Below are 54,151 nucleotides of genomic sequence, written 5' to 3' on the forward strand. Positions count from 1 at the left end.
ACCTCGTCGCCGCCGTAGACGACCGCGTTGTCGATGAGTTCGTTCACCGCGAGTTCGAACGTCTCGTGGGCGCACGCTCGCGTGTCCGCCGGCGAGTCGACGGTGATGGTCGCGTCGGGGTAGCTGAGCCGAGCGCCCTCGACCACGTTGCGGACGCAGTCGGCGACGTTCTGCGGTCGCACTCGCTCTGTCACGTCGGGGTCGAGCGCGGAGCTGAACTTCCGGGCCGTCTCGGCGAGCGAGAGCAGTTCGCTCGTCGCCCGCTCGATCGCCGCCGCCGACTCGCGCACGTCGCCGTCGTCGGTCCGCTCCAGCACCATCGTCGCGTGCGCCTGCGCGATGTTCATCTTGTTCCGGAGGTTGTGTCTGATGACGCGATCGAGGACCGAGAGCCGGCGTTCGTGCTCTTGGAGTTCGGTCACGTCGCGGCCGACGCAGACGATGCCCTCGAACTCGTCCTCCGAAGACTTCGCCGCGATAGTCGTCTGAAACCGTCGCTCCGCGCCGTCTCGGTCGACGACGACCGTCTCCATGGTCTCTTTGTCGCTGTCGCCCGCGAGAAGCGACGCGATGGACTCCAACAGCGCTTGCGAGTGGTGCTCGCCGAACACCGTCGAGACGTGTTCGCCGACGAGGTCGTCGGGGTCGCGGCCCAGCAGATCGGCGGTCGCACTGTTCGCGAGGACGAACCGGAGGTTGTCGTCCAGCGTGTAAATCGGGTCCGCGGTCGTCTCGACGATGCGCTCGTAGCGTTCGAGTTCTCTCGACCGGGCCTTTCGCTCGGTGATGTCTTGGACGGTTCCCCGGAAGACGGGGCCGTCGGTTTCCGGCGTCGTGACGCCGCGGACGTTCACCCAACGCACCTCGCCGTCCGTCGTCACCAGCCGGCACTCGACCGACTGCTCTTCGCCGGTCGCAACGAGGCGCTCGAACGCCGCTCTAGCCTCGGGTTCGTCTTCGGAATGGTAGAACGAAAACGCCTCTTCGAGGTCGAACGTCTCGCCCGAGTCGACGCCGACGAGTTCGGCGAGCCCGCTCGTGAACAGGACGTCTCCGGTCCGTGTGTTGACCTCCCACGCACCGACCGAGGCGATTCTCTGGCTCTGGTCGAACAGGTCGAGCAATCGCTCGCGCTCGCGCACCTGTCGCTTCTGTGCTGTCACGTCCTCGATGGCGGCGATCACGCCGATTCGCTCCCCGTCGCTTCCGGTCAGGGGGGCGGCGTTGACGACGAGCCATCGGCGCTCGTCGGCGACGTCGATGCCGTGTTCGTAGCCACTGACTATCTCGCCGGTCTCTCTCACCCGGTCGAAGGGGAGGTCCTCGCGGCCGAGCGGGTCCCCCCGCTCGTCGACGAGGTCCCACTCGGGCGCGTCGTACGGCTGTCCGAGTACGACCGACCGCCGCAGACCGAGAATCCCCTGGGCCGCCTCGTTGGCGCGCACGACGACCTCGTCTTCGTTGAGGACCGCGATGCCGACCGGGCTCGTCTCGAAGAGCTGTTTGAGCGTCTGCGTCTCGTGGACGAGTTGGTTCCTGAGCGCGTGGCGGACGGTCGCGTCGGTCTGGAACCCGACGAAGTGGGTGAGTTCGCCGTCGTCGTACACCGGCGATATCTTCAGTTCGTTCCAGAACGGCGTCCCGTCCTTCCGGTAGTTGGTGAGGCTGACCGTGGCGCTCTCACCGTTTTCGACCGCCTCGCGAAGCGTCTCGACCGGCTCGGAGTCGGTTTCGGCCCCCTGCAGGAACCGGCAGTTCCGGCCGATGGCCTCCTGTCGGTCGTAGCCGGTCATCTCCTCGAAGGCGTCGTTGACGTACGTGAGCGGTTGGTCGCCGTCGGCCTCGGTGATGGTGATGCCGACGGTCGCGCCGTCCATCGCGCGGCGGTACAGCGCGAGTTGGAGCGACTGCCGTCGGGTCTGGAGGAGCGACTCGACCCGCGACCGGATGACTGCGCTCGGCGCGGGCACCGCGAGCACGTCGTCTGGGACGTCGCTGAGGCGTCGCGCGGCGACGCGCTGTTCGTCTTGTTCGACCGTCAACACGACTGGCACGAAGCGGTCGCCCGCGTCCGATTTGCGCGCTTCGAGGTCGGCGGTGACGGCGGGGTAGGTCGCCATGTCGACGATACAGAGGTCGAACTCCGGGAGTGGGGGTCCGTCCTCGCGGCCGCGCTCCCAGACGACGACCTCGTACGCGTCGAGGAGGTCCGCCAGTAGCTCGCGGTCGCGAGCGCCGCGAACTGCGAGGAGTATCCGTTCCTCGCCGGACGCGTCACGCGCGGAACGTGCTCCGTTCCGGGACGCGTCTTCGTTCACGGTCACTCAGCCTCGTTCCACGTCGGCGTCCCCGTGAGGATGCCTCGAAGCCCGTCGAGCGGTTCGCCGACGGTGATGCCGTCCGTCCCGATTTCGAACGACCGGAGCGTCGGCTCGAAGCCCCCGAACCGCTTTTTGAGGACGCCGACGGCCTTGCGAATCTCGCCGCGAACCTCGATGTAGCGAATGAACAGGATGTTGTCCGCGAGGTAGCTCACGTGGTTGTCCGAGGCGTGGAACGCGCCGGTGACCTGCTGTACCTCCTCGGTCAACACGACCGTGACGCCCATGTTCTTGAGGTACCGCGCCAGCGCGTGGGGTTCGCGGCGGATGTCGCTTCGCTCGTCGGTGAGGCTGAGTTGGTAGCCGGCGGTGCCGTCTATCAGCACGAATTTCGTGTCGTTGGCCTCGACCTCGGCGCGAACCCGCTGGGCGAACTCGTCGGTCGAAAGCGAGAGTGGTTCGACCGCGTCGACCCGGAGGTCACCCGCCTCGACGAGGTCGTCTATCGGGATGCCGATGGACTCAGAGCGGTGTCGGAAGCTCCGTTTGCTTTCCTCGAAGAGGTAGATTGCGGCGCGCTCGCCGCGTTCGGCCGTCGCCCGCGCGAACGCGGCCCCGGTGGTGGACTTGCCGACGCCGCTCGGGCCGCTGACGAGCGTGATGCTCCCCCGCTCGATGCCGCCGCCGAGCAGGGCGTCGAGGTCGTCGATGCCCGACGAGAGCGGCTCGATAGTGAACTCGCGGTGGTGCGAGTCGGGGACGAGACGCGGGAAGACGCGCATCCCGTGACCGCCGTCGATTCGCATGCCGTGCGGCCCCGCCTGAGAGTCCGACCCGCGGAACTTCTCGATGCGGACCGACCGCCCCGAATCGGACCGAGACAGCGATATCGAGCTGTCACAGAGGTACGCGAGCGTCTCGTCGGTGTCGCCGCTCGACGGCTGGCTCGTGAACAGCGTCGTCGCACCCGACCGCTTGAGGTAGCTCAGGAGCGACGAGACGAGCCGGCGGAACTGGTATCTGTCCGACGAGAGGCGACCGAGTTGGCTCAGCGGGTCGATGACGACTCTGTCGGGGTCGTGTTCCTCGATTGCCTCCCGGAGTTCGTTCGCCGTCGACTTCCCTTCGACCTCGCCCGGCGACAGCATCGTGTAGGCCTCGTCGTCGAGGAACGCCTCGGGCGACGGCCCCAAGTCGAGAATCGGAACCTCCGAGAGGTCGAATCCGAGCGTCTCGGCGTTCGCCCGGAGGTCGGCGTCCGACTCCTCGAAGGAGATGAAAAGCACGTCCTCGTCGTTTTCGCGTCCGGCGGTCAGGAAGTGGTAGCCGACGATGGTCTTTCCCGCCCCCGATTCCCCGCGGACCATGTACGTCCGGTTCGGCACCAGCCCGCCGTCCAGTACCGCGTCGAGCCCGGATATTCCCGTGGAGAGCCGCGGGGGGAGATTCGTCATGCTCTACACATCTGTCCGACGGACCAAGAAACTACCACCGTCTCGAACTGCCACGCCCCGGAACAGCACGCCTCAGTGGGGCGTCGGAACGAGAGCGTGCGTTCGGGGAGCCGTGGTGTTCGGCCGGTGAGTGGTGACGTCCGACGAAACTCAGGCGGCCTCGGCCTGCGTCGCGGTCTTTCGAATCTCGTCGAGGACGGAGTCGAGAGCGAGCACGTCGGACAGCGCCTCCATCGCACTGGAGAAGGGGACGTCGAGCGCGTAGCTGTAGTAGTTCCCGCGCGAACCGGTGCGGTTCTCCTCGGCCGAGAGGATGCCGAGCATCCGGAGGTCCGAGAGGTGGTTGTGGACCGACCGCTGGGCGAGCGGGTCGATGCCGGCGGAGTTACACAGCCGGAGGTACTCCTGATAGAGGTCGCGCATCCGACACGGCGTCTCGTCGTGGGCGGCCTTCGAGACGACCGCGAGGAGCGCGAAGTGGCCGTTTTCGGTGAGTTCGCGCATCCCTTCGACGACGCGCTCCTGTTCGAGTTTCTGCCGGGCGATGTCGACGTGGTCGAGCGTGATTCGCTCGTCGTCTTTGTTCTCGGCGTGTTCGCCCGCCAGCCGCAGGAGGTCCAGCGCCTGTCGCGCGCTCCCGCTGTCGCGGGCGGCGAGCGCCGCACAGAGGTTGAGCACGCCCTCCTCGCAGGCGTCCTCGGCGATGGCGACCTCCGCGCGCGATTCGAGGATGTTCTGGAGCTCGGGCGCTTGGTACGGCGGGAAGTGGAGTTCGCGCTCGCAGAGGGTGTCCTGCACGCGCGGGTCGAGCTGGTCGTGGAACTTGAAGTCGTTCGAGATGCCGATGAGGCCGACCTTGGCGTCTTCGAGTTTCCCGTTCGACCGCGCCCGCGGGAGTTCGTAGAGGAGTTCGTCGCGGTCGCCGATGGAGTCGACTTCGTCGAGGACGATGAGCACCGTCCCGCCCACGTCGTCCAGCTCCTGAAACAGCTTCTTGAAGACGGTCTGTTGGGGGTAGCCGGTCGAGCTAATCTCCGCGCCCGGCGGTCGAAGCTCGTTGACGAGTTCGACCGCCACCTGGTACGAGGAGTTGAGCGTCTTGCAGTTGATGGAGATGACGCTGAGGTCCACGTCGTCGTACTGCGAGACGTCTTCGAGGAGCATTTCGAGGAGGAACTCGGTGACCGCGGTCTTTCCCACGCCGGTGTTGCCGTACAGGAAGACGTTGTTCGGCTCCCAGCCGTCGACGACCGGTTGGAGCGCGTCCATGTACTCCGAAATCTCGTCGTCGCGCTCCTCGATGCGCTCGGGCTTGTAGGACTCCCCGAGGGCGTCCTTGTTGGTGAAGACGTTTTGTTTTCGCTCGAACCGGCGCATTAGCGTCGGTCCGTTGTAGCGTCCCCTTATTTAAAACCCCGATTTCATCTGATTCATGTGAATTGCGGCGGTGGTATCGGTGGGTGATGGGCGGCGTGTTCTCGTCTCGAATCGTCGTCTCCTGAATGTCTCTTGCTACCGAGTGTTGTGGTCCGTGTGAACTCGTTTGAACAGACACACACCACTATTGCAAGTGAACGAGAGTACGTGAGAGTGACTAGTAGAACAACAGAGCATGCGTTCAACTAAAGCGTTGACATGAATCGGCGCTCACGATGCGAGTCCCGGCCAGACGAGTCTGCGGCGAGCGGCGCGTAGGCGACCTGAAACAGGAAGAATCACCTGCAACGGTGGTGGGTGGTGCGGGGCGGGTCCCGTTCGCGGTTCACTTGCACCGGTGCTCTCCCCGCGCAGTCGCCGATGCCACCCCCCCACGGCGTCGCCGCGCTTCACGCGCAACGGTGGTGTCTGTGGGTGCGCCCCGACACCTCGCTCCACCGCCAATTCACTTGCAAACGTGGTGTGTGGGTGTCGAGCCTCGACTTTCGTCCGCCGCACGGACGAGTAGTTCACTTGTCGGAGTGGTCTGTCCGGCCGCGTCGTCTGCGGGCCTTCGTGTGGCACCACCGACACAGCGCGACCGACGCTCCGCTCGACTCGGCTGGTCGGCGGGATGACAGTCGTCCCTCCGACGACCGCTCCGTCCCTCGAAATGTCTTTACCTCGGTTACTGTTACCTACTCCCGTGGACCGTTCCGCCCTCCGCGCGCTCGCGCTCGCCCTCCTCGCGGTCGTCGCCCTCTCGGTCGTCGCCGCCACCATCGACTCGACCGTCGTCACCAGCGGCGGCCCGATAGGCTTCGGTGGCGGCGAGACCGGCGGCGCAGTCACCGGAGACACAGACCGGACCGGCGTCCAACCGACCGGCGGTTCGTCCGGCAGTCTCAGCATCCCGACGCCGTGTCTCCCGTGGTTGCTCTCGCCCGGAATCCTCGCGGCCGTCGCCCTCGTCTTCGCCCTCCTCGGCGCGTACGTCTACCGCGAGACCGGTTCTCTGCTCCCGCCGCTCGCCATCTACGCGGCGGTCGGGCCGCCGGTCGTCCTGCTTTTCGCCCTCCTCACGGCGTGTCGCCGCGAGTCCTCGTTTTCGTCTCGCGCCGCGGCCGCCGCGCGGAACGTCTCGTTTCTCCCCGCCGGTGGCGGTGGCAGTCTCGGCGGCGGTGGCGCGGCCCAGAGCGTTTCACCGCCGACGGTGCTGTTCGGCCTCCTCCTCGCGGTCGCACTCGTCGTCGCGGTTTTCATGCTCGTGACGGGGACCGGCGACTCGCCCGAGGCCGACGGCGAAGCCGCCCCCGTCGACGAGGACGAAGGGCCGGACGTCGCCGCGGTCGGGCGGGCCGCCGGGGCCGCGGCCCAGCGCATCGAGGACGGCGACGCGGACGTGGAAAACGAGGTGTTCCGCGCGTGGGGCGAGATGACCGCGCTCCTCGACGTGCCGAACCGCCGCGCCGCGACGCCCGCCGAGTTCGCCGACTCGGCCGTCGACGCCGGCATGGACCGCGACGACGTGAGCGCCCTGACGACGTTGTTCGAGGAAGTTCGCTACGGCGGCTTCGAGGCGACGCCGGAGCGAGAACGCCGGGCGGTCGACGCGCTCAGGAACATCGAAGACGCCTACGCCGAGTCGGCGGAGGGCGACCGATGACGCTCGCACGCCGGCTGTTCGTGTTCGTCGGCGTCGTCGCCACGGTCGCCGGGTTCGCGGTCATCGCCGGCGTCTCGCTCGGCCTCGAACTGACGGACGTCTTCCTCGGCCTCGTCGCGGCGCTCGCGGCGTTGCAGGGCCTTCGGTACGTCCAACACCGCCGCGACACGACCCCGAACACCACGGTCACCGGCGACCCGGAAGCGCGGATTTCGGTCCCGGTTCCCGGTTCCGACTTCGACGACGACCTCGTGTCGGCGGCGGGTCGGCGAACCCGCTGGGCCGCCCGCGAGCGGGTCGTCGACCGCCTCGAAACCCGGGCCAAGGGGGCGCTCGTCGCCCGCGGCGGTCACGCTCCCGAGGAAGCGGCCGCGCTCCTCAAAACCGGCGGGTGGACCGACGACCCGGTCGCCGCGCGATTTCTCGGCGCGTCTGTCTCGGTTCCGCTTCGACAGCGCGTCCGACTCCTGCTGTCCGGTCAGTCGTCGCTTTCCGACCGCGCCGAACGGACCGTCGCCGCGATAGAGCGAGTCGGCACCGCCGACGACCCCGCGGGTGAGCGCCGATGAGTCGCGGCTTCGACACCGACCGCTGGACCGGCCTCGACGGTCTCGTCCTCGTCGCGGCCGCCGCCGGCGTGTTCACCCGCGAGCCGTCGCTCCTCCTCGCGGCCGGCCTCGGCGTCGTCGTCCTCGCCTACGTCCGGGTCGCGGCGATCCCCGAGGTGTCGCTCCGCGTCGAGCGCGACCTCTCGGACGCGACGCCCGACCCCGACGACGAGGTCGAAGTCACGCTCCGCGTCACCAACGAGGGGCCTCGGACGCTGTTCGACCTCCGCGTCGTCGACGGCGTGCCGCCGGCGCTCGGCGTGGCCGACGGCCCCGCCCGACTGGGGACTGCGCTCAGACCGGGAGCGACCGCGACCGCGACGTACACCGTCACGGCCGTCCGCGGCGAGCACGCGTGGGGCGAGACGGTCGTCGTCGTCCGCGACCCGAGCGGGGCCGTCGAGTCCCGCGAGACGTTCGGCGCCGAGACGACGCTCCGGTGTGAGCCCGAACTCGCCGCGACCGCCGACCTGCCGCTTCGGGGCCTCACCTCGAAGTACGCCGGGCGCGTCGAGACCGACGTGCCGGGGTCGGGACTGGAGTTCGCGTCCATCCGCGAGTACCGCCACGGCGACCCGATTCGCCGCATCGACTGGAACCGCCGCGCCCGCACGGGCGAACTCGCCACCGTGGAGTTCCGCGAGGAACGGGCCGCGGCAGTCGTGCTCGTCGTCGACACCCGCGCGGAGGCGCACGTCGCCCCCGACGACGAGGCGGAGACCGCGGTCGAGCGCTCCGTCGACGCCGCGAGCGTCGCATTTTCGGCGCTCCTCGACAGCGGCGACAGCGTCGGCATCGCGGCGTTCGGCCCCGACGAGTGCTGGCTCGCCCCCTCGTCGGGCGTCGACCACCGCGCCCGCGCCCGGCGACTGTTCGCCACCCATCCGGCGTTCGCGCCGACGCCGCCGGACGGGGCCTTTTTCGGCTCCGTCGTCGTCCGACGGCTCCGACGTCGCCTCGCCAGCGACGCGCAGGTCATCTTCTGCTCGCCGCTCGTGGACGACTACGCGGTCTCGGTCGCCCGCCGGTTGGAGGCCTACGGCCACGCCGTGACGGTCGTCTCGCCCGACCCGACGGCGACATCGACCGTCGGCGCGCGACTCGCGCGCATCGAGCGCGACCTGCGGCTCCGCGAACTCCGGCGGAGCGGCGTCCGCGTCGTCGACTGGGGTGACGAACCGCTCGGCGTCGCGCTCGCGCGGGCCGAAGCGGGGTGGTCGCGGTGAGCGAAATCACCCGCAAGCCGACGCGGACCGGGACCGCGATGGCGCTGTCGGCGGCCGGACTCACCGTCCTCGCGCTCGGCTTTACCACGTCGACGGCGGCGGTCGGCGGCCTCACCGCGACGGTCGCGCTCGCCGCCGGACTAGTTCGGGGCTCGCGGCGCATCGTCGACGCCGCGGGCGGGCTGTTCTTCCTTTCGCTCCTCTTCGCGGGCGCGAGCGGGGCCGGGACGGAGGCGCTCTTACTCGCCGCGGTCGGGTCGATACTCGCGTGGGACCTCGCCGACAACGCGCGCTCCGTCGGCGAACACCTCGGCCGCGAGACCGACACGCGCCGGCTCGAACTCGTCCACGCGGCGGCGACGCTCGTCGTGCTCGCGGTCGGCGCGGCCGTCGTCTACGGCGCGGACCGAGCGGCCGCCGGCGGCCAGCCCGTCACGGCCGTCGTCTTACTGTTGGTCGGCGTCGTCGCGCTCGTGGCGGTCGTCACGCGCTGAGCGGCCGTCCGCTTCACGTCTCCCGTCTCCGTTCTCCCGTCTCCGTTCTCCCGTCTCCGTTCTCCCGTCTCCGTTCTCCCGACTACTCCAGCGTCGGCACGGTCACCCGGCCGAGCACGTCGTCGACGACATCCGATTTCCGCACGTCCTCGACCCGCGCGTCCGGCGTCAGAACGAGGCGATGGGCGAGGACCGACTGCGCGACGCGCTTTACGTCGTCGGGCGTGACGAACTCGCGGCCCTCGATGACGGCGCGGGCGCGGGTCGCCTCGAACAGCCGCTGGGTTCCGCGGGGCGAGACGCCGATGCGGACCCGCCGGTCGGTGCGCGTCTCCCGCGCGAGTTTCGCCATGTATTCGAGCAGGTCGTCTTCGACGCGGACCGACTCGGGCGCGCGGCGGACGGCGGTGACGGCGTCGCGGTCGAGCACGCGCTCGACGCTCGGGCTCTGTTCGCTCCGGCCCGCGCGCCGGTGGAGGAGTTCGACCTCGCCGTCGAGGTCGGGGTAACCGATGGCCGACTTCACGACGAACCGGTCGACCTGCGCCTCGGGCAGGGTGAACGTCCCCTCCTGTTCGACGGGGTTCTGCGTGGCGATGACGAAGAAGGGGCTCGGGAGCTGGTGCGTCTCGCCGTCGACGGTCACCTGCCCTTCCTCCATCGCTTCGAGGAGCGCGGCCTGCGTCTTCGGCGGCGCGCGGTTTATCTCGTCGGCGAGGACGACGTTGGCGAAGATGGGGCCGGGCGAGAACTCGAACGTCCGCTCGCGCTCGTCGTAGATGTTCGTCCCGGTCACGTCGGCCGGGAGGAGGTCCGGGGTGAACTGTACGCGGGAAAACGACAGTCCGAGCGCGGTGGCGACGCTCCGCGCGGTGAGTGTCTTTCCGGTTCCCGGGACGTCTTCGAGGAGGACGTGGCCGCGGGCGAGGACGCCCGTCAGGACGGTTTCGAGGAAGGCTCGGTCGGCGATGACGGCCTCCGAGATGGCGTCGAGCACCTCGGCGCACGTCTCGCTGGCCGTGTCGATGTCCATACACCTCTCGGGTCTGCGTGCGACTTATTCCCGTTGGTCGGCGGGATTCGGTCGGTCGGCTACCAGTTCTCGACCCCGGCCGCCCCGCTCGGCCCCGTCCGGCGCAGACTCGCCGACTGCGTCCGTGTGACTCTCCGCCGCGGCCCTCGGAAATCGAAACGGATTAAACTATCCGCGAGAGAGACAACGATGGAAGCCGAGGTAGCCTAGCCCGGCCAAGGCGGTAGATTCGAAATCTACTGTCCATTCGGACACGTGAGTTCAAATCTCACCCTCGGCGCTTCTTCCGAACGTCACCTCGCGAGAGACGTTTATGTCTCTCGCCTCTCGTGACGAGGATGTGCGACCACCTGAGATTTGAACCAGCGAGCGAACGCAGTGAGCGAGTGAGGTTCAACTCTCACCCTCGGCGCTTCTCGCGGCCACAACACTCTGAGCGGCGCGTCTCGTCGCGCCGCGACTTCGTGGCCGCGCCTGCGACGGCCTAGGGTTACATTTCGTCACTCAACCCCACTCTGCCAGATTTCTGACCGATAGAATTGTTAGATTTTATTCGGTGTCGTCGTCCTCCAAGGCTTTTCGCTCGGGGGGCCGGCTGGCGCAGTCGCGGCGCTGCTCGTCGGAGGAGTCGTCGGCTATACCGTGCTATTGTTCTCTGCACCGTCTCGGAGCGATCTTCGTCGAAGCTGACGATGCCCGTGGGGTTCGGAGGCGCGGGACGAACGCCCTCCCGAGTTCAAACTTCGCTCTTCAAACCGACCCGGACTTCCACCGCTCTCGATGGACGAGTTCGCTCGTGTCGATGCGCTCGCGCCACCCCTCTCGCTGTAGCACCGGCTCCTCCGGAAAGCCGTCCTCGGGGTAGCCGACGCAGAGATACGCAATCGGGTCGACGTGGTGCGGAATGCCCAGTACTTCGCGGACCTCGTGCGGGTAGAGAAACGACACCCAGCCGACGCCGACGCCCTCGGCCCGCGCGGCCAGCCAGAGGTTCTGCACGGCGAGGCACGTCGAGTAGGCGTCCATCGCCTGCATCGTGTTGCGCCCGAGGACGTGCGGCGCGTCGCGGGTCGGGTCGCAGGTGACGCAGATGTTCACCGGGGCGTCGGTGATGCCCTCCAACTTCAACCGACCGAACTCCGACTTTCGAGGCTCTCGATAGCCCTCGCGGGCCGCCGCAATCGCCCGCTCCGCGATGGACGCGATCTCCGCTTTCGTCTCGTCGTCCTCGACGACGACGAAGTCCCACGGTTGCGAGAAGCCGACGCTCGGGGCGTGATGCGCGGCGTCGAGCAGTCGCGCCAGCGTCTCCTCCGGAATCGGGTCGTCGCCGAACCGCCGGATGTCCCGCCGCGCGTATATCGACTTGTACACTCCCGACCGTTCGCGCTCCGTGAACCCAACCATCGTTTCGATAGTCCAGACTGGCTTGCAAATCGGTTCTGATACGCCCGACTGCTCACGCTTCGTCCCCCAAACAGTTACTAATCAGACACGAATACCGGACCGTATGGACGCCGCGCTCGAATACAAACTCGACACGGTCATCGCCCTCCTGTATTTGCTCCTGCTCATCGAGAGCTACCGAGTGGCCGGCTACTTCGGTGCCGCATTCGTCGTCATCGTTACTATCATCGTCGTCGTCATTCGTCCGGAGTAACCGCTTCGACGTTTGAAGCGAGTGCCGCCGTTACACGTGACTAGCGAGTCTTCCGCACGGGGCCGTGCAGTCCCTCGATTTCACTTTCACTCTACTAGGATGCGATACATATCCCCTGCCCGCGTCAGCGCAAGTATGAGTGCGAACGTAGCAAGCGCGGACACGAGCGAACGGGACGGGACGCGACGCATCGACGTGACGACGGTCCGGACCGGCCGCGTCGCCGACTTCGCCGAGACGGAACTCGGCGACGACGCTATCGGGTTCGAGCGCCGCGGCGGCTGGACCTATCTCGTCGCCAAAGAGACGCGGTAGTCCGGATTCAGTCGTCCCGGGAGCGGGAGAAAAACGCGGACGCAGACGCGACAGGTTCGTTTTCTCAGTCGTCAGCCGACGCGGGCGTCGGCGACGTGTGATTCGGCGCGAGCAGTCGGTCGAGCGCGTCCACCATCGCCTGGACGCTCGCCCGCGTGATGTCGGCGTGCGACGCCGCGACGGTGACGCTTCGGTCGCCGAGCGACATCGTCACCTCGACGGTCACGACGGCGTCGGTGCCGCCGGTGATGGCGTCGACGTGGTACTCGTCGAGTTGGGCGTCGGCGTCGGGGCCGAGCGCCTCGCGGACGGCCTTCACCGCGGCGTCGACCGGGCCGGAGCCGGTGTCGGAGGCGACGCGCTCTTCGCCCTCGACGCGGAGGCGGACGCTCGCGGTCGGCGTGCCGCCGCCCGAGGCGGCCGTGAGGTCGAGCAGTTCGACCTGTCGGGCGCGCTCGCGGCCCTGTACGTCCTCTGCGAACGCGAGGAGGTCGGCGTCGGTGACGCGCTTGCCGCGGTCGCCGAGTTCCTTCACGCGCTCGACGACGGCGGCGACTTCCTCGTCGGTGGCGTCGACGCCGTGCTCCTCCAGCGCGGCCTTGACGCCGGCGCGACCGGCGTGCTTCCCGAGGACGAGGCGGCGCTCGCGGCCGACCGTCTCCGGCGGGTACGGCTCGTACATCGCGTCGTCCTTGAGCGTCCCGTCGGTGTGGATGCCGCTCTCGTGGGTGAACGCGTTCTGACCGACGACCGCCTTGTTCGGCGGGAGCGAGACGCCCGTGGCCTGCGCGACCTTCTGGGCGAGCGCGTAGAGTTCGTCGAGCTTCACCGACTCCACGTCGTAGCAGTGGTCGAGCGCGATGGCGACCTCTTCGAGCGCGACGTTGCCGGCGCGCTCGCCGATGCCGTTGACCGTGGTGTGGACGAGGTCGGCTCCCGCGGCGAGGCTGGCGTGGACGTTCGCCATCGCGAGACCGAGGTCGTCGTGGGTGTGCGTCGAGGTCGGGCCGAGCTCAGCGAGTCGGGAGACGACCTCGTAGGTGTGTTCGGGGCTCGTGTGGCCGACCGTGTCGGCGAAACAGAAGCGGTCGGCGCCGGCGTCGTGGCTGGCGCGCGCGAGCGATTCGAGGAACTCCGGGGCGGCCCGCGAGCCGTCCTCGCCGATGACCTCGACCCAGAGGCCGTGGTCCTTGGCGTAGGCGACGAGCTCGTCGGTCGTCTCGACGACGCCCTCGCGGGTCGTCCCGACCTTCGACTCGACGTGTCGGTCGCTCGCCGGCACGACGAGCGTGATGCCGTCCACGTCGCAGTCGAGCGCGAGGTCGACGTCGTTCTTGACGCCGCGGGCGAAACTCGTCACCGTCGCGTCGAGGCCGAGCGACGTGACGCGCTTTATCGTCTCGCGCTCGCCGGGGCCGGTGCAGGCGCTGCCGGCTTCGATGTAATCGACCTCCGCGCGGTCGAGCGCGCGGGCGATATCGGCCTTCTGGGCCGGCGTCAGGGAGACACCGGGGGCCTGCTCGCCGTCGCGGAGCGTGGTGTCTAAGAGCTGTACTGAATCAGAAGTGCGTAGCTCGGGGGTCTTCCCGAATCGTTCGTTCACGGTAGAATCGTGTCCTTGTGGGTTAGAACCGTCGAATTTCACAGCCAGCCGTCTCGCGACGACTTACTCTATCCTCCGTCGGTGTGGTAGGTTCCGACATAGTAGTTGAAGACATTTGTCGATGAAGGGATAAAAGAGATGGTTCCGACAGAAATTGGTGTCTCTCCGGGGACCGCGCTGGACGGGCGTCGATTCGAGGCCGACGAGTCACTCCGAAATCTCGACCAGGTCGCCGGGTTCGACGCCGTCGGCCGCGCCCGCGGGGAGTTCGACGATGGTGTCGGCCATCCCGAAGCCGATGCCCGTCCACGCCGATAGCCGCTTTTTCTTCGTCACCTCGTCGCCGACGAGCCAGAGCGCGTCGATGTCGAACGGGACGAACACCATGTGGAGGCTGTGACGGTCGGCGTCGTCGAACCGGAAGACGAGGGCGTAGTCGTCCGGCACGGAGCCGCGGAACATCAGCCCGCGCGCCTGCGAGAGAAACGAGTCGGCCGTCTCGACGTTCGACGCGAGGGTCGATTGGTCTCCGTTCCGTCGGTGAACGAGTCTCACGGGGCCGGCTTCGACGGCGGGCGTGATGAATCCACCGTCGAGACGGCGGGCCGTCCGCCGCCGAGAGCAACGTTTAGGCTTCCCCCGCCCCGAACGCGCCCCATGGAGCGGACGCCGACAGGGACGCCCGTGGGGGTCGATGACCCCTACGACCACGCCGGCCGCTGCGACCACCTCACGAGCGACGGCGCGTGCCGGCTCGCCCGCGAGTACGCCGACCGCAACCCGGCGTTCGCCCGCGAGCGCGCCCGAGCGGACTACGAGTGCGTCGCCGCCGCTGAGGGCTGTGACTTCCGCGACTGCCCGCACTACGCCTCGACGACGAACGGCCGCGAGTGCATCCGGTGCGGCCTCGAAGAGGTCCGCATGGCCCACGACTCGGCCGCTCGCCCTTTACTCGAAGAACACCACCTCTCGTACGGCGGCCGCGGCGGTGACAGCGACGGCGATGGTAACGGCGACGAACCCTCTCACGAAATCACGGTCGCGCTGTGTCGGTGGTGCCACACGAAGGTCCACAAGTCGTTCGCCCGCATCGACGACGACGCCTCGCCCGACGTCGAGGCCATCGCCGAGCGGGAGGGTCGCCGGACGAAGGAACTCGACGAACTCGGGTTCCAGACGGCGCGGGACCGCGCCGGCGACGAGTGAGTCGTGGGAGCGGAGAGGAGGGTCCGTTGGAATCCGTCGAATCTGATGGAACGCGTGTGGCATAGCTGGAGGATGTAGTCAGCAGCGAGCGGTCAGGCAACTCTGCCACCGGAGTGGTACTTACCCATGAACGTCCTGAACACAGCGTGAAGTGATTCTGAAGTCCTCGTTTGGAGCGGTCGTGAACGTGAGTGCCATGTCGCGATCACACTGCATGACGTACACCTCCAACAGCTCGTTTTGGTACGTTTCGACTACGTAAACGGTTGTCTGACTTTCGTTCCAGTCGTCGACAAATTCCGTACTGTTGCCATCCGGGACTGTCGACACGCGCTCCGAACGTACCGGGTCGTGGAGCGTGACATTGGTGTAGTTCGCCTCAGTCTGTAGTTCCGCTCCCCGAACGAGCTTCTGACGACCGTCTCTCGTGGTAACGTCGAAGCGAAGGTTCTCGTAGCTCTCGTGGGTGCTTTGGAAGACCGTGACCAAGTAACTTGTCTCCCGTTCGTTCTCGATGAGAATCTGTGTCTCGTGGTCGGAGAGCGGTGATGTACAGCCGGCGACCAGTACGAGACCGGCCAAGAGACCAATGAGAATCACTCGGTGGGAGAGCGGTCGCATGACTTAATTTCACTCTCTCTGCTCGCATGCGTTTTGTGGTATCACGTCGAAGCGATGTCGTTGAATTATGAGAACACTCGCGCCAAGGAACCCACCCAAACATCGAAGCGAACTCGCCGCGACCCAACCGCCCTCGACGTGCCAATCTGATGCACGGATACGCCCATCTCGACCACTATTCGATTGACTTTTAGGCACGGTGGTCCAATCCGGGACATGACCCGCATCGTCGTCATCGACAACCACGGGCAGTTCACCCACCTCGAACGGCGCGCGCTCCGCGACCTCGGCGTCGACACCGAACTCGTCGACAACGACACCGACCCCGCGGACATCGACGCGGACGGCATCGTCCTCTCCGGCGGCCCCGACATGGACCGCATCGGCCGCAGTCCCGACTACCTCGACCTCGACGTGCCCGTCTTGGGCATCTGTCTCGGCATGCAGATTCTCGCCGAGGAGCTCGACGGTCGCGTCGGCTCCGGCGACTACGGCGGCTACGCCGACGTGGACGTGGAAATCCTCGACGAGGACGACCCGCTCATCGGCTCGCTCGCCCCCGAGACCCGCGTCTGGGCCAGCCACGCCGACGAGGTTAAGGAGGTCCCCGAGGGCTTCACCCACACCGCCACGAGCGACGTGTGCACCATCGAGGCCATGAGCGACGCCGACCGCGACCTCTACGGCGTCCAGTGGCACCCCGAGGTCGCCCACACCGCCGAGGGCGAGGAAGTGTTCGAGAACTTCATCGACATCTGCGAGCGGTAACCGACGACTGCGAGCGGCCGGTCGCCTTCGACCGCGGCCGTGTTTTCCGCGGTGACTCGCTTTTCTCTGTCGCCGCGGCTCAGTTCTCTCCCTGTCGCCGCCGCGGAAAACCGCATCCCGGCGACACGATGCGCCGTCTTTCATGGTCGTTCCTCGGAAGCAAGCCGAGACATTTACCGGCCTCCGTTCTGTCTGTTCGGGAAATGACCTCCACCCAGAGCGACCTCGCTGGGCTCTCGCGGTTCATCTTCCGCGCGCCCAGCTGGTACACGAGCCTCGGGTTCGCCCTGCTCGTCGCCGCGATGGCGGGCATCGGGGCGTTCGACTCCGGGGACCTCGCCGGCTCGTGGCGGGGCATCTTCTTCCTCGGCAGAGACGCTTGGGAAGGTATCTTCTTCATCGGGATTCCGACCGTCGTCGCGGCGTTCGGCACCACCGGCGTCGACCGGTTCGTCGGCGGGAAGCTGACGCACAACCGCTCGTCGCTCCTCGCGCTCGCGGGCGAGGTGATCATCGTCACGTTCCTCACCGGGGCCGCCATCGTCTCCGTCTTCACGGGCCTCGGCCAGACGTTCGTCTTCGACGCGCTCGTGGTCGCCCTCGCGTCGGTGTTCGCCTTCCGCCTGCTCATCGTGATGGCCGTCTCGCGGTCGTCGATTCTCATCGCGGCGGTCCCGGCGAGCATCCAGACGCTCACGTCCGCCGCCCTCCTGTTCGTCTACAGCGGGACGCTCCGTTTCTTCGAGGTCGGCGGCCCCATCCTCGACGCCTATCTGATGCCGTATCTCGCCCGCCCCGACCGGGCACCGCCCGAGCTGTCGGCCATCGCGCTGAGCCACTTCCAACTCCTCGCCATCACCTGCGTGATGTACGCCCTCGGCGTCTACGTCTTCCTCCGCATCGTCGACCGCCCGTGGCGTCGCGGACTCGGCGTGTCCGTCCTCGACTTCATCCGCGGCTTCATCGGCCACATCGCCGAGGGCACCCGCGAACTGGAGGACTTCTTCGAACAGCTCGGACAGGAGGCCATCGTCCCCGTCACCGTGCTCTCGTTCGAGCGCGAGGACGGCACCGAGAAGGCCCGGTTCGTCCTGCCGATGATTCACCCGGGTCCGATGGGCGAAATCGGCGGCGGCAACTTCCCCGAGCGCGTCGCCCGCCGGGCCGAGGGCCTCGTGTTCCCGCCCCACGCGACCGCGGGCCACGACTTCAACCTCGTGACCGAGCGCGAGGTCGACGTGGTCCTCGACGCGGCCGACGACGCCTACGAGCGCATCGAGTACAGCTCCGAGGTGACCGAAAGCGCCCGCGTCCAGTCCGGCGACGCGAAGATGCTCGGCCAGCGCTTCGGCGACGACGCGCTCCTCGTCTCGACGTACGCCCCGCAGTTCGCCGACGACGTCGAGTACGCGGTCGGCCTCTCGGCGTCCGCCGAGGCCCGCACGAGTGGCCTCCGGGACGTGCTCCTCGTCGACGCCCACAACTGCAACAACGGGCTCCAAGGCGCCGACCTCGGCCACGTCACCCCGGGGAGCAAGCGGTCGTTCGACATGATTACCGCGGCCGGGCTCGCGGGGGAGGAACTCTCGGCGTCGCCGCGCGGGTCGCTCTCGCTGGGGACGGCGTTCGACCCGACCGACTGGACGCCGCGAGAGGGCATCGGCCCGCTGGGCATCCGCGTGGCCGCGACGACCGTCGGCGACCAGACGACCGCGTACGTCCTCATCGACGGCAACAACATGGAACCGGGCCTGCGCGACCGAATCGTCGAGGCGCTGACGACCGGCCCGGAGGCGAGCGTCGACGTGGCCGAGGTGATGACGACGGACACCCACATCGTCAACACCGTCGAGGCGGAAAATCAGGTCGGCGCGGCCATCGACCCCGACGAACTCCGCGAGACCATCGAGCGCCTCGTCGACGACGCGCTCGCGGACACCGAGCCGGTCGTCGCCGGCATGGCGACCGAACGCGCGGAGGTGACGATTTTCGGCAACGACCGCACCGAGACGCTCGCCAGCCACGCCAACGTCGTCGTCTCGATGGGCGGGGCGCTCGCAATCGCGCTCATCCTCGCGGCGATGGCCGTCAGCCTGCTCGTGTTCTTCCTCGCGTAGGTGACGCCGGCGGCCGGCGGCTCGTCTTCGTCCGGCGTTCCCTTCCACCTCTCGTTCTCCGCGGTTCCGGCGTCGCCACTCACGAGTTGATGCGAGCGACGAGCGACCGCCCGTCGCACTACTTCAGCGAGAGCGTTCGCGTCTCGATAGCGCCGCAACTCGGACAGACGCGCCGATAGAACACGCTCGACCCGGTCGTCTTGGCCGACCACTCGCCGTCGTCGTCGGTGAAGCCGCACTTCGAACAGGTGCGGTCGGCCTCGCTGTATCGCTCTCGTAACCGGTCCAACGCGGTCGTCCCTCTCGGCGTTCTTCGTATTGACATGAGGTAACATACATCACTATCATGTTTAATTGTGTCGGGCGGTTTCACACCGACCTCTGGTGATACTTGCGGAATCCGAAATTCTGTGCGCGAATCGCTTCGCGTTCGTTCCGCGCGACGGCCGCGACGGCGCGGCCGCTCGCCGGGAGAAACCGAGTGCGGGGGGTGCCCGCGAGAACGTCCCTTACTCCTCGTCGGCGGCCGCGAACAGTTCGTCCACGGCCTCCTGCGCCGTCAACGCCGCCTCCTCGGCGACCGCCTCCGCGTCGTCGGCGTCGTCGGGCGCGTTGACGTACACGTCCACGTCGAGGACGCCGTCTTCGAACGTCACGGTGACGTCGAAGTCCTTGACGCGGGACTGCTTGAAGCGGGCGAAGATGAGGCCCTCAGCCGCCTCCGCGGCGGTCTCGACCACCTCTTCGTCCGTCGGCTGTGGCATTTACGCGCCGCCGGGGCCCATCGGACCCGCGCCGCCCGCGCCGCCCTGAAGCATCTGCTGGAGCTCTTCCTGCAGGCTCTCGAACTTCTCCTGCACGCGCGTCTCCTGCTTCGTGAGCTGCTCGACGCGGACTTCGAGGCTCTCGACCTTCTCTTCGAGGTCGTCCTTGGCCGACTCGTAGTCGGTCTCGATGAGGAGTTCGCCGACCTCGCGGTACATCTTCGAGTCGCCGTCGATCTCTTCGAGCGTGGTGAGCGCCGTCTGCGCCTCGTTGAGCGCGCTCTCGGAGGACTGCTTCTGCTCGGAGACGTTCTGGGCGGTCTCCTGAAGGTTCTGCAGTTCTTCGAGCTTCTCCTGGGCTTCCGGCGGTAGACTTCCCTGCATACCCGAACCGACGGGACGCCGGCCCTAAAACACCCGCGGTCTCCTACGCGGACTCAAAAAGCGGGCTCCCCGCCGAAGCGACGCGCTCTGCGGTCTCCACGAGGCGTATCCACGAGTTCACGCCCGCGCGGAGCGCGACGAGGTCGCCGGCCTCGACGGTGACGACGACGGTCCGGCCCTCTCGGGCGACGCGCGCGCCGGACCGGGCGTCGTCTATCTCGCCTTCCTCGACGGCGACGCTGCGCTCGACGACGCGCGCGCGCCGCTCGGTAGAATAGTCGAATTCGAGCGAAGCGCTGTGCGCTGGGCGCACGCTACTCGACGGCGACTTCTTTGACGTTGGGCGACCGCTCTTTCAGCAGGACGCGGTGGCCGCAGTACGGACAGCGGACGCCACCGAACTCGTCCAGTTCGACATCGCGCTTGCACCGGGAACACTTGTAGCTCATTGTGAGATGGAAAGCGTCGAGGCTACTTGGGAGTTATTCGTCCTCGCCGGTGAGCGCGGCGCGGATGGAGCGGCGGACCTGCTTGCCGGCGGGGGTCTGCGGGCGGTAGGTGCCGCCGGTGAAGACCTCGCCGGTCTTCTCGTTCTTCCAGACGCCGGTTTCGACGCGAGTGACGTCGTCGCCGTCGACCTTGGAGTTGCGCATCTCTGCTTCGATTTCCTTGACGCGGCGTCGAGCGACGCGGCCGTACCGCGCGCCGAAGCGCCCGGAACTACCGACGGATCGTGCCTTCTTCTCGGCCATAGTACCGCGAACTACCTCGCCGGTATGGATAAACCCTACGAGTCGTCTCGGGACCTGACGGGCCTAGACACGGCTTTGTCGCCGGCGCGCGTACGGGAGGCCATGACACAACACGTAGTGGTGGGTGCCGGTCCCGTCGGACTCGCGGTGATGGAACAGCTCCGGGAGCGCGGGGAGGCCGTGGTCGCGGTGACCCGCCACGAACCCGACTTCCTCCCCGAGGGCGTCGAGAGCCGCCTCGCCGACGTGCTCTACCCCGACCGCGCCGTCGCCGCCTTCGCGGGCGCGGACGTCGTCTACCACTGCGCTCAACCGCCGTACGACGAGTGGCCCGAACTGTTCCCCGACCTCACCCGCGGTGTCGTCGCCGGGGCCGAAGCCGCCGGCGCGCGCCTCGTCGTCGCCGAGAACCTCTACATGTACGGCCCGGTGCAGGTCCGCCTCACCGAGGACCTCCCCTATGCCGCCACCGGCCCGAAGGGGCAGGCCAGAGCCGAGTGCGCCGACATCGTCCTCGACGCTCACGAGGCGGGTCGCATCGAGGCGACTATCGGCCGCGCCAGCGACTTCTTCGGCCCGCGCGTCCGCGAGTCGGCCGTCGGCGAGCAGGTGTTCGGGGCCGCCGTCGCCGGCAAGCGCGCGAAGGTGTTCGGCGACCCGCGGCTCGCCCACACCTACACCTACGTCCCCGACTTCGCCCGGGCGCTCGTCCTCCTCGGCGAGCGCGACGAGGCGCTCGGCGAGGTCTGGCACGTCCCGAACCCCGAGACGGTGTCGACGCGCCGGTTCGTCGACCTCGTCTACGAGGCCGCCGAGGTCGACCCCGGCTTCCCGCACATCATCGCCGCGCCGGGGCTCGCGCTGACTCTCGGCGGCTACCTGAGCGCGCCGCTGAAGGAGCTCGCGGAGATGCGCTACGCCTTCGAGGAGCCGTACGTCGTCCGCGACGCGAAGTTCCGCGAGGCGTTCGGCGACGCCGTCGAACCGACCCCCCTGCGAGACGCCATCGCCGAGACGGTCGCGTGGTACGAGTCACAGGGGGAAGCGGGCGAGACGGAGCCGGTTCGCATCGAGACGGTCCCGGAGGGGGCCGCCGAGTCGGCCTGAGTCGGTCGCCTTCCTCTCGCTCGGCGCTCTCACTCGCTACTCGTCTTGTAACCCGTCTTCGCGCAGCGCCTCGTTCAGGTCGTCGCGGACGCGCTCGCCCGTCTCGCGGTTCATCGCCGTCGTGACGATGCGGTTCTCCTGGACGCTCGACCCGTCGCGGAGCAGGAGTCTGACGTTGCCGTTGTCGTCGGCGCGGGTGACCTTCGCCCGGAGGCCCGTCCGCGACCCGGTGCCGCCGGCGTCGATGGGGCCGGGGATGACCTTCTTGACGTGCGGGTGGCCGGCGACGACGCCGATTGCCCGGCGACCCCGCCGCCCGCCGATGAGCGTGCTGTGGCTCCCGCCCAGTTTCTCCGCGGGCGGGATGTCGACGACTTCGAGCGTCCGCTCCCCGCGGGTGTCGAGGACGCGCTGGACCGGGTCGTCGTCGGAGACGCGGTAGAACTCGTGGTGGAGTTGGGCACGCGTCTCGCGCAACGGAGCGCGCTCGCCCGCGGCGTACACGGTTTCGGGGCGCTTGCGTCGAATCTCGTCGGCGACGAGGCCGGCGAAGTTCCGGAGCTGGACCACCTTCGTCTCGTCGTCCGACTCGGGAACCGTCGTGACCGTCGTCTCGCCGAGCACGTCTTCTTCGTCGAGGAACGTCAGCGTCGCGCGGTCGGCCGCGAAGACGGCCACGACGGCGTCGCAGTTGGCGGTGTTGCAGGTGAGACAGTAGTCTCCCGGCTTCTCTAACGGGTTTCCACACCGCCGACAATGCATATCGACGTGTCGGGCGTGCGCGTACAAAAGGCCGTTTATGCGGTTCGAGGCGGACGCGCCGCGACTCCCGACACACGACTCGTCCGGCGAAACATATTCGTCCCCGTGTCCGAGACTCCACTCCGTATGCGCCGCCGCGCCCTTCTCGCGTCGCTGTCGCCGCTCGCGCTCGCCGGTCTCGTCGGACTGGTCGCGCTCGCGGCCGACCCCGAGACGACCGTCCGTCTCGCCACGCAACTTGGCCAATCGGCGCTCGACACGGGTCGGGGGGTCGCCTCGTATCTCAGCCGGGCCGCGCCGCTTTCGACCGCGCTGTTCGCCGCGCTCGCGTGGGTCGCCGCCGGGAGCTTCCGCGCCTTCGTCGCGCACCGCGACCCCGCGGACACGCGGACGACCGCCGAACACGCGTTCGCGCTCGTCGCCTCGGCGACCGTCCCGCTCGTGGTCGTCTTCGCACGCGACCGGCCGGTCGTCGTCGCCGGCGCGGGCGTCGCACTCCTCGCCGCCGGGGGTGCGGTCTTCGCCGGCCGCTCGGACGACGGGGGCGTCGTCACCGGGTCGCTGTACGCGATGGCACCCGTCGCCCTCGCCGGCGTCGTCGCGTCGCTCGTCGCCGGCCCCGCGGTCGCCCGGACCGCCACGCTGGCGCTCCCGCTGGCCGTCGGCTACGCGCTCGGCGTCGCGGGCGCCCGCGGTCGGTTCCGCCTCGGCGCGACCGTCTCGGCGCTCGCGTTCGCCGTCCCCGCGTGGTCGTACTTCCCGCCGGCCGCGGAGGCCGCCGGCTTCGACCCGGAGTCCGTCGGCCTCGCGGTCGGGTTCGCGGTCGCCGCGACGCTCCTCTCGCTTCCCTTCGCGGCCATCGGCTACGCGACCACGCGCACCGCGGATGCGGAGAGACGGGCGGGACCCAGCCCCGCCGCGAGCGCCGCAGAACAGTAGGTTCGCGTCTCGGTTCGATTGTACGTTCGCGTCTCGGTTCGCTTTTCAGAGGTCGAGCGGTCCGGCCTTCAGGTACTCGCGCATCACGGCCGTCGCGTACGAGCCGTGGGGGAGCGCGAAGTCGAAGACGAGGTCGTCGCCAGCGCCGTCGGCGTCGTCGGCGTCGCCGCTCTCGCGCTCCACGTCGAGGTCGGTGCGGACGAGAATCGCCCGGCGCGTCCCGGTCGACCGGAAGTTACCGGGGAGGTCGAAGTCGCCCGGTTCGAGGTCGAGGTCGTCGAGGACGCCCCGCTCGATGTCGCCCTGTTCGCCCTCGGCGAGTTCGGTGTCGGTGCCGACGAGCGGGGCCGTGACGAACGCGCGGCCGCGCTCGATGTGCCGGCCCATGACCTCGACCCGGCGGCCCGTCGCGGTCTGGAGGCGGCTCACGTCGGGGAGTTCCAGCCCCTCGGGCGCGTCGCGGTCGGCGAAGCAGACCACGTCGCCCTCGACGGGTTCGTCGAACGGGAGGCCGCGGTCGAGGCGCTCCGAGAGCATCCGGTTGAACGCGTAGGACTGCGCGGCGTTGACGAACAGTCGCTGGAGGTTCGACGGGACCGATTCGAGCGCGTTGCGCCAGTCCGCGTCGGTCTCCGCGCCGTCCTCGGCGAGTCGGTGGAGCATCCCCCGCTCGTAGCCGAGGTAGCCCGGAATCGCGTCGAGCGCGCGGTGCCAGTCGGGGTCGGCCGACGCGGCCTCCTCGTCGACGACGGCGCGGCCTTCTTGGGTCTCCTCGGGTTCGTCCTCGGTCGGCCCGCCGCAGTACGCCAACACGGCCTCGCGCCACTCGCCGCGGACGACGTGGAGGCCGACTTTGTGGGTGATGGGGCGGATGCTCCCGAACCGCTGGTGGCCGAAGAAGTTCGGAACGCCGACGCGACCCTCGCGGCCGCCGAACTCGGCGAGGGCGTCGGTGACGGCCGCGGCGTTGTCGGGGTGTTCGGGGTCGCGGACGCGGATACGGAAGCCGTTGCCCGCGAGGTCGCCGAAGTTCAGCGTGCGCCCGAGGCGGCCGACGACTTCGATATCGGCGTTCGGAATGTCGGGCACGTCGGCGGCGTCGCCGCCGTTGACGGTGAACAGCTGAGTCGTCACGGCGTGTTTGTCCTTCGTGCCGGCCCACGAGACGCGCTCTCTGCTCGCGCCGAGTTCGTCCGAGAGCCGCCCCGCGAAGTCGTTGGTGTCCCAGCCGCGGAGGCTGACGCGGAGGACGAGGTTCGGGAAGTCGCCGGTCGGCGCGTCCGGCGGGCGGACGTTCAGCGAGTCGAGTTCGAGTTCGCGCACGCGGAAGTCCTCGGGGGCGACGCGGAGGCGGCCGCCGACGCCGTCGGCGTCGCTCACGTAGCTGTCGATGCCGACCGCGCGCTCAAGCGGGTGTGCCTCGCGCATCAGTACAGCGAGAGGTCGCCGGTCACGCGGTCGATTTCGTCGTCGTCGGCGGGGCCGACGGCGAGCGCCGTCACCGTGCCGGGGTCGAGTTGCGTGTGCCCCGCGTCGCGGATGATGGCGTGGGGGATGCCCGCTCGCTCTGCCTTGTCGGCGAGTTTGAACAGTTCGGACTCGCCGTTGGCCTTGAGGACGACCTTCTTCTGTCCGCCGCCCTTCCAGCGCTTTCGCGTCTGCGAGTCGGTGTCCTCGTAGGCGGACAGCGAGGCGTGGGCGACCTGCGCGGCGAGCTTTCCCCGGCCCATGCCGAGGTCGGCGCGTGCGACGATGGCCTGTTTCATGCCCGCTACTCCCCGCCGACGCGGTAAATGTCCTCCCATCGCGGGCGTCGCGTGCGGGGCAGAAGACATTTCACCAACATCTCCGTGGTTCGACCGATGGCAGGTCCCCGAACGCCCCTCCGCAAGCCGCGCGAGTACTTCGCGTCGCGGCCGCGACCGCTCGATGCCGGGCGGGCGCTCGCCGTCGTCGCGCTCGTGACGCTCGTCGTCGCGGCCGCCACCGGCGGCATCCTCGTCACGTTCACCCAACAGCTCGACCAGCGGGTCACCGTCGACAACCCCGCACACGCCCCCGAGATGATGTGCGAGAACTACGAAGAGGGCGGCCCGTTCGCCGACATGGGCGCCCCCGCGGGCTGTGACCCGTCGGTTCCCGAACAGCTCGACAAGCGCCTCGGCGACCTCGTCTGGGAGGAAATCTCGTGGGTCCCGTGGGCGATGCTCGTCGGCGTGCCGCTGTTCTGGCTGTTCGAGGCGGCGGTTCTCCACCTCGGCACGTCGCTCGTCGGCGGCGAGGGTGGGTTCGCCGAGACGCTGACGGTCGCCGCGTGGGGGATGGTTCCGAGCGCGGCCCGCGCCGTCGCGCTCGCCGGCTACCTCGCCTACGCCCTCCCACGAATCGACCTCCCGTCGACGCCCGACGCCGCGGTCGCCGCGATGCAGTCGGCGCTGTCCGGCTTCGGCCTCGTCAGCGGGGTCGTCGTGGTCGTCACGGTCGCGTGGGCGACGTACGTCAGGACCTACGGGCTGGCCCGCGCCCGCGACCTCGACGTCGAGTCGGCCGCCGTCGTCACCGTCGGCCTGAGCCTCGTCGGCCTCCTGTTCGAACTCCTCTGAGCCGCGCCGAGAAGGTGGATTTACTTGTCCGCGACGCGCTCCCTTCGAGTATGATACTCTCCGACTCGGACATCCTCGCTCGCCTCGCCGAGGGTGACCTCGTGGTCGACCCGATAGACGACGTGGACATGCAGGTCCAGCCCGCGAGCGTCGACCTCCGTCTCGGCACCGAATTCCTGGAGTTCCAGCGCACGAACATCTCCTGTATCCACCCGAACCGCGAGAGCGAGGTCTCCGAGTACGTCCGCGAGACGCACGTCCCGGAGGGCGACGACTTCATCCTCCACCCCGGCGACTTCGTCCTCGGCACGACCAAAGAGCGCGTGGAGATTCCCGCCGACCTGCTGGCGACCGTCGAGGGCCGGTCGTCGCTCGGCCGCCTCGCGGTCGTCATCCACGCCACCGCGGGCATCGTCGACCCCGGCTACGAGGGCCAAATCACGCTCGAACTGTCGAACCTCGGCACCGCGCCCGTCGCGCTCACCCCCGGCATGCGCATCTCTCAACTCGTGTTCACGGAGATGAAATCGCCCGCCGACCGCCCCTACGGGGTCGAACGCGGGTCGAAGTATCAGGGCCAGCGCGGGCCGCAGGCGTCGCGGCTCAGCTCCGACCCCGAGTTCGGTGGCGGCGAATGAAGTTCATCGAAGAAATCGTCGTGGACGCGTTCCTGCCCACGTTCCGCGCGCTCCTCGCGGAGGACCTCCGGGACCGCGGGTTCACCCAGTCGGAGGTCGCCGACGCGCTCGGCATCAGCCAGAGCGCCGTCTCGAAGTACGCCCACGGCGAGGTCAGCACGAACGAGCGGGTCGCCACCGACCCCCGCGTCGTCGACCTCGTCTCCCGCGTCGGCGACGGCCTCGCCACCGGCGACATAACGCCCGTGCAGGCGCTCGTCGAGGCCGAGGTCCTCATCCGCCAACTGGAGGAGGGCGACCTGCTTTCGGACCTCCACGAGGAGGAGATGCCAGAACTCGCCTCCCACGACGGCTTTCGGAGCATCCACGACCCCGAGGGTCGCCTCCGAACCGTCGAGCAGGTCCGCTCGTCGGTCCGCCGCGGCCTCCGCATGCTCACGAACACCTCCGGCTTCGCGGGGCTCATCCCGAACGTCGGCTCCAACCTCGTGGAGTCGCTGCCGGACGCCGACAGCGTGGACGAGGTGGCGGCCATCCCCGGTCGCATCTTCGACGTGAAGGGGCAGGCGACCGTCCCCGGCGAGCCCGAGTTCGGCGTCAGCGGCCACGTCGCCGGCGTCCTGCTTTCGGCCCGCGCCGCCGGAGCCGACGTGAACGCCGCGCTCAACATCGTCTACGACGCGGGCGTCATCGAAGACCTCGAAGCCGCGGGCTACGAGTGCATCGAGTTCGACCCCGACGCGCCGACCGACCCGGTCCGCGAACTCCTCACCGGCCGCGACCTCCCGGAGACGTTCGTCGTCTACCAGAGCGGCGGCTACGGCATCGAACCAATCACGTACGTTCTCGGCCCCGACGCGCCCGCCGTCGCCGACGTGGTCCGCGTCCTGCTCTGAGGCTCCCGTCCCATGACAGCCGAACAGCCCGATTCCCGTTCCCGTTCCCGCTCTCGCTCCCCGTCGTCTGTCGCCCAGTCGTTCTACACCCGCTGGGCGACGCTCTACGACGCGCTCGCCCGCCGCGCGCCCGGCGTCGGGAGCGTCAGAACCGAAGCCGCCGACGCGCTCGCGCTCTCTCCCGGCGAGACGGTCGTCGAGATGGGCTGCGGGACGGGCGCGAACCTCCCGTACCTCGCCGAGCGCGTCGGCCCCGAGGGGACCGTCGTCGGCGTCGATTTCTCCCCCGGCGTCCTCGACGTGGCCCGCGAGCGGACCCGCGAGTACCCGAACGTCCACCTCGTTCGCGCCGACGCGACCCGGCCGCCGGTCGCGCGTGAACTCGCAGAATCGCCGGACGCCGTCCTCGCCACGTTCGTCTCGGGGATGTTCGACGACCCCGCGGCCGTGGTCTCGTCGTGGGCCGACCTCGTCGGACCGGGCGGCCGGCTCTGTCTCGTCGACCTCGCGGAGACGACCGACCCGCGCTGGCGACCGCTCAATCCGGCGTTTCGGGCGCTCGTCCGCGTCACCGCGCCGCCGGGGTCGCGCACGATGCGCGCGTCGCCGACGAAGATGCTGAACCGGCGGCTCGTCGCGGCCCATCGGTCGCTCGAATCGCGGTGTCGAGTGACGCACCAGACGACGCACGCGCTCGGCTTCGCGCGGGTTCGTGCGGGCGCGGTGGAGTAGCAATCGCCGTCGTGCGGTCCGACCGGCCGACAGAAGCGATATGTCGCCCCGCTGTCGACGGGTGGTATGGCCTCGTTCCTCGCGGAGCTTCTCGGCGCGCCCTTCAACGCGTTTCACCTCTTGTTCTTGGGGCTCGTCGGCTACTGGGTGTCTCTCGACGCCGCCGAGCGGGGGAGCAACGCGAGTCTCCTGTGGGCGCTCGGCTGTGTCGTCTTCGAACCGCTCGTCGTCGGGTATCTGCTCTACCGGAGCCGTATCGGCGGGCGGACTGAGCCCGCGGGCGTTCAGGAGCGGCTCGTCGGCAGTTTCGTTATCGGTCACTTCGTCGCGGCGCGGCTCTGGTTCGCATTGCGACTCCTCGACGTAATCGCGTCGGTGGCGTACCCGCCGGTCGTCGAGTTGCAGTACTATCTGGCGTTGCTCGCCGTCGGTGTCGTCCCCGGCTTTCTGCTCGTGTGGAACCGTGGGTGGGCGCGACTCAGGCGAACGCTCGGCTGGGTTCACGAGCAGGAACGCGAGGGAATCTAGTAACGGAAAACGGGTCGGGAGCGACCCAGAACGAGTGTCAGAGGCGTCGGGGGAGCCGACAATCGGACCGTCGGGAGACGGTCAGTCGTCGGCCGGAGCGGGACCGGAGATGCTCACCTCGGGCGCGTCACGGCCGAGTTCGTCGAGACAGGACTGCGCCGCCTGCCGGCCAGAGAGCAACATGGCACCGAACGTCGGGCCCATGCGCGGCAGGTGGTGGGCGGTGGCGACGGCCATGCCGGAGGCGACGACGCCGGGGTGGACGACGCCCGTCGCGTCGACGATGCTGTCTTCGCTCTCGGAGACCCACATCGAGTCGTGGCCGGGCGAGTCGTGGCCGGGCGCGCCGTACTCGCCGTCGGCGGTCTTGTCCATGCCCGTGTTGTGTTCCTTGGCGTGTTCGATGCCGTTCACGTCGAGGACGCCGCGCTCGGAGAGCTTCGAGAGGACGACGGCGTCGTGGCCCGTCGCGTCGAGGACGAGGTCGGACTCGACCGCGATGGGGTCGACGCAGGTGAGTTCGCGCGGGAGCGCGTGGACCGGCGTCCAGTTCATGACGATGCCGCCGACGCGGTCGTCCTCGCGGAGGACGACGTCGGTGAACTCCGTCATGTTCTGAATCTTCGCGCCGGCGTCGCAGGCGGCCTTGATGAGCGCGGAACAGGCGTGCGGGCCGTCGGCGACGTACAGCCCCTCGGCCTCGTCGCTCTCCTCGTAGGGGACGCCGAGCTCGTCGAGGACGCGCTGGGCCGGGTCGCGGACGGTCACCTTGTTCATGAGGAAGCCGCCGAGCCAGAAGCCGCCGCCGAGGTAGTTGTTCTTCTCCACGATGGTCACGTCGACGCCGCGCTCGGCGAGCTCTTTGGCCGCCACGAGCCCGGAGGGCCCGCCGCCCACGACGATGACCTCGGTGTCGGTGCGCTCGCGGAACTCCTCCATCCACGAGTCGGAAATCGCGCGTGTGACCTGTGCTTCTGTCGCGTCGGTGAATCCGTCGAACGACATACCACCTAGTGATACCACCTAGTAGTAAAGTCTGGTGGTCGCGGCCGCGGCGACCTAGATATATCACGGACTATAGTGTATGTTGTACCCATGGCGTACGTAGTCAAGATGCCCAAGCTCGGGTTAGAGATGAAGTCCGGCGAGCTCTCGGCGTGGCTCGTCTCGGAGGGCGACGAGGTCACCGAGGGCGAGCCGATCGCCGAAATCGAGTCGGAGAAGACGACCGCGGAGATTGACGCCAAGGAGGACGGCGTTCTGCGGCGCGTCGTTCTCGCGGAAGGCGAGTCGACAGCGCCCGGCGGCGCGTTGGCTATCGTCGCCGGGGCGGACGAGGACATCTCCGGGTTAGAGGCGGACGCGGGCGTCGGCGAGGGCGGAGACGAACCCGCCGCGACCGACGACTCCGCGGCGGACTCGGGCGCGGCCGAGGCGACCGAGACGGCGGCGGCGACCGGAGGCGACTCGTCGGGCGCGACCTCACACGCCGGCGGGTCGGACGCCTCGTCGGGGAACGGCGAGGTGCGCGCGTCGCCGCGCGCGAAGCGACTCGCGGACGACCTCGGCGTCGACCTCACGACCGTCGAGGGCTCCGGGCCGCAGGGCGCTATCACCGAGAGCGACGTGGAAGCCGCGGCGGAGGCCGAGACGCCCGCCGGCGGCGACGACGCCGGGACCGCCGCCGGGACCGCCGCCGCGGCCGAAAAGCGCGTGTTCGCCCCGCCGAGCGCACGCCGCCTCGCCCGCGAACTCGGCGTCGACATCGGGGCCGTCGAGGGGACGGGACAGAACGGTCGCATCACCGAGTCCGACGTGCGGGCGGCGGGCGGCGCGAGCGCGGCGGCAACCGACTCCGCGGCGACCGCGGGGGCCGAGACGACCGACGCGACCGCCGCGAGCGAGCCGGTCGAGACCGAACGCCCGCTATCCGGGATGCGCCGCACCATCGCCGACCGACTCGGCGAGAGCTACCGCGAGGCGGTCCACGTCACGGTCGACCGCCGCGCCGACGCGGAGGAACTGCTCGCCGCGGCCGACGCCGCCGACGACGCCCTCGACGCGGACGTATCGATAACGGACGTCCTCCTGCTCGTACTTTCGGCGTCACTCGACGAGCACCCCGAGTTCAACGCGACTTTCGAGGACGGTGTCCACCGGCTCCACGGGGAGCACAACATCTGCGTCGCGGTCGACATCGACGAGGGGCTCATCGCGCCGGTCGTCCGCGACGTCGCCTCGCTGTCGCTGGCCGAACTCGCCGAGACCCGCGCCGAGGTCACCCAGCGGGCGCTGTCGGGCGACTTCACGATGGACGACCTCTCGGGGGGCACCTTCACCGTCTCGAACCTCGGCGTCCTCGGCGTCGAGTCGTTCGACCCGATAATCAACCCGCCGCAGGTCGCCATCCTCGGCGTCAACACGATTCGCCGGGAGGCCGTGCCGACCGACGACGGCGACGTGACCGTCCGGCGGGTCATCTCCTTTTCGCTGTCGTTCGACCACCGCATCGTCGACGGGGCGGACGCCGCCCGCATGCTCGGCACGCTCGTCGAACACGTCGAGAACCCGTGGTCGCTCGTCATCGCCGCCGGCGGGCGGTGAAAAAGGCTCACCCGAGCCTGAAGCGCCCGTCGTCGGCCGCCCGTTCGAGGACCGCCTCGACGTCGACCAGTCGCGGGCCGTCGCTCACCGGACGGAGGCGGACGGTCCCGTTTCGCACCTCGTGTTCCCGCTCGCCGTCGACGCTTATGACCCCGCGGTCGACCTCGAACGCGTAGTCCTCGCCGTCGTCGAGGACGCGGTGTTCGGCCACGTCGACCGTCGAGAGGCGTCCGGGGACGGTAATCGCCCTGACCGTCGTGGCCGGGCTGGTCGCCGCGTCCGCCGCATCCGGCGCGTCTGTCCCGTCAGCCCCGTCGCGGGACAGCCGGAAGCCGACGCCGCCGGGGTCGTCAGGTCGGTGCGTGACGAGACCGCCGGCGATGCCCGAAAGCCCGATTTCCGCGGGCGACGACCGCGAGACGACGCCGCCGACGATGTCGCTCGGGTCGAGAATCGCCCGCGTGCCGACGAAGGGGCGGTCGAGGACGCCGACGGTGGCGAGGCCGCGGATGACCGTCGTCTCCTCGGACCGGACGACGTCGACCTCGACGGTCCCGTGGCGCGTCGTCGCCTCCGCCGCGGAGACGGCCCCGCTTCCGACGAGGGCGGCGGCCGCGCCCGCGACCGTGCCGTCGACGGGCGTCGGGACGACGTTGTTCGTCCCCGTCGAGATGCTCACGACCGGCACGTCGCCGATGGTCTGGGCCACGTCTCGCGTCGTGCCGTCGCCGCCGAGGACGACGACGGCGTCGGCGTGGTCCGCGAAGTGGGCCGCGGCCGTTCTGCTGTCCCGACCCGACGCGGTGACCGTCATGTCTACGAACTCGACGCTGACACCGTCGGGCGCGTCGTCGACGATGCGGTCGGCGAGCCCCGTGTTGTCGGGCATGACCAGCACCTCCGCGTCGTCGACGAGCGTCAACCCCGCGAGGACGCAGCCCGCGGTGCGGCGTTTCGCGTAGTTGTTACTGACGCTCGCGCCGCCGGTGAGCCGTCGGATGTCGCGGCCGGCGGCGGGGTTGACGACGAGCCCGATAGTGGTCGTCACTTACACGATGCGGTTGATTGCGGCTTCCACGTCGGAGCCGTGGGGGAGCACCTCCTCTTCGAGCGCGGGGCTGAAGGGGATGTGAACGTCGGCGACGCCAACCCGCTGGATGGGCGCGTCGAGGCTGTAGAACGCGTTCTCCATGACGCGCGTCGCCACCTCGGCGTGGGTCCCGTACGAAAGCGGGCTCTCGTCGGCGATGACGAGGCGGCCGGTCTTCTTGACGCTCTCGACCAGCGTCTCGGTGTCCATCGGGTAGAGCGACCGGAGGTCGACGACCTCGACGCTCGTCTGCCCCGCGAGTTCCTCGGCGAGTTCGAGCGACTCGCCGACCATGCGCTGGGTGGCGACGACGGTCACGTCCTCGCCCTCGCGCTCGACGCTCGCGGTGCCGATCGGGATGGTGAAGTCATCGTCGAGCGGGACCTCGCCCTTCTGTTCGTATATCTGCTTGTTCTCGAAGACGATGACCGGGTCGTCCGACCGGATGGCCGACTTCAACAGGCCCTTGGCGGACGCCGGCGTCGCGGGCGCGACGGCCATCACGCCGGGGAAGTGGGCGAACCACGTGTGAATCGTCCCGGAGTGCTGGCTGGCCGCGCCGCTGCCGCCGCCCTCGGTCGTTCGGACGGTGACGGGCATCTCCGTCTTGCCGCCGAACATGTAGCGGTTCTTCGCCATCTGGTTGATTATCTGTTCGGAGCAGACGCCGATGAAGTCCGAGAACATGATTTCGACGACCGGCCGCGTCCCGGTCGCCGCCGCGCCGACCGCCGCGCCCATGAAGCCGGCCTCGCTGATGGGCGTGTCGCGGACGCGCTCCTCGCCGAACTGCTCGACGAGGTCACCCGTGACCTCGTAGACGCCGCCGAACTTCCCGACGTCCTCGCCCATGACGAACACGTCGTCGTCGCGGTCGAGCTCCTCGCGGAGGGCGAGCCGAATCGCCTCCCGGATGGTCATCTCCTTCGTCTGGTCCGGGCCGGTTCCGCTTTCGGTCTCGGTGCTCATCGGTCCTCACCTCCGTCGGCCCGCATCCCGCTGGAAAAGTCGCTTATCTCCGGGACGGCCGCGTTGAACATGTCCTCGTACGCCTCGCTGGGGTCCGGATACGCCGCCTCTTTCGCCTTTCCGACGGCGTCTTCGATCTGCTGGTCGATTTCGGCTTTCATCTCGTCGAACTCGTCTTCGGTTATCGTTCCCGCCTCTACGAGCCGTCGCTTGAACGTCTCGATGGCGTCGCGGTCCTTCCAGATCGCCACGTCCTCCTCGGTCCGATACGGCTGTTGGTCGCCCTCGAAGTGGCCGTGGTACCGATACGTCTCGGCCTCGATGAACGTCGGCCCCTCGCCGTCGGCGGCCCGCTTGCGCGCCTCCTTGACGGCCTCGTAGACGGCGGTGATGTCCATCCCGTCGACGGTGAAACCGGGGATGTTGTACGCCTCCGCGGTCTCGCTGAGGTTCTGGACGTTGTGCTGTTTCTCGACGGGCGTCGCCTCGCCGTACTGGTTGTTCTCGACGAGGAACACCGCCGGCAGGTTCCACGTCGCCGCGAGGTTGATGGCCTCGTGGACCTGTCCCTGTGCGACCGCGCCGTCGCCGAAGAACGCCAGCGCGACGGTGTCTTCGCCTTTCAGGTGCGAGGTGAGCGCGGCACCCGTCGCCAGCGGCGGCCCCGCGCCGACGATGCCGTTCGCCCCGAGCATCCCCGCGTCGACGTCCGCGATGTGCATCGACCCGCCTTTGCCGTTGCAGTAGCCGTTTGCCTTCCCGAACAGTTCGGCCATCATCAGGTCCGGGTCGAGTCCCTTCGAGATACAGTGGCCGTGACCCCTGTGGGTGCTCGTGATGTAGTCGTCCGATTCGAGGGCCGAACACGCGCCGACCCCGACCGCTTCCTCACCGACGTAGAGGTGGACGAACCCGGGGAGTTCGCCGTCGCTGAATAGGTCGGCCGCCTTCGTGTCGAACGCCCGAATCGTGAGCATCCGGCGAAGCGCCTCGCGCTGTCCATCCTCCGTCTCGATGTCTAGTACCACCATGCGACGTACCAACAAATGCCATAATCTATGATGACTTTTTCTCAACGTGGCAGTTATCGAGTCTGTCTCGCGGATGTGACTGTGCAATCGAATAACATGGGCGTGCCCCGTTTGTGATGGAAATCAAACATGTAGCGGCGGCCGCGCGATGGCGACCCAGTTTGCCGACCGGTTACACCGATGTCGCCTCCCAACTTTTGGTGGTCACGTCCCAACGGACGGCTATGCAAGCACTCCAGGTCGTGGTCGCATGAACATGCTCTACGAAGGCGAGTGGCGGACCGACAAGTTCGTCGCCAACAACGAGGACGGCGAGTTCGAGCGCCAGACGACCGACTTCCGCAACTGGGTCGGCGAGGACGAGCGGTTCCCGGTCGAGGCCGGTCGGTACCACCTCTACATCTGCCGGGCGTGTCCGTGGGCCCACCGCACCGCGATGACGCGCGCGCTGAAGGGCCTCGAAGACGCGGTTTCGCTGTCGCTCGTCGAACCCGTCCGCATCGACGACGGCTGGGAGTTCTCCGAGGACCTCCCGGACCCGCTGTACGGCGAGGAGTTCCTCCGCGATATCTACCTCCGCGCCGACGACGAGTTCACCGGGCGCGTCACCGTCCCCGTGCTGTGGGACAAACGGCGCGAGACCATCGTCAACAACGAGTCCCGCGAAATCATGCGGATGCTCGACGAGGCGTTCGCCCCCCTCGCAGAGCACGACGTGGACCTCAACCCCGACGGCTACGAAGAGGAGGTCGACCGCCTCATCGACGAGATTTACGAGCCGGTCAACAACGGCGTCTACCGCGCCGGGTTCGCAACCACCCAAGAAGCCTACGAGGAGGCCGTCGAGGAGCTGTTCGACGCGCTGGACCACTGGGACGAGGTGCTCGACGACCAGCGGTTCCTCGCGGGCGACGTGCTCACCGAGGCGGACATCGCGATGTTCGCGACGCTCATCCGCTTCGACCACGTCTACCACACGCACTTCAAGTGCAACAAGAGGGCTATCCACGAGTACGATAACCTCTGGAACTACACGAAGGAGTTCTACCAACTCCCCGGCGTCGCAAAGACGGTCAACATGGACCACATCGTCCGGCACTACTTCGTCAGCCACGGCGACATCAACCCCAAGCGCATCTACGGCGTCGGCCCCGACCTCGACTTCGACGCGGAACACGACCGCGACCGCCTCCCGGCGGACCTCCCCGCGGCGCTGACGGCCGACGACTGAGCCGTCTCCGCTCGGTTTTCGCGCTCGTCTCCGCCCCGTCCCCGTTCTCGTCGCCTCCCGCGACACCCTATTCCCGCTTGAAGCGCTATCACTTCACATGGCAAGCCGCGCGGCCCGCGCGCTCCGGCGAGTCGAACCGCCGCCGCGGGCGGTCGACTGGTCCATCTTCGCGCTCGTCGTCTTCGAGGCGCTTTCGGGCGTGCTGAGCCTCGGGGCCGGCCACCCGGCCAACGGCCTCCTGTTCGTCGTCCACGGCGTCGCCGGACTCTCGCTCGTCGTTCTCGTCGGGTTCAAGCTCCACCGCGTCCGCCGCCGCGTCCTCGACTCGCGGCTCCGCGACCGCCACACCGCGCTCTCGGTCGTCCTCGCGGTCGTCGCGCTCGCGGCCCTCGGCACCGGCGTCGCGTGGGTGCTCGGCGTCGAGGTCCGAATCGCGTTCTGGACGCTTCTCAACGTCCACATCGGCTTCGGCCTGCTCGTGGTTCCGATTCTTTTCGTCCACCTTCGGGCGCGCTTCCGCCCGCCCCGCCGGGTCGACTTCGCGGAGCGACGCCGGGCGCTCCAGTACGGCGCGATACTCGTCTTCGGCGCGGCGACCTACCGGGCGACCGAGACGATGGGGGCGCTCCGGGGCGTCGGCCGTTGGTTCACCGGGTCGCGGCCGCTCCCGCCCGGCGAGGGCAACGACGCCTTTCCGGTGACGAGTTGGGTCGCCGACGACCCCGACCCCGTCGACCCCGACTCGTGGTCGCTTTCGGTCGCGGGACTGGTCGACCGCCCGCTCGAACTCGACCGGTCGGACCTCGCGCCCGACGAGACGCGGTCGGCCCTCTTGGACTGCACGAGCGGATGGTACACCGAGCAGAACTGGACCGGCGTCAGACTCGGCGACGCGCTCGATACCGCGGGTTTTCACTCGTCGGCGCGGTGGGTGACGGTCCGGTCGGTGACGGGCTTTCGCTGGTCGTTTCCCATCGCGGAGGCCCGCGAGATGCTGTTGGCGACGCGCGTCGGCGGCGAACCGCTCTCGCACGGCCACGGCGCGCCGCTCCGACTGGTCGCGCCGAACCGCCGCGGGTTCCAGTGGGTCAAGTGGGTCGATACGGTCGAGGTGCGGCGGCGACGCGACCCGGCGCAGTGGTTCGCGGTGCTGGTAAGCGGGTTCAGCTAGCGGCGCTCACCACGGGAGAATCCACAGCACGTCCACGAGGCGGTCTAAAATCGTCTTTTCCCTCTCGTCGTCCTCGTCGGTCTTGTCGTCGGCGTCCGGGCTGTCCGGGCCGCGCGCGTCGCTGGAGGGCATACTCACACCATACTCGTCAACGTACGAATATTTTCTGTGACCGCGCGCGCCGAATCGAGGCCGGTAACGAGCGACGGGCGGCACGGTTCGGTCGGTGACGGAGGTTCGCCGACCGGTACCCATCGCGGTCGCCGGAACGCCGCGGATTCTGTGTGTTCGACCGTCAGGCGTTCGCGGAGGCCTCTGTCGCCGCGTCGCGGGTCGCGGCGCGCCCACCGTGAGACCGCCACGCGACGAGGCCGGCACCGAAAAGCAGGAGGCCGCCGGCGACGAGCAAGAACGGTTCCGCGCCGAGGACGAGTCGCGTCGTCCCGTCGAACGTCTGGACCGTGGTGTAAAGCCCCGGGTCACGGACGTAGTGGGACACGGCCACGAGCGAATAGCCGATTTCGACGCCGCCGACCGCGACTGGGAGGACCGCGGCGTACTTCCATCGGAGTGCGGCCAGCGCCCCGACGACGCCGACGCCCCCGAGCCGCGCCAGCAGGTACTCCTCGTGGTTGAGCCGGCCGCCCCACCCCGTCGTTATCGTCCCGTCGTATCCCGGTGCCACGTGGAGCAGTTCCTGATGGATTCCGACGACGACGGCTCCGAAGCCGGCGACTGCCATAACGACTGCGAGGGTTCGCTGACGGTCCATATCGACACGACACATGTCGCCCAGAAATAGCTTTGCGACCGGTCTGGTCTCGCCCGCTCCTCACTCGTCGCTTCCGCTCCGAATCGCGCGTTCGGCGGCGTCGAGGGCGGCGTCGGCGTCGAAGTCGGCGACGATGGCTTCCAGTTCCTCGCGCGTCGCGCCCGCGTCCCGCAGGTCGCGGGCGTGAGCCGCGACGTTCGGCACGGCGCGCACGATGTTGTCGACGATGGGGACCGTCGCGACCTGCGCCGACCGCGACATCGGGTTGAGGTCGACGACGATTTCGACTTTGTCCATCGCGCCGAGCGCCTCGGCCCGGTCGCCGTCCTCCAGCGGGACGACGACCACGTCGGCGCTCCCGATGCCGTCGGCGTCGACTTTCGCGCGCTCGTGGTCGATGCCCGGAATCCGCCCGTCGGCGGCGAGGCCCTTCACCTCGCTCGCGCCGTGGTCGCGCAGGTGGTCCACGATGGCCCGCATGCGCTCGTCGGTGCGGTTGAACAGGTTCACCTCGATGTCGGCGTCGACGGCCTCGGCGAGGTCGACGATTTCGCCGGGACAGAGCGCCGCGACGTTCCCGTTGACGGAGATGACCGGCTGGTCCGCGAGCAGGAGATGCGCCGCGGCCGCCCGCGCCGCCTCGTCCGCGCTCGGAATCGTCCGCTCGCCGAGGAGGTAGTCGAACGCCTCGCCGCGCCCCTGCGCGATGAGTCCCTGCCGGCTCGTGATACCCTTCTCGACGCCCTCCTCGATGCGGTGGCGGGTGAGAAGCGACTGGTATCTCGGGTGGCTCTCGGGAATCTCGATGTCGCTCATTGGTGGTGGGTCGTCGCCGCGGCAGTAACACGTTTTCTCATCGGGACGGGCGGGGCCCCGAAACGACGCCGACCGTCCAAGAGCCTTCGCGGCCGCCTACTCGCTCAGCAGCGTCGCGCCCGCGGGGTGGACGCGGCAGCGCTCTGGGTCGTAGCCGGCGTCCGACAGCCCCGACCCGACCGCGAACACCGTCTCGCCCAGCATCGCCATCGACCCGTCGCCGCCGGCCGCGCGCACGTCGTCGATGGCGGCTTCGACCCGGTCGGTCAGTAAACCGGCGTCGCGGGCGAACCGCCGCGACTCGGCGACGAAGCGGTCGAGCGTCGGCTCGGCGCGGAGTTCTTCGAGGGCCGTCTCGCCGGCGGCGGTGAGCGCCGTCGTGTCCCCGGACAGCACGTCGGCCGTCGAGAGGCCGCCGAACGCGACGTACTCGATTTCGGGGCGCGCGGGGATGCCGTCCATCCGACCGTGGGCCGGCGCGCCGGGGTCGATCCGAATCGGCATCCCGCCGCGGGCCTGCGCGACCACGTCTCCGAGGCCGGTCCCCGCGCGAACCTCAGCGACGTGGGCGAGCGTGACGAGTTCGTTTTCCGACCGGCCGCAGGAGAAGACCGCGTTCGCCGCGAGCGCCGTCCCGAGCGCCATCGCCCCCGAGACGCCGAAGCCCGCGCCGAGCGGGAGGTCGCTTTCGGCGTCGACGGCGGCCGTCGCGTCGAGCGCCCGAAGCACGTCCGCGACGGGGGGCATCTCGACCGCCTCGCCGTCGAGGCTGACGGTGGTCTCCTGCGCCGGTTCGACCGTCACGGTGACGCCGTGAGAGAGCGTCAGTCCCGCGCCGCGAGAGCCGGCGACCGCCGGGTCGTCGGCGGGGTGGGCGCTGAAAAAGCCCGTGACGTGACCGGGTACGAACGCCGTCGCGTCGTCGCTCATCGGTGGTTCTACGGCGGGGGTCGGTTAACGGTGTTGCGTTTCGTCGCGTCCGAGCCCCACCCGCCTCGTTCGCGGTTCGCGCTCAATCGCGGTCGAACTCCCGCTCTCGCTCCGCCTCGCCTGCCTCGCCCTCGCGCCGGCGTGCCGCGGCTGACTCCCGGGCATCGGTGACCGTCTCGGTCTCCAACAGTCGCTCGACTTTCGCCTCGAACTCATCCTCGGAGAGTTCGCCGGTCGCGTAGCGCCGCCGGAGCGCTTCGAGCGCGTCTTCGGTCTCCGTCGTCGACTCGTCCGCGCCGTCGCCGCGGCGGGACTCGTAGATGCGCGCGAGGGCGAGCGCGGCGGGGAGCACGCCCGCGAAGCCGACCGGGAAGACGACCCAGAACCACGACTCCCCGAGCGCGAGCAGGCCGAAGCCGACCAGAAAGATGAGCGCCACGACGACGCCGGCGACCAACTGTTCGAGCGACGAGTCCTCGTCTCCTTCGGCGTCGTCGTCGACGACGCGCTCCGCGTCGGTCAACGGTTGCCCCCGCGACGACGTGCGTGCATAGTGCTCTAACGTGTCCGAGAGCTAACGACTGTTTCGCAAAAAATGAGGCGCGTCAGTGGGCGTGTCGTCGCTTAAGACGACAGGCGCTGGCGGCCCGGCGTGTCGTCGCTTAAGACGACAGGCGCTGGCGGTCCGACGAGACTCGCGTGCGCCCGTCTCGTTGGCTCGCCACGTCTTCGCCCTACGGCTCAGACGGTGGCGGTCTCGCGGGAACTCGGTCGCGGCAAAGCCGCTCCCGGCTCCCGTGCTCGTGTTGCGCCTTCGTCTACGGACTCAGGCGTTGTCTGTCTCGTGGGAACAGAACAGCTTCCCGGATGTTCTCCAGTCCGAGCATCGTCATGATGAGTCGCTCGCCGCCGAGCCCGAAGCCGGCGTGCGGGGGCATGCCGTACTTGAACATCTTCGTGTAGTACTCGAACGCGTCGGGGTCGAGGCCCTGCTGTTCGAAGCCGGCGACGAGGTGGTCGAAGCGGTGTTCACGCTGGCCGCCCGAGACGAGTTCCATGTTCGGGTGCATCATGTCGAAGCCCGTCGAGAGCGTCTCGTCGTCGTCGTGGTCCTTGATGTAGAACGGCTTGATTTCGCTGGGCCAGTCGGTGATGAAGTAGTGCTCGCCGACGTCCTCGCCGAGCGCCTTCTCGCCCTCGGTGGGGAGGTCGTCGCCCCAGACGAGCTGTTCGTCGAGTTCGCCCGTGGCGTTGATGCGCTGGATGGCCTCCTCGTAGGTGAGCCGCGGGAACTCACCGGACGGCGCTTCGAACTCGTCTTCGAGACCGAGCGCTTCGAGCTCGTCCTGACAGTTCTCCTCGACGGCCTCGTAGGCGGCCGTGACGACGGCCTCACACACGTCCATCGCCTCCGTGTGGTCGATGAAGGCGGATTCGAAGTCGATGGAGGTCGCCTCGTTGAGGTGGCGGGGCGTGTTGTGCTCTTCGGCGCGGAAGATGGGGCCGACCTCGAAGACGCGCTCCAGACCGGAGCCGACCATCAGCTGTTTGAACAGCTGGGGCGACTGGTTCATGAACGCCTCCTTGCCGAAGTACGTGATGGGGAAGAGCTCGGTGCCGCCCTCGGTCCCCGTGGCGACGATTTTCGGCGTGTTGATCTCGGTGGCGCGGAGGTCGCGGAACTGCTCGCGGACGGCGCGCTGGACCTCGGCGCGAATCTCGAAGATGGCCTTGACCTCGTCCTTGCGGAGGTCGAGCGTGCGGTTGTCGAGGCGCGTCGAGAGCTCGGCGTCGACCTTGCCGGAGGGGTCGAGCGGGAGCTGCGCCTCGGCCTCGGCGATGACGTCGAGGCTCTCGGGCGTGACCTCGACGCCCGTCGGCGCGCGCGGCTCTTCGGCGACCTCGCCGGTCACGGAGATGACGCTCTCGCGGTGGACGCCGAGACCCGTCTCGACGAGGTCGTCGTCCATCTCGTCCTTCTCGAACTTGACCTGAATCTTGCCGGAGGTGTCCCGGAGAATCAGAAACGCGATGCCGCCGAGGTCACGGATTTCGTGGACCCAGCCGGCGACGGTGACCGTGTCACCGGGCTCGGCGTCGGCCGTGTACGTTCGGTTTCGCATACGACGTGGTTCCCGACCGTTCGTCTTAAACATCGTGTCTTCGCCTCGCTCTGAGGCGTTCGACCGTCCAGTCTCGCACGCGGCGAGTCGAACGCGAGACACGACTTCCCGTGGCAGTCGGTCCCGCGGTACTTAGTCCGCGGCGCGCGTCACCCCGGTATGGCTCCCGACTCACCGGACGCACCCTCGGAGTCCGACCCGGCACCGACCGCCGCCCGCGCCGCCGACCTCGACTGGTCCGAAAGCGGGCGGGGCGACCGCTTCGCGTTCCGCCGGAAGCGACTCGCGGACCGCGCCGGCGGCCGCGACCTCGGCTGTTCGCTCTACGAAGTCCCGCCCGGCAAGCGGCCGTGGCCGACGCACTACCACGAGGGCAACGAGGAGGCGCTGTACGTGCTCTCGGGGTCGGGGGCGCTCCGGACGCGAGAGGGCGCGGCCGACCTCGACCTCGAACCGGACACCTACGTCGCGCTCCCCGCGGGGGAAGACTACGTCAGGCAAATCGAGAACGACGGCGACGAACCGCTCCGGTACCTCGCGCTCTCGACGATGAACCACCCCGACGTGACGGTCTACCCGGACTCCGACAAAGTCGGCGTGTTCTGCGGCGCGCCGCCGGGCGGCGACAAGAACGCCCGGACGCTCCACGGCTACTACCCGCGAGACGCCGAAGTCGGCTACTGGGACGGCGAACCGACGAGCGAGGAGTGAACCGGATGCGCGTCGGGCTACCGTGACGGTTCCGACGCTGAGGTTTATATGCGAATCCGCGGCCACCTCGACTCGGACATGGACGTTTCAGACCTCGAAGCCGCGTTCGCACTCCCGCTCGCCGAAGACACCTCGCTCGATACGGCCGTCATCGGCGTCCTCTCGACGCTCGCGTCGGTCGCCACGCCGCTCGCGGGTATTCTGCTCGCGGGCTACGTCGTCCGCCTCGTTCGCGCCGGCGACCGCGAGGCGACCGCGCTCCCGTCGTTCGACGACCTCACCGGCATGGCCGTCGACGGCGCTCGTCTCTCGGGCGCGCTCGTCGCGCTCCAACTCCCCGCGCTCGCCCTCGCGACCGCCGCCCTTCCGGGGCCGGGGCCGTCGATTGCGATGCTCTCGTACGCGACCCACCCGGAGATGCTCGGGCTTCTCGGCCTCACCGCGCTCGACACCGCCGGACTCGTCGCGGCCGGCCTCGCCTCGCTGGCGGGGTCGTATCTCTCGCTCGTGGCGACGGTCGCCCTCGCCCGCGAGGGGTCGCTCGCCGCATCGGTGCCCGCGGTGCGCGACCTCGCGTTCGACCGCTCGTTCGTCCGCGTCGCCTCGGCCGTCGCGCTCGTCGTCTTCGTCGCCCGTCTGCTCGTCTTCCTCTGTGCTTCGGTGCCGGTCGCCGGGACCGTCCTCGCCGCGCTCGCGTCGTTCCTCTTTCTCGTCGTGTCGGCGACGCTCCTCGGCCGCGGCGCCCCGGCTGTAACGGCTCGCCGCGTCGACGCGACTCGCGATTCGCACGCCGACGGCGTGAACGCGGAGTCGGCGGAGTCGCTGAAGTCGGCGTAGAAACAGAAACCGCGCCCGTGGGGATTACTCGGCGACGAGTTCGGCCGTCGCGTCCTTCGCGCCTTCGACCGTCTCGCGCACCGCGTCGACGCCCTCGTCGTGCAGGAGGTTGCCGACGACGACCGCGTCAGCGTGCTGGCCCATCTCGTAGGCCGTCTCGTAGTCGTGGATGCCGCCGCCGTAGAACAGCGTCGCCTCGTCGAGCGCGTCGTGCGCCGCGCCGACCTTCTCGGGGTCGCCGTAGGTGCCCGAATACTCGACGTAGATGATTTTCTGCCCGAACATCTTCTCGGCGACGCGGGCGAACGAGGCCACGTCCTCCGCGGACTGGTCGGTGTCGGCGTCGGTGTACTCGGCGACCGACGACTCGGGGTTCAACACGATGTACGCCTCGGTGTGGGTGCGGTCCCAGTCCAGGCCGTCTTCGATGCGGACCCACTCCTTGTGCGCGCCGGTGATCCAAAACGAGTCGCTCGCGTTGAACACCGTCGGGATGAGATAGCCGTCCAGCGCGTCGTCGTCGATGACGACGCCGGGGTTCGACGGCTCCTGGTAGATTGGCACGTCGTACTTCGCGGTCGCCTCGATGACGCGCTCCATCTTCTCTTCTGTGATGTCGAGCGTCCCGCCGATTTCGAGGGCGTCGGTGCCCGTCTCACACACGTCTTCGAACGTCTCGCCGTCGGCGAGGTCCTTGTCCGGGTCGATTTTGGTGATATGATCCCAGTCTTCCCACGGATAGCTCATTGGTCGCTCTATGCTTGAGGGGGCGTAAAAAGCGTGCGGATGGACTGGACGTACATACGGCCAAGAGTGAATTTTAACCGACCTGTCACCAACTTCGGAGTACGATGAACGCTGTCGCGGCGACTGAGTACGTCGAACGCCAAGCGATGGCCCTGTCCGCGGAGGAGTTCGAGCTACTTTGCGAGTCGGTGCTCACGGAGTCGCTTCCCCCGGCGCAGTTCTCGGTAACCGCGTTCCGGCAGGACGGTGGCATCGATATCGACGGTCGCGTCAGTAACCCGCTTCTGGACGTTTCGCTCGGCGTTCAAGCGAAGCGGTACGACCCGAGCAATACGGTCGGTTCGCCCGCGATACAGCGATTTCAGGGCGCGCTGGCCGACACGGGATGCGACACCGGGACGGTTATCACGACGAGTTCGTTCACCACACCGGCCGCCGAAAGCGCCGAACGGGCGGGAATCCACCTGGTGGACGGCCCCTCGCTGTTCGAGTCGATGGTTGACCTTCGCGTCGGCGTCCGCCGGCAGAGTGCTCAGTTCGAGCCCGACGATGGGTTTTGGAGCCTGTTTGGAGAGCCCGATGAGGTGGGTGCGATACCATCTAAGCGAATCCCACTCGCCAATTCGTTCGAAACGCTGGATACCGTTCTCTCGGCTATCGGCGACACCCGCGGAACGAAAGACGACATCGTCGCGTACGCGAACGTCTCGGCCCGTCACGCGGACCTGTACGCGATTGCGGGCTGGATTCTCGGGTTCGTTCATCAAGAGTGGCCCGACGAGGGCACCCACAGACAGCGCCGCTGGTCGCTCACCCGAAGCGGCGCTCGGTACGTCGCCTATCGAACCGCGGACCTCGAAGACGAGGCCGAATCCTCTCTTCTCGGCGGGATTCGAAACGCGGAGATAATCGAGCGAATCTGCGATTCGCTCGCGGAATTGGGATCGTTCGGACACAGCGATCTCGTTGATTTCATCGCGTCCGAGTCGGAGCTATCTCGGAGTAGCGCGAAACGCCGGGGGAGTTCTGTCGGCGTTTGGCTCGCCCGGCTCCCCGAAGTCTCGGTCGAAAACGGCCGGAAAAAACGCTACGTTTGGTCGGAGAACTAGTCCGCCGCAGTCTGCCACTTCCGAACCGTATCCGCACCCACGCCGTCGACTTTCGCCGCGATGTCGTCGGGCTCAGACGCCTTCAGCGTCTTCACGTCCTCGATGCCGGCGTCTTTCAGCTTCTCGGCGGTCTTCGCGCCGATGCCGCTGATGCTCTCTAACTCGGAGCCGCCCTCGCCGTTCTGCTGGGCCTGGTACTCGCGGTAGTTGCAGATGGGACAGCCGAGTTCCCACGGTTCGCGGTCGCCCTCGTAGGTGATCCGGAGTTCCGGGAGGTCGTGTTCCTCGCAGGACTCGTCTGTCACCTCGATGTCGCCGCGGCGGGGGAGCGGCAGCGAGTAGTCGCAGTCCGGGTAGCGGGTACAGCCGACGAGCCGGGACCCGGAGCGGAGGCGCTTGATAGCTAGCTCTCCGCCTTCTTCGTCGCCGCACTCCGGACACGTCCCGATGACGAGGTCGTCTTCCTCGTCGGCCTCCTCGGCCTTACAGAGCGGACAGCCGTGGACGAACGTCTTGCGCCCGGCGAGCATCTTGATGTGGTGGAGGTCGTGTTCCTCGCAGGACTCCTCCATGATGAGCGGCTTGCCCGTGGAGGGGAGCGGGAGCGTGTGAGTGCAGTCGGGGTAGGAGTCACAGCCGATGAAGTACGAGCCGCGGCGGCTCTTTCTGACGACGAGGTCGCCGCCACAGTCGGGGCAGGTGCCGACGGTCTTGTCCGCCTTCAGCGAGTCCTGCAGTTGTTTCCCGAGTTCCTCGCGGGACTCCATCAGTCCCTCGAACACCTCTCCGAGCATCTCTTTGGACTCCTCGGTCACGTCTTCGAGGGTGGCCTCGCCGCGGGCGATAGCCAGCATGTCGGATTCGAGCTGCGAGGTCATCTCCTCGCTGACGATGAGCTTCGCGAAGTCCTCGGAGGCCTCCACGACGGCCCGGGCGAGACGGGTCGGCCGCGGCGGGTCGCTCTCGATGTAGCCGCGGTCGTAGAGCTTCTGAATCACGTCGTGGCGGGTCGCCTTCGTCCCGATGCCCATCTGTTCCATCGTCTCGATGAGCCGCGACTGGCCGTAGCGCCGCGGGGGCTGGGTCTGCTTGGCGTCGAGGTGCGTGTCGGACAGCACGAGCGACTCGCCTTCCTCGACGTCCGGCACGAACGACTCGGTGGAGTTGAAGTACGGGTAGACGTCGTGGTAGCCCGCTTCGAGCAGGCGCTTGCCGTTGGCCTTCAGCGACAGGCCCTCGACCTCTGCGACGACGCGGAGGTGCTCCCAGACGGCGTCCTCGGCGACGGTGGCGAAGAAGCGCCGGACGACGAGTTCGTACACGTCCCACTCGTCGTCCGAGAGGTCGGACGCCGAGGGGAGTTCGCCGGTCGGGTGAATCGGCGGGTGGTCGGTCGTCTCGTTGTCGCCTTCGGTCGGCTCGATTTCCTCCTGTTCGAGGAGGGACTCGGCGTCCTCCTTGAACCGGCGGTCGCCCTCGAACGCGCCGAGCAGTTCGCGCGGGTCGAGGTCGTCGGGGTACACCGTGTTGTCGGTCCGCGGGTAGGTGATGTAGCCGGCCGTGTAGAGGTCTTCGGCGATGCTCATCGCCCGCTGGGCGGAGTAGCCGATAGAGCCGGCGGCGCGGATGAACTGCGTGGTGTTGAACGGCGCGGGCGGCGTGTCGGTCCGCGTGCGGCGGTTGACCGACGCGACTTCCGCGGCCTCGACGCCGAGGAGCGTCTGGTAGGCTTCCTCCGCGTCCTCCTCGTTCCAGATGCGCTCGGCTTCGGTGCCGTCGTCGTCGAGGTAGAAGTACTGCGCCTCGAAGGACTCCGCGTCGCCGTCGGCGTCCTTCGTCAGCTTGGAGAACAGCTCCCAGTAGTCCTCGGGGTCGAACGCATCGATCTCGCGCTCGCGGTCGACGATGAGCTTCAGCGTCGGCCCCTGCACGCGACCGACCGAGATGAAGTCGTTGCCGAGCTGGCGGGCCGAAAGCGAGAGGAAGCGCGTGAGCGCCGCGCCCCAGACGAGGTCGATAATCTGTCGGGCCTCGCCCGCGGCGGCGAGGTCGAAGTCGAGGTCGTCGGGATTCTCGAAGGCTTCCGTCACCTCGCGGTTCGTAATCGAGGAAAACCGCACGCGGTCGACGGGCACGTCCTCGTTGACGTCGCGGACGAGTTCGTACGCCTCCTTGCCGATGAGTTCGCCCTCGCGGTCGTAGTCGGTCGCGATGGTGACCTTCCCCGCGCGGCGGGCGAGCCGGCGGAGCGCGGCGACGATGTTCTCCTGCGTGGGGTGTTTCTCGACGGGCGCGCCGATGAGTTCGACCGGCTCCACGTCGCGCCAGTCGTTGTACTCCGGCGGGAAGTCCACGCCGACGACGTGGCCCGACAGCCCGATGCAGCGCTTGCCGCCCCACTTGTAGACGTTCACGCCGTTCATTCGCTCCGCCTCGGCGGTCTCGCCGCTCAGGATGTCGGCGATGCGCCTCGCGGCGTTGTCCTTCTCCGTGATGATGAGTTCCGGACCCCTGCTCATTGAGCGGCGATATGACGTGGGGTGTCCTAAACCTTTCGTGCCGAATTCGTGCAGTAGCGGCCTCAACTCGCGCGGATACGGGCGGGCGGGTGAGCGCCCTCGCGCGCGAAGGTGTGTGTCTGCCGACGCGTCAGCGACACGCCGCGTCTCCCGTCGGATTTCGCCGATTCGCTCCGCCGACTCGACGCTGGGAGCGACGACGATACCCGAGACGACTGCGACACCAGAACCGATAACAGCCGCCCGCCGAACCTGACAGCGGAACGACTTTCTTCGATGGTTCGGAAGGGAGCGCCATGCGACAGCCCTCCACCGAACATCTCCGACTCGGCCTCGCGGTCCTCCTGATTTTCACGCCGCTTTGGGGGCCGGCGCTCGGACTCACCGGACCGACGTACACCTACGAGTCCGCCGAAATCGGGGTCGAGGACAACCGAATCGTCGTGCCCGACCGCGACGCTCGCTCCGGCCTGTGGTACGGCATCGACGGCTTCGCCTGCTCGCTCGGGTCGTCGGTGACGCGCTACTGCGCGCTGGAGGCAGCGACCCTGAACGGGACGCTCACGGTGGACCACCCCGACGTGAAATTCGGCTCCGGGCACCTCGACGCCGACGAACTGTATCTCGTCTACTACGACGGCCGGGTCTTCGAGCGCGAATCGACGTGGGAGGACGGCCGGTACGTCCTCTCGACGGCGCGCGTCTCGGCCGCGGCGGCGCTGGACCATCTCGCTCGCCCCCCAGACCAATATCCGACCGCGTGGGCGGCTATCGAAGACGGGTCGGCGACGGCGGACCACGAACTCTGGTCAACGGGAGCGGGCGCGAGAGTGTTCGAACTCGACGGTGACTACTTCCTCGTCTACCGGACCGCCGTGGACCGCCCGCTCCCGTCGTCACCGGCGGCGGAGGAGGCCCTGACGTGGTTCGCAGTCGTCCTCGGGTCGGCGATGCTGTTCGGCCGCGATAGTGACGATAACTGGTCGTAACCGCGCACATCGACCCTGAAAGGAAACGACCGCTCGTCGCGGAGAATCGCCCCCGAGTGGGACGGCCGGTTACTCGTCCAGTCGCTCGCGGAGCAACTGGTTCACGGTCCCGGGGTCGGCGCTCCCCTGTGACTTCTGCATGACCTGTCCGACGAGGAAGTTCAGCGCGCCGCCCTCGCCGTCGTGGTAGTCGGAGACGGCGTCGGGGTTCTCGTCGATGGCCTCCTGCACGAAGCCGCCGATTTCGTCGTCGTCGGCCTTGCCGAGCCCCTCTTCTTCGACGATGGTGTCGGGGTCTTTGCCCTCGTCGAGCATCTCGCGGAGGACGATTTCCTCGGCGTTCTTCGTCGTCACCTCGTCGGCGGCGACGAGCTCGACGAGCCGCGTGAACTCGTCGAGGCGGTCCGACACGTCCGTGATCTGCATGTCGCGGTAGTTGAGTTCGCCGAGCAGGTTGTCGGCGACCCACGTCGCGGCGAGGTCGGCGTCGAACTCGGCGGCCACGTCCTCGAAGAAGTCCGCGACCTCCTTGGTCGAGGTGAGCTTCGAGGCGGACTCCTCGTCGATGCCGTACTCGGTGTGGAAGCGCTCGCGGCGGGCGTCGGGGAGTTCCGGAATCGGAATCTCCTCTTTCCAGTGGGCGACCTGCAGCGGCGGGAGGTCGGCCTCGCGGAAGTAGCGGTAGTCCTTTTCTTCTTCCTTCGAGCGCATCGAGACGGTGATGCCGCGGGACTCGTCCCAGTGGCGCGTCTCCTGTTCGACGGCGCGGCCGCGCTGGATAGCGTTCTTCTGGCGGGTGACCTCGTAGGCCAGCGCCTTCTCTGCGCCCTTGTGGCTGGAGATGTTCTTGACCTCGGTGCGGTTGGCCGCTTCGAGCGCCTCGCCGGAAATCGTGCCGTCGCCGTCGACCTCGTCGGCGGGGACGAGCGAGATGTTGGCGTCGATGCGGAGCGAGCCGTCGCGGGTGGCGTCGAACACGCCGAGGTATTCGAGCACCTCTTCGAGCTTGGCGAGGAACGCGCGGGTCTCCTGCGGGCTTCGGAAGTCGGGTTCGGTGACGATTTCGACCAGCGGCGTGCCGGCGCGGTTGTAGTTGACGAGCGTGTAGTCCGCCGTGTCGATGCTGCCGCCTTTGTGCTGGAGGCTCCCGGGGTCCTCTTCGAGGTGGGCGCGCGTGATGCCGATGTCGCGGCGGGTGCCCTCGACGGACACCTCCAGCGTCCCGTCGGCGCAGATGGGCGCGTCGTACTGGGTGATCTGGAAGTTCTTGGGCAGGTCGGGGTAGTAGTAGTTCTTCCGATGGAAGCGAGTGTCCTCGGCGATGTCGGCGTTCAGCGCCTTGCCGATTTTGACCGCCGACTCCACCGCCGCCTCGTTGAGCACCGGGAGCGCGCCCGGTAGCCCGAGACAGACGGGGCACACGCGGGTGTTCGGCTCCTCGTCCTCGGCAGGCTCGGTCGAACAGCTACAGAAAATCTTCGTGGCCGTTTCGAGTTGAACGTGGACCTCCAACCCGATGACGACCGCGAGTTCGCGCTGTTCGAGCGCTTGCGCAGTCATTGGCCGCGCTTCGACGGCGGTGGGCTAAAGACTAACGGGACCGGTCGGCGAGACGCTCGCCGCGGGTGGCGACCCCGACGCGCCCGGTCGTACATGGTTGACAATAACTAACGAGGATTTATATACTGGTGTTTCATTTCTACGGTTCACACGAAACCGTTCACATATGACAAACGATACCACTTCAGACAGATGGGCACCGATTCGGACCGCCGGCCGGCTCTCGGCGCATCTCCGGACGCATCTGACGGTGCTTCTCATCGTCGTCGTCGCGGAACTCATCGGCACGATAACGTTCCCGCTCGGGCCGGGTCAGGTCGTGCTCCTGCCGCTCCTGTACGCCGTCGTCCTCGGCCTCGGCGTCAGTTACAGCGTCCTCGGGTCGGTCATCGAACCGCTCCGGTCGGTCGTCGACGAGGACGTGAGCCGCATCGCCTCGCCGCTTCTCGTCATCGCGCTGATGCCGCTCGGCGTCAAGTACGGGACGCTCGTCGCGCCGTCGTTTTACGACCTCGTGGCGGCCGGGCCGGCGTTCGTCTTACAGGAGTTCGGTAACCTCGGCACGATTCTCATCGCGCTCCCGCTCGCCCTGCTTTTGGGTCTCAAGCGCGAGTCCATCGGGGCCGCGGTCAGCATCGCCCGCGAGCCGACCCTCGGCGTCATCACCGACAAGTACGGCATCGAGTCGCCCGAGGGCCGCGGCGTCCTCGGCACCTACATGACCGGGACGGTCCTCGGAACCGTCTTCTTCGGCCTGCTCGGCGGCTTCGCGCCCGCGACGGGGCTTCATCCCCTCGCGCTGTCGATGGCGTGCGGCATGGGTTCGGCGAGCATGATGACCGCCTGTTCCACGTCGCTGGCGGCCGCCGCCGGCGGCGCGGGCGTCGCCGAAGAACAGATTCTGAGCTTCGCCGCGACGAGCAACCTCCTGACCGGCATCACGGGGCTCTACATGGTCATCCTCGTCGGCCTCCCGGTCATCACGCGCCTGTACGCGGTCCTCGCGCCCGTGCTCGGACGGGGCACCGCCGCGACCGACGGAGGTGAGTGAGATGTCGATGTCAACGCCGGAGTTCTCCGTCGAGTCGCTGAAGATGCTGCTCGTGGTGGCGTTCCTGACGCTGACGGCCAACTTCATCGCCACCGGCACCGGCTTCGTCGCCGCGCTCCCCGGCATGGCGCTCATCGTCGTCATCGGCCTCGCCGCCCTGCTCATGGGGCGGCTGATTCCGCTCGACCTGCCGGCGTTCGCCTACGCGATGGTGCTCGCCTTCGCGCTCGCACTGCCGTTTTCGCCGGTGCAAGCGCCGTTTCTCGCCGCCGTCGGCGAGGTGGACTTCCTCGCGACGACGACGCCGATTCTCGCCTACGCGGGCCTCTCTATCGGCCTCCAGACCGGGAAGATGAAGGAGGTCAGCTGGAAGCTCGTCCTCGTGGCGGTGTTCGTCTTCTTCGGGACGTTCTTCGGCTCGGCGCTCATCTCGCAGGCCGTGCTCTCCGCACAGGGGATTATCTGATGGCGGACCCCACGGACACGGCCGCCCGCCGACCGCGCCGGGGTGAGACGCGGTGACTGACGACCGCACCGCGGCCCTCAAAGCCCGCGTCTGCGACGCCATCGACGCCCGCGCCGACGAGATTATCGCCTTCGCGAAAGACGTACAGGCCGAGCCGGAACTCGGCTACAAGGAGGTCAAGACCACGGAGAAGGTCGTCTCGCTCTTCGAGGACCTCGACCTCGACGTGGAGACGGAGCTGGCGATCACCGGCGCGCGAGCCCGAGCCGGCTCCGGCGACTTCGTCGCCGCCGTCCTCGGCGAACTCGACGCGCTCGTCAACCCGGACCACCCGATGGCGGACCCCGAGACCGGCGCGGTCCACGCCTGCGGCCACAACGCCCAGCTCGCGCACCTCGTGGGGACCGCCTTCGGCCTCGTCGGCAGCGGCGTCGTCTCTGACCTCGACGGCGCGGTCGAGTTCGTCGCCGTTCCGGCCGAGGAGTACCTCGACCTCGACTACCGACGCGGCCTGCTCGAAGCCGGCGACATCGAGTTCTTCGGCGGCAAGCAGGAGCTCATCCGCCGGGGCTACGTCGACGACTGGGACGCCGCCGCGATGATGCACGCCGGCAGCGACACGCCCGAGCGGACGATTACGAGCAACTTCTCGACCAACGGCTTCGTCGGCAAGTTCGTCACCTACCGCGGGACCGAGGCGCACGCCGGCGCGGCCCCCGAAGAGGGCGTCAACGCGCTCAACGCCGCGATGCTCGGGATGAACGCGGTCCACGCCCAGCGCGAGCGGTTCCGCGACGAGGACCACGTCCGCGTCCACCCCATCATCACCCGCGGCGGCGACGGCGTCAACGTCGTCCCCGCCGAGGTGACGATGGAGTCGTACGTCCGCGCGGCCTCGGTCGAAGCGGTCGCGGACGCCAACGAGTCGGTCAACCGGGCGCTCGCCGCCGGCGCGATGGGCGTCGGCGGCGACGTGGAAATCGAGGACTACCCCGGCTACATGCCGCTTCGGACCGACGAGACGATAGTCGCGTTCTACGACGAGAACGCCCGCGACATCGTCGGCCCCGACGCGGTCACGGCGGGGACGCCGCACCTCTCGGGGTCGACCGACATGGGCGACATCACGCAGCTCGTCCCCGGTATCCACCCGTGGACCGGCGGCTTCGAGGGCGCGGTCCACGCCCGCGACTTCCGCGTCGTCGACGAGGAGATGGCCTACGTCATCCCCGCGAAACTCACCGCCTGCACGCTGGTCGACCTGCTCACCAGCCCCGAGGCGATGGCGGCGGTCCGCGAGGCGAAAGCCGAGAAACGCGGCCGCGAGGAGTACCTCGACGCGGTCCGCTCGCTTCGGACGACGACGACCGAGTCGTACCGCGACTGAGCGGTCGGCGACGGGGATTCAGACGCGGAACTCCCCTCACACGTATCACATTTTCGGTGATTGTCTGACGCACATTTATGTCTCACGCGCGGGGCTATGTTACCCATGAGTAACCGGGTGGAGGAACTCGAATCCAAAGTCGCAGAACTGCAGGCCGCCGTGAACGGGCTCACCGAGGAGCTCGTCGAGACCAAAGAGCGGCTTCGACAGCTCGAAGACGCCAACGACGTGGAGGTCCCCTCGCGGGCCGCGACCCGTCGCGGCGACTGGGAGACCGAAGACGAGGCCGCAGCGGACGCCGCCGCGGAGTCCGCCGACGCCGACGAGGTGGCGTCGGCCGACGGCGATGAGACTAAACCGGACGAGGCCGACGAGACTGACGAAGGCGACGGCGAGACCCCCGACGACGACATCATCGTCGCGTAATCGGGCGCGCCGTCCGAGCGAGCGTGCCCCGTGTTCATGCGGCGCGCTCCACCTGCGGGCGTCGCCCGCGCGAACACCAACCCATGCACATCAAAGAGCTCGTCCTTGACGGTTTCAAGAGCTTCGGGCGGCCGACTCGCATCCCGTTCTACGAGGATTTCACGGTCGTTACGGGCCCGAACGGTTCCGGCAAATCGAACATCATCGACGGCGTCCTCTTCGCGCTCGGCCTCGCCCGCACCCGCGGGATTCGCGCCGAGAAGCTGACGGACCTCATCTACAACCCCGGTCACGCCGACGGCAGCGACGAGGCCCCCGCACAGCCCAAGGAGGCCAGCGTCACGGTCGTCCTCGACAACTCCGAGGGGACGCTCGACCGCTCGCAGGTCGTCAACGCCGCCGGGACCGACAAAATCGGCGACGTCGGCGAGATAACAATCAAGCGCCGCGTCAAGGAGACGCCGGACAACTACTACTCGTACTACTACCTCAACGAGCGCTCGGTCAACCTCTCGGACATCAAGGACCTGCTCGCGCAGGCGGGCATCACCCCCGAGGGCTACAACGTCGTCATGCAGGGCGACGTGACCGAGATAATCAACATGACGCCCTACCAGCGGCGGGGCATCATCGACGAAATCGCGGGCGTCGCCGAGTTCGACGAGAAGAAAGACGCCGCCTTCGAGGAGTTGGAGGCGGTCGAAGAGCGCGTCGACGAGGCGGACCTCCGCATCGAGGAAAAGGAGACGCGACTCGACCAACTCGCCGACGAGCGCGAGACGGCGCTCACCTACAAGGGACTCCGCGAGGAGAAAGAAGAGTACGAGGGCTACCTGAAGGCCGCGGAACTCGAAGACAAGCGCGACGACCTCTCGCGGACCGAATCGCGCATCGAGACCACCGAGGCCGACCTCGAAGACCTACAGGCCGAACTCGACGAGCGACAGGGCAAGGTCACCCGTCTCGAAGAAGACCTCGAAGACCTCACCCGCGAGATAG

58 protein-coding genes and 1 tRNA gene (2 of these 59 cut by a window edge) are annotated in these 54,151 nt (G+C 68.3%); 29 read left to right on the forward strand and 30 right to left on the reverse strand.

From position 1 onward, the window contains the following. From NDI65_RS12620 to NDI65_RS12630, 3 genes are all read right to left on the reverse strand, one after another. Nucleotides 1-2,324, reverse strand: the 5' portion of a protein-coding gene (locus NDI65_RS12620; RefSeq protein ID WP_089779186.1) for a PAS domain S-box protein. It extends 253 nt beyond the left edge of the window; 2,324 of the gene's 2,577 nt are visible here — the first part of the coding sequence; its start codon is at nt 2,322-2,324; its stop codon lies off the left edge, out of view. Next, nucleotides 2,321-3,775, reverse strand: coding sequence for an ATPase domain-containing protein (locus NDI65_RS12625; RefSeq protein WP_310893711.1), 1,455 nt, complete (start codon nt 3,773-3,775; stop codon nt 2,321-2,323). The genes NDI65_RS12620 and NDI65_RS12625 overlap by 4 nt, the downstream gene beginning before the upstream one ends. A 150-nt stretch (nt 3,776-3,925) precedes the next feature. Beyond that, a complete protein-coding gene (locus NDI65_RS12630) occupies nt 3,926-5,152 on the reverse strand; it encodes an orc1/cdc6 family replication initiation protein (RefSeq protein ID WP_004065096.1) in 1,227 nt (408 codons plus the stop codon). Nucleotides 5,153-5,897: 745 nt separating this feature from the next. Here NDI65_RS12630 and NDI65_RS12635 point away from each other — a divergent pair. The 4 genes from NDI65_RS12635 to NDI65_RS12650 are packed head-to-tail and all read left to right on the forward strand — an operon-like array spanning nt 5,898 to nt 9,185. After that, the gene (locus NDI65_RS12635; protein ID WP_089779181.1) at nt 5,898-6,857 is read left to right on the forward strand and encodes a DUF4129 domain-containing protein; all 960 of its coding nucleotides are present in this window, start codon (nt 5,898-5,900) and stop codon (nt 6,855-6,857) included. Further along, nucleotides 6,854-7,426, forward strand: a complete 573-nt coding sequence (locus NDI65_RS12640) for a hypothetical protein (RefSeq protein WP_007275760.1) — start codon at nt 6,854-6,856, stop codon at nt 7,424-7,426. The genes NDI65_RS12635 and NDI65_RS12640 overlap by 4 nt, the downstream gene beginning before the upstream one ends. Next, nucleotides 7,423-8,691, forward strand: coding sequence for a DUF58 domain-containing protein (locus NDI65_RS12645; protein ID WP_089779179.1), 1,269 nt, complete (start codon nt 7,423-7,425; stop codon nt 8,689-8,691). The genes NDI65_RS12640 and NDI65_RS12645 overlap by 4 nt, the downstream gene beginning before the upstream one ends. Next, nucleotides 8,679-9,185: a hypothetical protein gene (locus tag NDI65_RS12650; protein WP_310893712.1), complete on the forward strand. Its 507-nt coding sequence runs from the start codon at nt 8,679-8,681 to the stop codon at nt 9,183-9,185. Before NDI65_RS12645 ends, NDI65_RS12650 begins: the two co-directional genes overlap by 13 nt. Before the next feature lie 82 nt (nt 9,186-9,267). Here NDI65_RS12650 and NDI65_RS12655 read toward each other — a convergent pair whose 3' ends face one another. After that, nucleotides 9,268-10,218 (reverse strand): AAA family ATPase, encoded by a 951-nt coding sequence (locus NDI65_RS12655; protein WP_089779174.1) that lies wholly within the window; start codon nt 10,216-10,218, stop codon nt 9,268-9,270. Nucleotides 10,219-10,413: 195 nt separating this feature from the next. Here NDI65_RS12655 and NDI65_RS12660 point away from each other — a divergent pair. Further along, nucleotides 10,414-10,498 (forward strand) — tRNA-Ser (locus NDI65_RS12660). Between the two features lie 470 nt (nt 10,499-10,968). On the opposite strand, the gene bluB is transcribed toward NDI65_RS12660, so the two are convergent. After that, entirely contained in the window at nt 10,969-11,625 is a 657-nt protein-coding gene (bluB, locus tag NDI65_RS12665; protein WP_089779172.1) for a 5,6-dimethylbenzimidazole synthase, read from the reverse strand. A gap of 103 nt (nt 11,626-11,728) precedes the next feature. Between bluB and NDI65_RS12670 the strand changes: the two genes are divergently transcribed. Both NDI65_RS12670 and NDI65_RS12675 read left to right on the forward strand, forming a co-directional pair. Beyond that, entirely contained in the window at nt 11,729-11,878 is a 150-nt protein-coding gene (locus tag NDI65_RS12670) for a hypothetical protein (RefSeq protein ID WP_167344132.1), read from the forward strand. A gap of 135 nt (nt 11,879-12,013) precedes the next feature. After that, nucleotides 12,014-12,193: a hypothetical protein gene (locus NDI65_RS12675; RefSeq protein WP_089779171.1), complete on the forward strand. Its 180-nt coding sequence runs from the start codon at nt 12,014-12,016 to the stop codon at nt 12,191-12,193. Between the two features lie 64 nt (nt 12,194-12,257). Here the strand turns inward: NDI65_RS12675 and NDI65_RS12680 are convergent, their stop codons facing one another. Continuing rightward, nucleotides 12,258-13,796, reverse strand: a complete 1,539-nt coding sequence (locus tag NDI65_RS12680; RefSeq protein WP_089779168.1) for a (R)-citramalate synthase — start codon at nt 13,794-13,796, stop codon at nt 12,258-12,260. Nucleotides 13,797-14,003: 207 nt separating this feature from the next. Then, complete coding sequence (locus NDI65_RS12685; RefSeq protein WP_089779166.1) at nt 14,004-14,351, reverse strand: DUF192 domain-containing protein; 348 nt, start codon at nt 14,349-14,351, stop codon at nt 14,004-14,006. A gap of 102 nt (nt 14,352-14,453) precedes the next feature. On the opposite strand from NDI65_RS12685, the gene NDI65_RS12690 reads away from it, so the two are divergent. After that, nucleotides 14,454-15,002 (forward strand): hypothetical protein, encoded by a 549-nt coding sequence (locus tag NDI65_RS12690; protein WP_089779164.1) that lies wholly within the window; start codon nt 14,454-14,456, stop codon nt 15,000-15,002. Between the two features lie 120 nt (nt 15,003-15,122). Here the strand turns inward: NDI65_RS12690 and NDI65_RS12695 are convergent, their stop codons facing one another. Further along, nucleotides 15,123-15,602: a hypothetical protein gene (locus NDI65_RS12695; protein WP_226908733.1), complete on the reverse strand. Its 480-nt coding sequence runs from the start codon at nt 15,600-15,602 to the stop codon at nt 15,123-15,125. Between the two features lie 237 nt (nt 15,603-15,839). On the opposite strand from NDI65_RS12695, the gene NDI65_RS12700 reads away from it, so the two are divergent. Next, a complete protein-coding gene (locus NDI65_RS12700) occupies nt 15,840-16,391 on the forward strand; it encodes a GMP synthase subunit A (RefSeq protein WP_089779160.1) in 552 nt (183 codons plus the stop codon). 203 nt (nt 16,392-16,594) lie between these two features. After that, nucleotides 16,595-18,508, forward strand: a complete 1,914-nt coding sequence (locus tag NDI65_RS12705) for a DUF2070 family protein (RefSeq protein ID WP_089779158.1) — start codon at nt 16,595-16,597, stop codon at nt 18,506-18,508. A gap of 118 nt (nt 18,509-18,626) precedes the next feature. Here NDI65_RS12705 and NDI65_RS12710 read toward each other — a convergent pair whose 3' ends face one another. The 6 genes from NDI65_RS12710 to NDI65_RS12735 all read right to left on the reverse strand — a co-directional run bounded on the left by NDI65_RS12710 (nt 18,627) and on the right by NDI65_RS12735 (nt 20,408). Next, a complete protein-coding gene (locus NDI65_RS12710; RefSeq protein WP_089779155.1) occupies nt 18,627-18,833 on the reverse strand; it encodes an HVO_0649 family zinc finger protein in 207 nt (68 codons plus the stop codon). Nucleotides 18,834-19,017: 184 nt separating this feature from the next. Continuing rightward, a complete protein-coding gene (locus NDI65_RS12715) occupies nt 19,018-19,272 on the reverse strand; it encodes a DUF3194 domain-containing protein (RefSeq protein WP_004970217.1) in 255 nt (84 codons plus the stop codon). Further along, complete coding sequence (locus NDI65_RS12720; RefSeq protein WP_008577429.1) at nt 19,273-19,656, reverse strand: prefoldin subunit beta; 384 nt, start codon at nt 19,654-19,656, stop codon at nt 19,273-19,275. A gap of 43 nt (nt 19,657-19,699) precedes the next feature. Further along, nucleotides 19,700-19,969, reverse strand: a complete 270-nt coding sequence (locus tag NDI65_RS12725; protein WP_089779153.1) for a KEOPS complex subunit Pcc1 — start codon at nt 19,967-19,969, stop codon at nt 19,700-19,702. A 1-nt stretch (nt 19,970) separates the two neighbouring features. After that, nucleotides 19,971-20,105 (reverse strand): DNA-directed RNA polymerase subunit P, encoded by a 135-nt coding sequence (locus tag NDI65_RS12730; RefSeq protein WP_004044283.1) that lies wholly within the window; start codon nt 20,103-20,105, stop codon nt 19,971-19,973. A 33-nt stretch (nt 20,106-20,138) separates the two neighbouring features. After that, nucleotides 20,139-20,408: a 50S ribosomal protein L37ae gene (locus NDI65_RS12735; RefSeq protein ID WP_089779151.1), complete on the reverse strand. Its 270-nt coding sequence runs from the start codon at nt 20,406-20,408 to the stop codon at nt 20,139-20,141. A gap of 102 nt (nt 20,409-20,510) precedes the next feature. On the opposite strand from NDI65_RS12735, the gene NDI65_RS12740 reads away from it, so the two are divergent. Further along, nucleotides 20,511-21,515, forward strand: a complete 1,005-nt coding sequence (locus NDI65_RS12740; RefSeq protein ID WP_089779149.1) for an NAD-dependent epimerase/dehydratase family protein — start codon at nt 20,511-20,513, stop codon at nt 21,513-21,515. Nucleotides 21,516-21,551: 36 nt separating this feature from the next. On the opposite strand, the gene NDI65_RS12745 is transcribed toward NDI65_RS12740, so the two are convergent. After that, the gene (locus tag NDI65_RS12745; RefSeq protein WP_089779931.1) at nt 21,552-22,277 is read right to left on the reverse strand and encodes a DUF2103 domain-containing protein; all 726 of its coding nucleotides are present in this window, start codon (nt 22,275-22,277) and stop codon (nt 21,552-21,554) included. A gap of 126 nt (nt 22,278-22,403) precedes the next feature. Between NDI65_RS12745 and NDI65_RS12750 the strand changes: the two genes are divergently transcribed. Further along, nucleotides 22,404-23,216, forward strand: a complete 813-nt coding sequence (locus tag NDI65_RS12750) for a hypothetical protein (RefSeq protein WP_310893713.1) — start codon at nt 22,404-22,406, stop codon at nt 23,214-23,216. 45 nt (nt 23,217-23,261) lie between these two features. Here NDI65_RS12750 and truD read toward each other — a convergent pair whose 3' ends face one another. After that, nucleotides 23,262-24,644: a tRNA pseudouridine(13) synthase TruD gene (gene truD, locus NDI65_RS12755; protein ID WP_089779145.1), complete on the reverse strand. Its 1,383-nt coding sequence runs from the start codon at nt 24,642-24,644 to the stop codon at nt 23,262-23,264. Then, nucleotides 24,644-24,982, reverse strand: a complete 339-nt coding sequence (gene pth2 / locus NDI65_RS12760; protein WP_007275742.1) for a peptidyl-tRNA hydrolase Pth2 — start codon at nt 24,980-24,982, stop codon at nt 24,644-24,646. The genes truD and pth2 overlap by 1 nt, the downstream gene beginning before the upstream one ends. Before the next feature lie 96 nt (nt 24,983-25,078). Between pth2 and NDI65_RS12765 the strand changes: the two genes are divergently transcribed. The 5 genes from NDI65_RS12765 (at nt 25,079) to NDI65_RS12785 (ending at nt 28,613) form a co-directional block, all read left to right on the forward strand. Beyond that, nucleotides 25,079-25,819 (forward strand): Yip1 family protein, encoded by a 741-nt coding sequence (locus NDI65_RS12765; protein ID WP_089779142.1) that lies wholly within the window; start codon nt 25,079-25,081, stop codon nt 25,817-25,819. A 50-nt stretch (nt 25,820-25,869) separates the two neighbouring features. Next, a complete protein-coding gene (gene dcd, locus NDI65_RS12770; protein WP_089779141.1) occupies nt 25,870-26,457 on the forward strand; it encodes a dCTP deaminase in 588 nt (195 codons plus the stop codon). Beyond that, nucleotides 26,454-27,353: a thiamine-phosphate synthase family protein gene (locus NDI65_RS12775; protein WP_089779139.1), complete on the forward strand. Its 900-nt coding sequence runs from the start codon at nt 26,454-26,456 to the stop codon at nt 27,351-27,353. Before dcd ends, NDI65_RS12775 begins: the two co-directional genes overlap by 4 nt. 12 nt (nt 27,354-27,365) lie before the next feature. Continuing rightward, entirely contained in the window at nt 27,366-28,085 is a 720-nt protein-coding gene (locus NDI65_RS12780) for a methyltransferase domain-containing protein (RefSeq protein ID WP_310893714.1), read from the forward strand. Nucleotides 28,086-28,151: 66 nt separating this feature from the next. Beyond that, the gene (locus NDI65_RS12785) at nt 28,152-28,613 is read left to right on the forward strand and encodes a hypothetical protein (protein ID WP_007275738.1); all 462 of its coding nucleotides are present in this window, start codon (nt 28,152-28,154) and stop codon (nt 28,611-28,613) included. Between the two features lie 81 nt (nt 28,614-28,694). On the opposite strand, the gene NDI65_RS12790 is transcribed toward NDI65_RS12785, so the two are convergent. Then, nucleotides 28,695-29,618 (reverse strand): sulfide-dependent adenosine diphosphate thiazole synthase, encoded by a 924-nt coding sequence (locus tag NDI65_RS12790; RefSeq protein ID WP_004065032.1) that lies wholly within the window; start codon nt 29,616-29,618, stop codon nt 28,695-28,697. Nucleotides 29,619-29,708: 90 nt separating this feature from the next. Here NDI65_RS12790 and NDI65_RS12795 point away from each other — a divergent pair, with 90 nt between their 5' ends. Next, nucleotides 29,709-31,217 (forward strand): 2-oxo acid dehydrogenase subunit E2, encoded by a 1,509-nt coding sequence (locus tag NDI65_RS12795; RefSeq protein ID WP_310893715.1) that lies wholly within the window; start codon nt 29,709-29,711, stop codon nt 31,215-31,217. Between the two features lie 7 nt (nt 31,218-31,224). Here the strand turns inward: NDI65_RS12795 and NDI65_RS12800 are convergent, their stop codons facing one another. From NDI65_RS12800 to NDI65_RS12810, 3 genes are read right to left on the reverse strand one after another with little or no spacing between them, the layout of a single operon-like run. After that, the gene (locus NDI65_RS12800; RefSeq protein ID WP_089779133.1) at nt 31,225-32,265 is read right to left on the reverse strand and encodes an NAD(+)/NADH kinase; all 1,041 of its coding nucleotides are present in this window, start codon (nt 32,263-32,265) and stop codon (nt 31,225-31,227) included. Further along, on the reverse strand, nt 32,266-33,276 hold the full coding sequence (locus NDI65_RS12805; protein WP_089779131.1) for an alpha-ketoacid dehydrogenase subunit beta: 1,011 nt from the start codon (nt 33,274-33,276) through the stop codon (nt 32,266-32,268). Next, a complete protein-coding gene (locus NDI65_RS12810) occupies nt 33,273-34,307 on the reverse strand; it encodes a thiamine pyrophosphate-dependent dehydrogenase E1 component subunit alpha (RefSeq protein WP_089779130.1) in 1,035 nt (344 codons plus the stop codon). Before NDI65_RS12810 ends, NDI65_RS12805 begins: the two co-directional genes overlap by 4 nt. Before the next feature lie 250 nt (nt 34,308-34,557). On the opposite strand from NDI65_RS12810, the gene NDI65_RS12815 reads away from it, so the two are divergent. Next, the gene (locus tag NDI65_RS12815) at nt 34,558-35,538 is read left to right on the forward strand and encodes a glutathione S-transferase family protein (RefSeq protein WP_310893716.1); all 981 of its coding nucleotides are present in this window, start codon (nt 34,558-34,560) and stop codon (nt 35,536-35,538) included. 97 nt (nt 35,539-35,635) lie between these two features. Next, nucleotides 35,636-36,709, forward strand: a complete 1,074-nt coding sequence (locus NDI65_RS12820; protein WP_089779126.1) for a molybdopterin-dependent oxidoreductase — start codon at nt 35,636-35,638, stop codon at nt 36,707-36,709. A gap of 6 nt (nt 36,710-36,715) precedes the next feature. On the opposite strand, the gene NDI65_RS12825 is transcribed toward NDI65_RS12820, so the two are convergent. From NDI65_RS12825 to aspS, 6 genes are all read right to left on the reverse strand, one after another. Continuing rightward, entirely contained in the window at nt 36,716-36,841 is a 126-nt protein-coding gene (locus NDI65_RS12825; protein ID WP_264371808.1) for a hypothetical protein, read from the reverse strand. A 163-nt stretch (nt 36,842-37,004) separates the two neighbouring features. Continuing rightward, on the reverse strand, nt 37,005-37,481 hold the full coding sequence (locus tag NDI65_RS12830) for a hypothetical protein (protein ID WP_089779124.1): 477 nt from the start codon (nt 37,479-37,481) through the stop codon (nt 37,005-37,007). 60 nt (nt 37,482-37,541) lie between these two features. Continuing rightward, the gene (locus NDI65_RS12835) at nt 37,542-38,297 is read right to left on the reverse strand and encodes a 4-phosphopantoate--beta-alanine ligase (protein WP_089779123.1); all 756 of its coding nucleotides are present in this window, start codon (nt 38,295-38,297) and stop codon (nt 37,542-37,544) included. 96 nt (nt 38,298-38,393) lie between these two features. Continuing rightward, the gene (locus tag NDI65_RS12840) at nt 38,394-39,227 is read right to left on the reverse strand and encodes a pantoate kinase (RefSeq protein WP_089779121.1); all 834 of its coding nucleotides are present in this window, start codon (nt 39,225-39,227) and stop codon (nt 38,394-38,396) included. 82 nt (nt 39,228-39,309) lie between these two features. After that, entirely contained in the window at nt 39,310-39,750 is a 441-nt protein-coding gene (locus NDI65_RS12845) for an SHOCT domain-containing protein (RefSeq protein ID WP_089779119.1), read from the reverse strand. Nucleotides 39,751-40,045: 295 nt separating this feature from the next. Next, on the reverse strand, nt 40,046-41,350 hold the full coding sequence (aspS, locus tag NDI65_RS12850) for an aspartate--tRNA(Asn) ligase (protein WP_004970163.1): 1,305 nt from the start codon (nt 41,348-41,350) through the stop codon (nt 40,046-40,048). A gap of 159 nt (nt 41,351-41,509) precedes the next feature. On the opposite strand from aspS, the gene NDI65_RS12855 reads away from it, so the two are divergent. Together NDI65_RS12855 and NDI65_RS12860 are read left to right on the forward strand one after the other, a co-directional pair. Next, complete coding sequence (locus NDI65_RS12855) at nt 41,510-42,061, forward strand: cupin domain-containing protein (protein ID WP_089779117.1); 552 nt, start codon at nt 41,510-41,512, stop codon at nt 42,059-42,061. A gap of 78 nt (nt 42,062-42,139) precedes the next feature. Beyond that, nucleotides 42,140-42,898 (forward strand): DUF4013 domain-containing protein, encoded by a 759-nt coding sequence (locus NDI65_RS12860; RefSeq protein ID WP_089779929.1) that lies wholly within the window; start codon nt 42,140-42,142, stop codon nt 42,896-42,898. Between the two features lie 24 nt (nt 42,899-42,922). Here the strand turns inward: NDI65_RS12860 and NDI65_RS12865 are convergent, their stop codons facing one another. Continuing rightward, nucleotides 42,923-43,645 (reverse strand): phosphoglycerol geranylgeranyltransferase, encoded by a 723-nt coding sequence (locus NDI65_RS12865; RefSeq protein WP_310893717.1) that lies wholly within the window; start codon nt 43,643-43,645, stop codon nt 42,923-42,925. A gap of 104 nt (nt 43,646-43,749) precedes the next feature. Between NDI65_RS12865 and NDI65_RS12870 the strand changes: the two genes are divergently transcribed. Continuing rightward, nucleotides 43,750-44,754 carry a restriction endonuclease gene (locus NDI65_RS12870; RefSeq protein WP_089779113.1) on the forward strand — a complete coding sequence of 335 codons (1,005 nt, stop codon included), beginning with the start codon at nt 43,750-43,752 and terminating at the stop codon, nt 44,752-44,754. Here NDI65_RS12870 and NDI65_RS12875 read toward each other — a convergent pair. Further along, nucleotides 44,751-47,273, reverse strand: a complete 2,523-nt coding sequence (locus NDI65_RS12875) for a DNA topoisomerase I (protein WP_089779111.1) — start codon at nt 47,271-47,273, stop codon at nt 44,751-44,753. The genes NDI65_RS12870 and NDI65_RS12875 overlap by 4 nt on opposite strands. Before the next feature lie 296 nt (nt 47,274-47,569). On the opposite strand from NDI65_RS12875, the gene NDI65_RS12880 reads away from it, so the two are divergent. Continuing rightward, nucleotides 47,570-48,262 (forward strand): hypothetical protein, encoded by a 693-nt coding sequence (locus NDI65_RS12880; RefSeq protein ID WP_089779108.1) that lies wholly within the window; start codon nt 47,570-47,572, stop codon nt 48,260-48,262. Nucleotides 48,263-48,331: 69 nt separating this feature from the next. Here NDI65_RS12880 and gatB read toward each other — a convergent pair whose 3' ends face one another. Further along, nucleotides 48,332-49,822, reverse strand: coding sequence for an Asp-tRNA(Asn)/Glu-tRNA(Gln) amidotransferase subunit GatB (gene gatB / locus NDI65_RS12885; RefSeq protein ID WP_089779106.1), 1,491 nt, complete (start codon nt 49,820-49,822; stop codon nt 48,332-48,334). Nucleotides 49,823-49,988: 166 nt separating this feature from the next. Between gatB and NDI65_RS12890 the strand changes: the two genes are divergently transcribed. The 5 genes from NDI65_RS12890 to smc all read left to right on the forward strand — a co-directional run. Beyond that, nucleotides 49,989-50,873 carry a DUF3100 domain-containing protein gene (locus NDI65_RS12890; protein ID WP_089779104.1) on the forward strand — a complete coding sequence of 295 codons (885 nt, stop codon included), beginning with the start codon at nt 49,989-49,991 and terminating at the stop codon, nt 50,871-50,873. Nucleotide 50,874: 1 nt separating this feature from the next. After that, the gene (locus NDI65_RS12895; protein WP_089779102.1) at nt 50,875-51,339 is read left to right on the forward strand and encodes a hypothetical protein; all 465 of its coding nucleotides are present in this window, start codon (nt 50,875-50,877) and stop codon (nt 51,337-51,339) included. Nucleotides 51,340-51,391: 52 nt separating this feature from the next. Then, nucleotides 51,392-52,726: an amidohydrolase gene (locus NDI65_RS12900; RefSeq protein WP_089779100.1), complete on the forward strand. Its 1,335-nt coding sequence runs from the start codon at nt 51,392-51,394 to the stop codon at nt 52,724-52,726. Nucleotides 52,727-52,831: 105 nt separating this feature from the next. Continuing rightward, nucleotides 52,832-53,152 carry a chromosome segregation protein SMC gene (locus NDI65_RS12905; RefSeq protein ID WP_089779098.1) on the forward strand — a complete coding sequence of 107 codons (321 nt, stop codon included), beginning with the start codon at nt 52,832-52,834 and terminating at the stop codon, nt 53,150-53,152. A gap of 83 nt (nt 53,153-53,235) precedes the next feature. After that, on the forward strand, nt 53,236-54,151 hold the 5' end (the start) of the coding sequence (gene smc, locus NDI65_RS12910; RefSeq protein WP_089779096.1) for a chromosome segregation protein SMC. 2,783 nt of this gene lie beyond the right edge of the window; only the first 916 of its 3,699 coding nucleotides appear in the window; the start codon lies at nt 53,236-53,238; its stop codon lies off the right edge, out of view.

Origin of the sequence: Haloferax sp. S2CR25, assembly GCF_031624535.1 — an archaeon.
Lineage (GTDB): Archaea > Halobacteriota > Halobacteria > Halobacteriales > Haloferacaceae > Haloferax > Haloferax massiliensis.

Coding starts and splice junctions, on each gene's coding strand:
- NDI65_RS12625 (WP_310893711.1), bottom strand. CDS start 3,775: ATGACGAATCTCCCCCCGCGGCTCTCCACGGGAATATCCGGGCTCGAC.
- NDI65_RS12630 (WP_004065096.1), bottom strand. CDS start 5,152: ATGCGCCGGTTCGAGCGAAAACAAAACGTCTTCACCAACAAGGACGCC.
- NDI65_RS12640 (WP_007275760.1), top strand. CDS start 6,854: ATGACGCTCGCACGCCGGCTGTTCGTGTTCGTCGGCGTCGTCGCCACG.
- NDI65_RS12645 (WP_089779179.1), top strand. CDS start 7,423: ATGAGTCGCGGCTTCGACACCGACCGCTGGACCGGCCTCGACGGTCTC.
- NDI65_RS12655 (WP_089779174.1), bottom strand. CDS start 10,218: ATGGACATCGACACGGCCAGCGAGACGTGCGCCGAGGTGCTCGACGCC.
- bluB (WP_089779172.1), bottom strand. CDS start 11,625: ATGGTTGGGTTCACGGAGCGCGAACGGTCGGGAGTGTACAAGTCGATA.
- NDI65_RS12670 (WP_167344132.1), top strand. CDS start 11,729: ATGGACGCCGCGCTCGAATACAAACTCGACACGGTCATCGCCCTCCTG.
- NDI65_RS12675 (WP_089779171.1), top strand. CDS start 12,014: ATGAGTGCGAACGTAGCAAGCGCGGACACGAGCGAACGGGACGGGACG.
- NDI65_RS12690 (WP_089779164.1), top strand. CDS start 14,454: ATGGAGCGGACGCCGACAGGGACGCCCGTGGGGGTCGATGACCCCTAC.
- NDI65_RS12700 (WP_089779160.1), top strand. CDS start 15,840: ATGACCCGCATCGTCGTCATCGACAACCACGGGCAGTTCACCCACCTC.
- NDI65_RS12705 (WP_089779158.1), top strand. CDS start 16,595: ATGACCTCCACCCAGAGCGACCTCGCTGGGCTCTCGCGGTTCATCTTC.
- NDI65_RS12710 (WP_089779155.1), bottom strand. CDS start 18,833: ATGTCAATACGAAGAACGCCGAGAGGGACGACCGCGTTGGACCGGTTA.
- NDI65_RS12715 (WP_004970217.1), bottom strand. CDS start 19,272: ATGCCACAGCCGACGGACGAAGAGGTGGTCGAGACCGCCGCGGAGGCG.
- NDI65_RS12720 (WP_008577429.1), bottom strand. CDS start 19,656: ATGCAGGGAAGTCTACCGCCGGAAGCCCAGGAGAAGCTCGAAGAACTG.
- NDI65_RS12730 (WP_004044283.1), bottom strand. CDS start 20,105: ATGAGCTACAAGTGTTCCCGGTGCAAGCGCGATGTCGAACTGGACGAG.
- NDI65_RS12735 (WP_089779151.1), bottom strand. CDS start 20,408: ATGGCCGAGAAGAAGGCACGATCCGTCGGTAGTTCCGGGCGCTTCGGC.
- NDI65_RS12740 (WP_089779149.1), top strand. CDS start 20,511: ATGACACAACACGTAGTGGTGGGTGCCGGTCCCGTCGGACTCGCGGTG.
- NDI65_RS12745 (WP_089779931.1), bottom strand. CDS start 22,277: ATGCATTGTCGGCGGTGTGGAAACCCGTTAGAGAAGCCGGGAGACTAC.
- NDI65_RS12750 (WP_310893713.1), top strand. CDS start 22,404: ATGCGCCGCCGCGCCCTTCTCGCGTCGCTGTCGCCGCTCGCGCTCGCC.
- truD (WP_089779145.1), bottom strand. CDS start 24,644: ATGCGCGAGGCACACCCGCTTGAGCGCGCGGTCGGCATCGACAGCTAC.
- pth2 (WP_007275742.1), bottom strand. CDS start 24,982: ATGAAACAGGCCATCGTCGCACGCGCCGACCTCGGCATGGGCCGGGGA.
- NDI65_RS12765 (WP_089779142.1), top strand. CDS start 25,079: ATGGCAGGTCCCCGAACGCCCCTCCGCAAGCCGCGCGAGTACTTCGCG.
- dcd (WP_089779141.1), top strand. CDS start 25,870: ATGATACTCTCCGACTCGGACATCCTCGCTCGCCTCGCCGAGGGTGAC.
- NDI65_RS12775 (WP_089779139.1), top strand. CDS start 26,454: ATGAAGTTCATCGAAGAAATCGTCGTGGACGCGTTCCTGCCCACGTTC.
- NDI65_RS12780 (WP_310893714.1), top strand. CDS start 27,366: ATGACAGCCGAACAGCCCGATTCCCGTTCCCGTTCCCGCTCTCGCTCC.
- NDI65_RS12785 (WP_007275738.1), top strand. CDS start 28,152: ATGGCCTCGTTCCTCGCGGAGCTTCTCGGCGCGCCCTTCAACGCGTTT.
- NDI65_RS12790 (WP_004065032.1), bottom strand. CDS start 29,618: ATGTCGTTCGACGGATTCACCGACGCGACAGAAGCACAGGTCACACGC.
- NDI65_RS12795 (WP_310893715.1), top strand. CDS start 29,709: ATGGCGTACGTAGTCAAGATGCCCAAGCTCGGGTTAGAGATGAAGTCC.
- NDI65_RS12805 (WP_089779131.1), bottom strand. CDS start 33,276: ATGAGCACCGAGACCGAAAGCGGAACCGGCCCGGACCAGACGAAGGAG.
- NDI65_RS12810 (WP_089779130.1), bottom strand. CDS start 34,307: ATGGTGGTACTAGACATCGAGACGGAGGATGGACAGCGCGAGGCGCTT.
- NDI65_RS12815 (WP_310893716.1), top strand. CDS start 34,558: ATGAACATGCTCTACGAAGGCGAGTGGCGGACCGACAAGTTCGTCGCC.
- NDI65_RS12820 (WP_089779126.1), top strand. CDS start 35,636: ATGGCAAGCCGCGCGGCCCGCGCGCTCCGGCGAGTCGAACCGCCGCCG.
- NDI65_RS12825 (WP_264371808.1), bottom strand. CDS start 36,841: ATGCCCTCCAGCGACGCGCGCGGCCCGGACAGCCCGGACGCCGACGAC.
- NDI65_RS12830 (WP_089779124.1), bottom strand. CDS start 37,481: ATGGACCGTCAGCGAACCCTCGCAGTCGTTATGGCAGTCGCCGGCTTC.
- NDI65_RS12835 (WP_089779123.1), bottom strand. CDS start 38,297: ATGAGCGACATCGAGATTCCCGAGAGCCACCCGAGATACCAGTCGCTT.
- NDI65_RS12840 (WP_089779121.1), bottom strand. CDS start 39,227: ATGAGCGACGACGCGACGGCGTTCGTACCCGGTCACGTCACGGGCTTT.
- aspS (WP_004970163.1), bottom strand. CDS start 41,350: ATGCGAAACCGAACGTACACGGCCGACGCCGAGCCCGGTGACACGGTC.
- NDI65_RS12855 (WP_089779117.1), top strand. CDS start 41,510: ATGGCTCCCGACTCACCGGACGCACCCTCGGAGTCCGACCCGGCACCG.
- NDI65_RS12860 (WP_089779929.1), top strand. CDS start 42,140: ATGGACGTTTCAGACCTCGAAGCCGCGTTCGCACTCCCGCTCGCCGAA.
- NDI65_RS12865 (WP_310893717.1), bottom strand. CDS start 43,645: ATGAGCTATCCGTGGGAAGACTGGGATCATATCACCAAAATCGACCCG.
- NDI65_RS12870 (WP_089779113.1), top strand. CDS start 43,750: ATGAACGCTGTCGCGGCGACTGAGTACGTCGAACGCCAAGCGATGGCC.
- NDI65_RS12875 (WP_089779111.1), bottom strand. CDS start 47,273: ATGAGCAGGGGTCCGGAACTCATCATCACGGAGAAGGACAACGCCGCG.
- NDI65_RS12880 (WP_089779108.1), top strand. CDS start 47,570: ATGCGACAGCCCTCCACCGAACATCTCCGACTCGGCCTCGCGGTCCTC.
- gatB (WP_089779106.1), bottom strand. CDS start 49,822: ATGACTGCGCAAGCGCTCGAACAGCGCGAACTCGCGGTCGTCATCGGG.
- NDI65_RS12890 (WP_089779104.1), top strand. CDS start 49,989: ATGACAAACGATACCACTTCAGACAGATGGGCACCGATTCGGACCGCC.
- NDI65_RS12895 (WP_089779102.1), top strand. CDS start 50,875: ATGTCGATGTCAACGCCGGAGTTCTCCGTCGAGTCGCTGAAGATGCTG.
- NDI65_RS12905 (WP_089779098.1), top strand. CDS start 52,832: ATGAGTAACCGGGTGGAGGAACTCGAATCCAAAGTCGCAGAACTGCAG.